At 69.2% G+C, this 50,138-nt stretch carries 42 protein-coding genes and 1 tRNA gene (1 of these 43 cut by a window edge); 30 read left to right on the top strand and 13 right to left on the bottom strand.

Going from position 1 to position 50,138, the window contains the following annotated elements:
• Positions 1 to 165: 165 nt before the first annotated feature.
• Positions 166 to 1,029, bottom strand: a complete 864-nt coding sequence (locus tag DFO65_RS11005; protein ID WP_113904461.1) for an FHA domain-containing protein — start codon at positions 1,027 to 1,029, stop codon at positions 166 to 168.
• A gap of 437 nt (positions 1,030 to 1,466) precedes the next feature.
• Between DFO65_RS11005 and DFO65_RS11000 the strand changes: the two genes are divergently transcribed.
• A tRNA-Leu gene (locus DFO65_RS11000) sits at positions 1,467 to 1,550 on the top strand.
• Between the two features lie 103 nt (positions 1,551 to 1,653).
• Here the strand turns inward: DFO65_RS11000 and DFO65_RS10995 are convergent.
• The gene (locus DFO65_RS10995) at positions 1,654 to 3,327 is read right to left on the bottom strand and encodes an FAD-binding dehydrogenase (protein WP_113904460.1); all 1,674 of its coding nucleotides are present in this window, start codon (positions 3,325 to 3,327) and stop codon (positions 1,654 to 1,656) included.
• 143 nt (positions 3,328 to 3,470) lie between these two features.
• On the opposite strand from DFO65_RS10995, the gene DFO65_RS10990 reads away from it, so the two are divergent.
• Both DFO65_RS10990 and DFO65_RS10985 read left to right on the top strand, forming a co-directional pair.
• A complete protein-coding gene (locus DFO65_RS10990; RefSeq protein WP_113904459.1) occupies positions 3,471 to 4,655 on the top strand; it encodes a hypothetical protein in 1,185 nt (394 codons plus the stop codon).
• Complete coding sequence (locus tag DFO65_RS10985) at positions 4,628 to 6,379, top strand: bifunctional 3'-5' exonuclease/DNA polymerase (protein ID WP_245940632.1); 1,752 nt, start codon at positions 4,628 to 4,630, stop codon at positions 6,377 to 6,379. Before DFO65_RS10990 ends, DFO65_RS10985 begins: the two co-directional genes overlap by 28 nt.
• Before the next feature lie 18 nt (positions 6,380 to 6,397).
• Here the strand turns inward: DFO65_RS10985 and DFO65_RS10980 are convergent, their stop codons facing one another.
• The gene (locus DFO65_RS10980) at positions 6,398 to 7,255 is read right to left on the bottom strand and encodes a PhzF family phenazine biosynthesis protein (RefSeq protein WP_113904458.1); all 858 of its coding nucleotides are present in this window, start codon (positions 7,253 to 7,255) and stop codon (positions 6,398 to 6,400) included.
• Positions 7,256 to 7,312: 57 nt separating this feature from the next.
• Positions 7,313 to 8,506 (bottom strand): ROK family transcriptional regulator, encoded by a 1,194-nt coding sequence (locus DFO65_RS10975; RefSeq protein WP_245940630.1) that lies wholly within the window; start codon positions 8,504 to 8,506, stop codon positions 7,313 to 7,315.
• 96 nt (positions 8,507 to 8,602) lie between these two features.
• On the opposite strand from DFO65_RS10975, the gene DFO65_RS10970 reads away from it, so the two are divergent.
• The 8 genes from DFO65_RS10970 to DFO65_RS10935 are packed head-to-tail and all read left to right on the top strand — an operon-like array spanning position 8,603 to position 16,954.
• A complete protein-coding gene (locus tag DFO65_RS10970) occupies positions 8,603 to 9,700 on the top strand; it encodes a Gfo/Idh/MocA family protein (RefSeq protein WP_342766927.1) in 1,098 nt (365 codons plus the stop codon).
• Positions 9,697 to 11,226 carry a sugar ABC transporter ATP-binding protein gene (locus DFO65_RS10965; RefSeq protein WP_245940626.1) on the top strand — a complete coding sequence of 510 codons (1,530 nt, stop codon included), beginning with the start codon at positions 9,697 to 9,699 and terminating at the stop codon, positions 11,224 to 11,226. Before DFO65_RS10970 ends, DFO65_RS10965 begins: the two co-directional genes overlap by 4 nt.
• Complete coding sequence (locus DFO65_RS10960; RefSeq protein WP_113904455.1) at positions 11,223 to 12,362, top strand: ABC transporter permease; 1,140 nt, start codon at positions 11,223 to 11,225, stop codon at positions 12,360 to 12,362. Before DFO65_RS10965 ends, DFO65_RS10960 begins: the two co-directional genes overlap by 4 nt.
• Entirely contained in the window at positions 12,359 to 13,426 is a 1,068-nt protein-coding gene (locus DFO65_RS10955; RefSeq protein WP_113904454.1) for an ABC transporter permease, read from the top strand. The genes DFO65_RS10960 and DFO65_RS10955 overlap by 4 nt, the downstream gene beginning before the upstream one ends.
• A 15-nt stretch (positions 13,427 to 13,441) precedes the next feature.
• Positions 13,442 to 14,647: a substrate-binding domain-containing protein gene (locus DFO65_RS10950; protein ID WP_113904453.1), complete on the top strand. Its 1,206-nt coding sequence runs from the start codon at positions 13,442 to 13,444 to the stop codon at positions 14,645 to 14,647.
• Between the two features lie 35 nt (positions 14,648 to 14,682).
• On the top strand, positions 14,683 to 15,609 hold the full coding sequence (locus DFO65_RS10945; RefSeq protein WP_113904452.1) for a sugar phosphate isomerase/epimerase family protein: 927 nt from the start codon (positions 14,683 to 14,685) through the stop codon (positions 15,607 to 15,609).
• Between the two features lie 33 nt (positions 15,610 to 15,642).
• Positions 15,643 to 16,659: a sugar phosphate isomerase/epimerase family protein gene (locus DFO65_RS10940; protein ID WP_181778701.1), complete on the top strand. Its 1,017-nt coding sequence runs from the start codon at positions 15,643 to 15,645 to the stop codon at positions 16,657 to 16,659.
• Positions 16,660 to 16,681: 22 nt separating this feature from the next.
• The gene (locus tag DFO65_RS10935; protein ID WP_113904451.1) at positions 16,682 to 16,954 is read left to right on the top strand and encodes a hypothetical protein; all 273 of its coding nucleotides are present in this window, start codon (positions 16,682 to 16,684) and stop codon (positions 16,952 to 16,954) included.
• A 242-nt stretch (positions 16,955 to 17,196) separates the two neighbouring features.
• On the opposite strand, the gene DFO65_RS10930 is transcribed toward DFO65_RS10935, so the two are convergent.
• Both DFO65_RS10930 and DFO65_RS10925 read right to left on the bottom strand, forming a co-directional pair.
• Positions 17,197 to 18,978 carry an HNH endonuclease signature motif containing protein gene (locus DFO65_RS10930; RefSeq protein WP_113904450.1) on the bottom strand — a complete coding sequence of 594 codons (1,782 nt, stop codon included), beginning with the start codon at positions 18,976 to 18,978 and terminating at the stop codon, positions 17,197 to 17,199.
• Positions 18,975 to 19,421, bottom strand: coding sequence for a hypothetical protein (locus DFO65_RS10925; protein ID WP_113904449.1), 447 nt, complete (start codon positions 19,419 to 19,421; stop codon positions 18,975 to 18,977). Before DFO65_RS10925 ends, DFO65_RS10930 begins: the two co-directional genes overlap by 4 nt.
• 282 nt (positions 19,422 to 19,703) lie before the next feature.
• Between DFO65_RS10925 and DFO65_RS10920 the strand changes: the two genes are divergently transcribed.
• Together DFO65_RS10920 and DFO65_RS10915 are read left to right on the top strand one after the other, a co-directional pair.
• Positions 19,704 to 20,447, top strand: coding sequence for a M50 family metallopeptidase (locus DFO65_RS10920; RefSeq protein WP_113904490.1), 744 nt, complete (start codon positions 19,704 to 19,706; stop codon positions 20,445 to 20,447).
• Positions 20,448 to 20,611: 164 nt separating this feature from the next.
• Complete coding sequence (locus DFO65_RS10915) at positions 20,612 to 21,334, top strand: HAD family hydrolase (RefSeq protein ID WP_113904489.1); 723 nt, start codon at positions 20,612 to 20,614, stop codon at positions 21,332 to 21,334.
• 244 nt (positions 21,335 to 21,578) lie between these two features.
• Here DFO65_RS10915 and DFO65_RS10910 read toward each other — a convergent pair whose 3' ends face one another.
• Complete coding sequence (locus DFO65_RS10910; protein ID WP_113904448.1) at positions 21,579 to 23,168, bottom strand: nucleobase:cation symporter-2 family protein; 1,590 nt, start codon at positions 23,166 to 23,168, stop codon at positions 21,579 to 21,581.
• Positions 23,169 to 23,606: 438 nt separating this feature from the next.
• Between DFO65_RS10910 and DFO65_RS10905 the strand changes: the two genes are divergently transcribed.
• Positions 23,607 to 24,980: an 8-oxoguanine deaminase gene (locus DFO65_RS10905; protein WP_113904447.1), complete on the top strand. Its 1,374-nt coding sequence runs from the start codon at positions 23,607 to 23,609 to the stop codon at positions 24,978 to 24,980.
• Between the two features lie 95 nt (positions 24,981 to 25,075).
• Here DFO65_RS10905 and DFO65_RS10900 read toward each other — a convergent pair whose 3' ends face one another.
• Positions 25,076 to 25,792: a FadR/GntR family transcriptional regulator gene (locus DFO65_RS10900; protein WP_113904446.1), complete on the bottom strand. Its 717-nt coding sequence runs from the start codon at positions 25,790 to 25,792 to the stop codon at positions 25,076 to 25,078.
• A gap of 179 nt (positions 25,793 to 25,971) precedes the next feature.
• Here DFO65_RS10900 and eat point away from each other — a divergent pair, with 179 nt between their 5' ends.
• From eat to DFO65_RS10875, 5 genes are all read left to right on the top strand, one after another.
• Positions 25,972 to 27,408, top strand: a complete 1,437-nt coding sequence (gene eat, locus DFO65_RS10895; protein WP_113904445.1) for an ethanolamine permease — start codon at positions 25,972 to 25,974, stop codon at positions 27,406 to 27,408.
• A gap of 83 nt (positions 27,409 to 27,491) precedes the next feature.
• The gene (locus DFO65_RS10890; protein WP_113904444.1) at positions 27,492 to 28,910 is read left to right on the top strand and encodes a glutamine synthetase family protein; all 1,419 of its coding nucleotides are present in this window, start codon (positions 27,492 to 27,494) and stop codon (positions 28,908 to 28,910) included.
• Positions 28,891 to 29,772, top strand: coding sequence for a gamma-glutamyl-gamma-aminobutyrate hydrolase family protein (locus DFO65_RS10885; protein ID WP_113904443.1), 882 nt, complete (start codon positions 28,891 to 28,893; stop codon positions 29,770 to 29,772). Before DFO65_RS10890 ends, DFO65_RS10885 begins: the two co-directional genes overlap by 20 nt.
• Before the next feature lie 13 nt (positions 29,773 to 29,785).
• Complete coding sequence (locus DFO65_RS10880; protein ID WP_113904442.1) at positions 29,786 to 31,150, top strand: aldehyde dehydrogenase family protein; 1,365 nt, start codon at positions 29,786 to 29,788, stop codon at positions 31,148 to 31,150.
• Between the two features lie 69 nt (positions 31,151 to 31,219).
• Positions 31,220 to 31,996 carry a 3-oxoacyl-ACP reductase gene (locus DFO65_RS10875; protein WP_113904441.1) on the top strand — a complete coding sequence of 259 codons (777 nt, stop codon included), beginning with the start codon at positions 31,220 to 31,222 and terminating at the stop codon, positions 31,994 to 31,996.
• A gap of 13 nt (positions 31,997 to 32,009) precedes the next feature.
• On the opposite strand, the gene DFO65_RS10870 is transcribed toward DFO65_RS10875, so the two are convergent.
• Positions 32,010 to 32,834 (bottom strand): MerR family transcriptional regulator, encoded by an 825-nt coding sequence (locus tag DFO65_RS10870; RefSeq protein ID WP_147233338.1) that lies wholly within the window; start codon positions 32,832 to 32,834, stop codon positions 32,010 to 32,012.
• A gap of 98 nt (positions 32,835 to 32,932) precedes the next feature.
• Between DFO65_RS10870 and DFO65_RS10865 the strand changes: the two genes are divergently transcribed.
• On the top strand, positions 32,933 to 33,715 hold the full coding sequence (locus tag DFO65_RS10865) for a type 1 glutamine amidotransferase (RefSeq protein WP_113904439.1): 783 nt from the start codon (positions 32,933 to 32,935) through the stop codon (positions 33,713 to 33,715).
• Here the strand turns inward: DFO65_RS10865 and DFO65_RS10860 are convergent.
• From DFO65_RS10860 to DFO65_RS10850, 3 genes are all read right to left on the bottom strand, one after another.
• Entirely contained in the window at positions 33,702 to 35,438 is a 1,737-nt protein-coding gene (locus DFO65_RS10860) for a SpoIID/LytB domain-containing protein (RefSeq protein WP_113904438.1), read from the bottom strand. The genes DFO65_RS10865 and DFO65_RS10860 overlap by 14 nt on opposite strands.
• Before the next feature lie 98 nt (positions 35,439 to 35,536).
• The gene (locus DFO65_RS10855) at positions 35,537 to 36,040 is read right to left on the bottom strand and encodes an SRPBCC family protein (RefSeq protein WP_113904437.1); all 504 of its coding nucleotides are present in this window, start codon (positions 36,038 to 36,040) and stop codon (positions 35,537 to 35,539) included.
• On the bottom strand, positions 36,037 to 36,348 hold the full coding sequence (locus tag DFO65_RS10850) for an ArsR/SmtB family transcription factor (RefSeq protein ID WP_113904436.1): 312 nt from the start codon (positions 36,346 to 36,348) through the stop codon (positions 36,037 to 36,039). Before DFO65_RS10850 ends, DFO65_RS10855 begins: the two co-directional genes overlap by 4 nt.
• 116 nt (positions 36,349 to 36,464) lie before the next feature.
• Here DFO65_RS10850 and DFO65_RS10845 point away from each other — a divergent pair, with 116 nt between their 5' ends.
• Both DFO65_RS10845 and DFO65_RS16965 read left to right on the top strand, forming a co-directional pair.
• Positions 36,465 to 37,106, top strand: coding sequence for a LysE family translocator (locus tag DFO65_RS10845; RefSeq protein ID WP_113904435.1), 642 nt, complete (start codon positions 36,465 to 36,467; stop codon positions 37,104 to 37,106).
• A gap of 294 nt (positions 37,107 to 37,400) precedes the next feature.
• Complete coding sequence (locus DFO65_RS16965; RefSeq protein ID WP_147233336.1) at positions 37,401 to 37,895, top strand: hypothetical protein; 495 nt, start codon at positions 37,401 to 37,403, stop codon at positions 37,893 to 37,895.
• A gap of 42 nt (positions 37,896 to 37,937) precedes the next feature.
• Here DFO65_RS16965 and DFO65_RS10840 read toward each other — a convergent pair whose 3' ends face one another.
• Complete coding sequence (locus DFO65_RS10840) at positions 37,938 to 38,594, bottom strand: GntR family transcriptional regulator (protein WP_181778700.1); 657 nt, start codon at positions 38,592 to 38,594, stop codon at positions 37,938 to 37,940.
• 193 nt (positions 38,595 to 38,787) lie between these two features.
• Here DFO65_RS10840 and DFO65_RS10835 point away from each other — a divergent pair, with 193 nt between their 5' ends.
• The 8 genes from DFO65_RS10835 to DFO65_RS10800 form a co-directional block, all read left to right on the top strand.
• A complete protein-coding gene (locus DFO65_RS10835) occupies positions 38,788 to 39,804 on the top strand; it encodes a 1-aminocyclopropane-1-carboxylate deaminase (RefSeq protein ID WP_113904434.1) in 1,017 nt (338 codons plus the stop codon).
• Between the two features lie 41 nt (positions 39,805 to 39,845).
• Entirely contained in the window at positions 39,846 to 42,272 is a 2,427-nt protein-coding gene (locus DFO65_RS10830) for a transketolase-like TK C-terminal-containing protein (RefSeq protein ID WP_113904433.1), read from the top strand.
• A 384-nt stretch (positions 42,273 to 42,656) separates the two neighbouring features.
• The gene (locus DFO65_RS10825; protein WP_113904432.1) at positions 42,657 to 44,051 is read left to right on the top strand and encodes an NAD-dependent succinate-semialdehyde dehydrogenase; all 1,395 of its coding nucleotides are present in this window, start codon (positions 42,657 to 42,659) and stop codon (positions 44,049 to 44,051) included.
• 508 nt (positions 44,052 to 44,559) lie between these two features.
• Positions 44,560 to 45,921, top strand: a complete 1,362-nt coding sequence (gene phnA, locus DFO65_RS10820; protein ID WP_113904431.1) for a phosphonoacetate hydrolase — start codon at positions 44,560 to 44,562, stop codon at positions 45,919 to 45,921.
• A 210-nt stretch (positions 45,922 to 46,131) separates the two neighbouring features.
• Complete coding sequence (locus DFO65_RS10815) at positions 46,132 to 47,526, top strand: MFS transporter (RefSeq protein ID WP_113904430.1); 1,395 nt, start codon at positions 46,132 to 46,134, stop codon at positions 47,524 to 47,526.
• A gap of 21 nt (positions 47,527 to 47,547) precedes the next feature.
• Complete coding sequence (locus DFO65_RS10810; protein ID WP_113904429.1) at positions 47,548 to 49,035, top strand: aldehyde dehydrogenase family protein; 1,488 nt, start codon at positions 47,548 to 47,550, stop codon at positions 49,033 to 49,035.
• Between the two features lie 33 nt (positions 49,036 to 49,068).
• Positions 49,069 to 49,980, top strand: coding sequence for a LysR family transcriptional regulator (locus DFO65_RS10805; RefSeq protein ID WP_113904428.1), 912 nt, complete (start codon positions 49,069 to 49,071; stop codon positions 49,978 to 49,980).
• An 82-nt stretch (positions 49,981 to 50,062) separates the two neighbouring features.
• Positions 50,063 to 50,138, top strand: the 5' end (the start) of a protein-coding gene (locus DFO65_RS10800; RefSeq protein WP_113904427.1) for a TIGR03364 family FAD-dependent oxidoreductase. It continues 1,091 nt past the right edge of the window; 76 of the gene's 1,167 nt are visible here — the first part of the coding sequence; it begins with the start codon at positions 50,063 to 50,065; its stop codon lies beyond the right edge, outside the window.

The following is a 50,138-nucleotide window of genomic DNA, read 5'->3' as shown; positions in this document are numbered from 1 at the left end:
GCGGGGCGGTGGCCGCGGGGCGGGACCTGCCCGCCTTGCGGCGGGGCTTGCGCGGTCCCTTCCGGGCGCCGAAGATGTCGCGTTTGATGACTCCTGCCACGCCGAGGACGAACAGCCACAGGATGATGAAGAAGGCGAACCGGAAGACGGTGACGGTGAATTCGCTCACAGGGTGTCCTGTTCGGTCTCGTGGTACCTCACCTCGGCGTCGCCGGCCATGAGCACATCGCCGTCGGCGAGGTTCGCCGACGTCAGCCTGCGACCGTGCAGGAGGGTCCCGTTCGTCGATCCGAGGTCGTTGGCGACGGCGTGGTCGGACTCGACGACGATCTCGAAGTGGCGGCGGGAGACCCCGGGGTCGTCGATGACGAAGTCGGAGCTGTTCGAGGAGCGGCCGAAGATGTTGCTGCCGCGGTTGAGCGGGAAGGTCTGCCCGTGGATCGTCACGCTCGCACTGATCGTGCGGACCCTGGGCTGCGGTGCCGAGCGCACCGGCACCGGTCGGGCGTGGGACTGCCGGGAGGCGGGCTCGGGGGTGCGTCTGGGGGCGACCGGTCGCGGACCGGAGCTGCTTGCCGGTTCGTGGACGATGCTGTTGGCCCGCGACGGGGGGTCGTAGCCGCCCCGGTTGGCCGGCTGCGCGGCCGGCGAGCCGTCCGGGCGCTCCGTGCTCGAGACGACGCGGTACATTCCGGTGTCGAGATCGTCGGCCTCGACGAACTCGACGGAGACGGGACCGACGAAGCTGTAGGCCTGCTCGACGGCGTGGTCGCCGACGACCTGGCGCAGATCCGAGCGCAGCTCCGTCTCGATGCCCGAGAGCCGTTCGAAGTCGGTGGGTGAGAGCTCGATGCGGTAGTGGTTCGCGGTCAGCGTCCGTCCGCGGGAGACCACAGCCGCCTTGTTGTCGGCTTCGCGGCGCAGGGCGCCGGCGAGCTCGACGGGTTCGACCTGGGAGCGGAATGCTTTCGCGAAGGCACCATTGACGACGTTTTCCAGTCCCTTCTCGAATCGATCGAGAATCCCCATGGCACCTCCTTCGCTGGGTGTTGCCGTCGTGTCGAAGTGTCGGTTGAACGTGTCGGTTGAACGTGTCGATGCCGGCGTCCACGACCCCGATGACCGGCACCGGGATTGCTGAGCCAACACTCAATCCTAACGCGGTGAGCCTGTCAACTCACGTCGCGCGGATTCTCGGGGCTCGGGGAAGCCCCGGTTCCCCGCGGTCGCCCAGCCTAGGGGTCGGTTCTGAGTGAACGGTGAGTTCGCGCCCGTATCGCGCGCTGCGCCGGGGGCATGGGCGCCGCCGAGGCGGGGGCCGGAGCACAGGGGCGCCGCGGGGAGACCCTCCCTCCTCGCGCGCCGTCCTCACGGGCCGGGTGATGTGAGGGTGGACACGTTCGGGCGTTTCGGGGCGTCCGGGTTTCCGGTTCGACCCGAGTCGGTGCTAGAGTCTTCTCTTGTTCGCGCGAGTGGCGGAATTGGTAGACGCGCTGGCTTCAGGTGCCAGTGATCGAAAGGTCGTGGGGGTTCAAGTCCCCCCTCGCGCACGAACGAGGAAAGGCCTCCGGTCAGGGATTCGACTCCCTGGATCGGAGGCCTTCGTCGTGCCCGATCAGCGCCACGGGCTTCCACGCATCAGGACCGGAGTCCTCAACCGTCGGCGACTGCCCGTCCGGCGGCCCGGCCCGAGAACAGGCACCCGCCGAGGAACGTGCCTTCGAGCGCGTTGTAGCCGTGGACGCCGCCCCCGCCGAACCCGGCGGCCTCGCCTGCGGCCAAGAGGCCCGGGATCGGGGACCCGTCGCCGCCGAGCACCCGGGAGGAGAGGTCGGTCTGGATCCCGCCGAGTGTCTTGCGGGTGAGGATGTGGAGCTTCACCGCGACGAGCGGGCCGGCGGCAGGGTCGAGGAGCCGGTGGGGCGCGGTGGTGCGGGTGAGGCGATCGCCGAGGTAGCGCCTCGAGTTGCGGATGCTCATCGCCTGCGCGTCCTTCGTGAAGGGATTGCGGATCTCGGCGTCGCGTTCGCGGATCACCCGGTCGACGGATTCGGCCGAGAGCAGGGGAGTGTCCGTCAGCGCATTCATCTTCTCCACGAGCTCCCGCACTCCCGGTGCCGTGACGAAGTCGGCGCCGTGATCGATGAACGACTGCACGGGTCCCGGCGCGCCGCGTCCCAGTCGGGTCCGCAGCAGCAGCTTCCGGTCGCGGCCGGTGATGTCGGGGTTCTGCTCGGAGCCCGAGAGCGCGAACTCCTTGGCCGCGATCCGGCTCGTCACGACGAACCACGAATGGTCGTGCTCGGCCAGGTCCGGCCGGGTCCGCAGCATCCGCAGGGTCGCGAGGGTGTCGTGTCCCGGCAGTGCGGGCGGCGGGAGGCGGCGGCCGAGGGCGTCGAGCCACAGCGGGGAGGGCCCGGGCAGGATCCGGATCGCGTGACCGGGCCAGACCGGATCCCAGTTGCGCACGCCCTCCGTGTAGTGCCACATCCGGTCGCGGTTGACCAGCCTGGCCCCGGCCGCCTCGGCGATCCCGATCATCCGACCGTCGACGTAGGCGGGAACACCCGTGACCATCGATCGCGGGGGAGTACCGAGCCGCTGCGGCCAGAACTCGCGGACGAGGTCGTGGTCACCGCCGATTCCGCCGGCGGCGACGGTGACGGCACCCGCCCGCAGTGCGAAGTCGCCGACGACCTCCCGGGACGAGGCGGCGCCGCGCGCGTTCGCGTCCACGGCGAGGACGCTGCCGCGGACGCCCACGGCCCGCCCGCCCTCGACGATGATCTCGTCGCAGCGGTGCCGGTGGAGGAGGCGGGTGCGACCGTCCGCCTCGGACTGGCGGGCCGCGGCGATGAACGGTCCCACGACGCCGGTCCCCGTCCCCCAGGGGATGTGGAACCGCGGCACCGAGTTGCCGTGCCCGTCGGCTCTGAGGTCACCGCGCTCGGCCCAGCCGACGACCGGGGTGAGCTCGATGCCGGCCTCGCGGATCCAGCCGTGCTTCTCGCCCGCGGCGAACTCGACGTAGGCGCGCCCCCAGCGCGTGGCCCATTCATCCTCGGGATGATCGCCGTCGAGGCGGTCCCAGCCGGCGCTGCCGCGCCAGTCCTGCCATGCCAGGTCGAAGGAGTCCCGCACGCCGAGGCGCCGCTGCTCCGGCGAGTCGACGAGGAAGAGACCCCCGAACGACCACCAGGCCTGCCCGCCGAGGTCCTGGGGACCCTCCTGGTCGATGATCACGGTCCGCAGTCCGGCACGCTGGGTCTCGCGGGCGGCCACGAGGCCGGAGAGCCCGGCCCCCACGATGATGACGTCGGCGTCCATGGCACCATTGTGCCCGACCGCGGCCCCGCGGACGCCTGTCACCGTCGAGGATTCACGCGACGACCAGGGCCGGCGGACGACTTCGGGCCCTGAGCCGGTGTCCGGGAACCTCCCGAGGCCGTCGAGGACGTATATTCGCTGACATGACACTGTTCCGAGCGGTCGCCGCCGCCTGCGTCGTGCTGGTCCTCACCGGATGCACGGCGGGGGACCCGCCCGACGAGATGCCCGCCGAGGCGGCGCTGCGCCTGAGCCCCCACGGGGACGAGGGGCGGTGGCTCGACCCGGCGTACGCAGCGGGGATCGGCACCCAGTACGTGACGATGAACGAGGTCTGCGCCGTGACGAAGGAACTCGCCATCGAAGTCCAGCACGGGGCGATGGGCGAATCGACGGTGATGGCGAGGGCGCTCGACGGCGGGGCCGTGAACTGGCAGCTCGAGGACTCGACGTGCGGGCCGGGGGCGCTGCTGCCCGCCGCGCCGGACAAGGCTACCGCCGCGGCGCGCCAGGACAACCTCCTCGTGCGCACGGGCGACGGGTGGCGCCTCATCGATCCGGTGACGTCGGTGACGCGCACGGACGTCGATCTCGGGGAGGGCGCCTCGGCGGCGGAGCCTCTCACCTGGGCGGAGAACCGGCTGATCGTCAGGGTCGACGTCGACGACCTCGTCGGCGTCGAGGACGGGAGGGAGGCCTGGCGGCAGAGCCTTCCCGCCCGCGCCGAGGTGACCGTGCTCGCCGACGGCCATGCCGGGGTCACCGATTTCGCCGGTCATCGGCTGAGCGTCATCGACCTCGTCACCGGGGAGTCGACCATGTCGACCACGGTCCCCGACCCTCACTGGATCCGCTGGGCCGGCGACGGCTACGTGCAGAAGGTGCAGGAGACGGACCCCGAGTACGCCTACTTCGACCTCGACGGCCGCGAGGTCGACCGCACGAAGGGGGTCTCGCAGTACCCGTTCGTCCCCGGCCAGGGCGATCACGTGACCTTCGACGTCGAGGACCATCGCCGCGGCGGCACCGTCGTCGGCGTCAGCGCCCAGGGGGTTCCCGCCCTCTTCGCCGATGAGCGGCAGCGTGACTTCACCCAGGCGGGCGAGGTCGAGGAGCTGCCGGACAGCATCATCTCGCTGCAGGGCGTGAGCGTCGACGGCTCCCTGCTGCTGTTCGGCCGCGACCCCGACGGCCTCACCCTCCTCGATGCCGAGGGTGCGGAGGTCGCGGCCTGGCCGCTGCCCGTCGGTGAGCTGCGCATCGAGTCCGGACGCATCGTCGTCACGGGCGGGTCCGGCACGTGGGTGCTGCTGCCGGCGCCGAGGTGAGCGACGTGCACTGGGCGGTCGTCGGACGGTCCGGCGGCGACATCGCGGTCGTCGACCTCGACTCCGCGGGCGAGAGGATCGGCCAGACCCGCCTCGGCGAGGACGAGCTCCCGGACTTCGTCCGAGCGCGGGAGGACGGGCCCGCGCCGAGGTGGGTGCTCAGCGACACGCCGCGCTGGTACCCGGGGCTGCTCGGTGCCGGGGTCCGCATCGATCGCTGCCACGACCTGCGCCTGGCCCACGCGATCCTCATGCGCTCCGAGCTCGTCACCGCCGCAGAGGAGATCCGGGCCGCCGCCGACTGGGACGCCGGACAGACGACGGCACCGGGCGCCGACGACGCGGTCGCGCTGTTCGAGGTCGACGGCGGGCGGGACCGGGCGCGGGAAGTCCCGCACGACATCGCCTCCGCGCTCGCCGAGTTCGCCCGTCAGCGCGCAGCCGTGGCGACGGCGTCCGATCCGGGACGGCTGCGGCTCCTGCTCGCCGCCGAATCGGCCGGCGGACTCGTCGCCGCCGAGATGCAGGCGGCGGGAGTCCCGTGGGACGTGGCCGAGCACGACCGCATCCTCACCGCCGCCCTCGGTCCGCGCCCGCTGGGCGGGGGCAAGCCCGCACGGATGCTCGCGGTCGCCGAGGAGGTCCGGGCCGCCCTCGACGACCCGAAGGCGAACCTCGACTCCCCGGCGAAGCTGCTGTCAACCCTGCATCGGGCGGGCATCAACGTCGACTCGACGGCGCGGTGGGAGCTGGTCGAGAGCGATCACCCGGCGATCGAACCGCTGCTGCGGTACAAGAAGCTCTCCCGGCTGCTCACCGCCAACGGCTGGCACTGGCTCGACGAATGGGTCGACGAGGGGCGCTACCGGCCCGTCTACGTGCCCGGAGGCGTCGTCACCGGACGGTGGGCGGCCAGCGGCGGCGGCGCCCTGCAGATCCCGCGGCAGCTGAGGCCGGCGCTGCGGGCCGACCCGGGGTGGACGCTGCTGTCGGCCGACGTCGCCCAGCTCGAACCGCGGGCGCTCGCGGCGATGTCCGGCGACGCGGCCCTGGCCGAGGCCGGGCGCGGCCGTGACCTCTACTCGGGGATCGTCGAGTCCGGGATCGTCGCGACCCGGCAGGAGGCGAAGATCGCCATGCTCGGAGCCCTCTACGGCGGCACGACCGGCGACAGCGGGCGGCTCGTGCCCCGGCTGCGCACGCGCTTCCCCCGCGCGATGGCCCTTGTCGACACCGCCGCCGAGGTGGGGGCGGCCGGGGGAGTCGTGTCGACATGGCTGGGTCGGACCTCGCCGGTGCCGAGCGAGAGGTGGAGGCAGCTGCAGTCGCGGGCCGATCGGTTCGACGCGACAGAACGCGACGAGGCGCTGGCCCGGCGCGCGGCCGGCGATCAGGGCCGTTTCACCCGCAACTTCGTCGTCCAGGGCACCGCCGCCGAATGGGCGCTGGCCTGGCTCGCCGATCTGCGCCTGCGGCTGTCACGACTGCCCGCGGTGGAACCGGCGGCCGTCGCCGAGGCGTCGGGACCCGTGTTCGCCACTCGTGCCCACCTCGTCTTCTTCCTCCACGACGAGGTCATCGTCCACTCTCCGCTCGAGCAGGCCGAGGCCGCCGCCGAGGCGATCCGGGCGGCGGCCGCCTCGGCGGGGCGCCTCCTGTTCGGGGACGCGCCCGTCGACTTCCCCCTCGACCTCACGATAGGGGAGCGCGCCGTCAAGGAGTGAGCGTTCCGCCGATCGGGCTCACGCGCCCCCGGCACAGGCGTAAGCGGTGCCGCTGAAGCAGATCGTCGTCGCCCCGCCGACCCACACGTCCTCGCCCTCCCGGGTGATCGTGATGACCCCGGCGCGCCCGAGCGCGGTGCCCTGGGTCGCCGAGTACATGTCCGGCATGAGCCCCTCGCCGATGAGCCACTGCGCGATCGAGGCGTTGAGGCTGCCGGTGACCGGGTCCTCGGCGATGCCGGCGCCCGGGGCGAAGGCGCGGACCTCGTACTCGTGCTCGGAGCCGTCGGGGTGCGCCCCGATGACGCCGACCTTCGCCTCGGGGAGTCCGGTGAAATCGGGGACGAGGTCGAGGACCTGCCGAGCGGTGGCCAGCCGGACGGCGGCCCAGCCGGGACCGTTGTCGACCCACTGATGGCCGATGATGTCCGAGCGGTCGACGCCGAGCGCGGTCGCGATCGCCGCGACGTGCTCCTCGTCGAGGTCGCCGGTGCGCACCCGTTCGGGGACGGCGAAGGACAGGGCGTCGCCCTCGCCTCGGCGGACCGGCACGAGCCCGGCGTCGCATTCCTGGACGAGCATTCCCTCGTCGCGGGGCTCGCCGCCGGCCTCGAGCCAGGCGGCCGCCGAGCCGAGGGTCGGGTGCCCGGCGAAGGGCAGCTCGCCGCCGGGGGTGAAGATCCGCAGGCGGTAGTCGGCGCGTGCGTCGGTGGGCGGGAGGACGAACGTCGTCTCCGAGAGGTTCGTCCAGTTCGCGATCCGGGCCATGTCCTCACCGGACAGACCGTCGGCGTCGAGGATGACGGCCACCGGGTTCCCGCGGTAGGGCTCGGCGGAGAAGACGTCGACTTGGGCGAAAGGGCGGTTCCTGGGCATGAGAGCTCCTTCGACGAGGTGGGTGTCTCCCACTGTATCGGCGCGCGGGCCCGCCGATCACTGTCCCAGTGCCGCGGTGATGCGATCCGGCGAGAGCGCGGCGTCGATGGCGAGGCGGGCGGCGCCGAGGATCGCGGCGTCGCCGGCCGCACGGGAGGGCGCGATCGTCAGGTGCTCGGTCGAGAGCGGGATCGAGCGGGCGTAGACGACCTCCCGGACCCCGGCGACGAGGTGCTCGGCCGCCTGGGCCATGGTGCCGCCGATGACGATCGCCGAGGGGTTCATCAGGCTCACGCAGGTCGAGAGCACCTCGCCGAGGTCGCGGCCGGCCTGGCGCACCGCCTGGATGGCGCCGAGGTCCCCGGCCTTGACCAGGCTCACGACGTCCCCGGGCGAGTCCGCGGGGGTGCCGGCCCGGGTGAGCGCGAGGGCGATCGCCCGTCCCGAGGCCACCGCCTCGAGGCAGCCCCGGTTGCCGCAGGCGCAGGGGATGTCCGCCGCCCGGGGCAGGGCGGCGTGGCCGATGTCCCCGGCGGCGCCGTTCGCCCCGCGGCGCAGGGTGCCCCCGGAGACGATGCCGGCGCCGATGCCCGTGGCCACCTTGACGAAGATGAGGTCGGAGGTGTCCGCCCATGCGGCGCTGCGCTCGCCGAGCGCCATGATGTTGACGTCATTGTCGACGAGGATGGGCGCCGGGAACGTCTCCCGGAGGGCGGAGGGCACGTCGAAGCGGTCCCAGCCGGGCATGATCGGAGGATTGATGGGCCTGCCGGTGGAGAACTCGACGGGACCGGGCAGGCCGATGCCGACGCCGACGACGTCGTCGGGGCTGTGCCCGGAGTCCGACAGCAGTCGGGCGGCCTCGGTGCGCAGCCAGTCGAGGGCGGAGTTCGGGCCCTCGGCGATCTGCCGCTGCCGGCCGGTCTCGGCGATGAGCTCACCGCTGAGATCGGTCACCGCGAGCCGGGCGTGGGAGGCACCGAAATCCGCCGCGACGACGACCCGCGCGCGAGGGTTGAAGGCGAACTGCGAGCTCGGTCGGCCTCCTGTCGAGACGGCGGCGACGACCGGGGTGATGAGCCCGAGCGAGAGCAGCTGGTCGATCCGCTGGGCGATCGTCGGCCGCGACAGTCCGGTGAGCTTCGCGAGCTCGGCTCGGGTGCGCGGAGTACCGTCCCGCAGCAGCTGGAACAGTCCGCCCGCGTGGGAGAGCTGCGCGGTGTCGGGCACGGAAAGCGTCGTCTCACTCACCACTTCAGTAAAACACAGGGGGAAAAGGCGGAAACCGTCGAGATCACTTTTGAAAGTCCATTGACAAAAGTGGTGAAGGTCACACCATAATGGGTCATGGTCACCGTTGCGCAGTTGCCGGTACCAGCACCTCGGGTCGGGATGCTGGGCGGCGGTTTCATGGCTCGCACCCACACGCACGCGGCCCGGCTGGCCGGGGCGAGACTGGGAGCGATCGCGACCTCTTCCGAGGCGGGAAGCCTCCGCGCCGCGGGCGACCTCGGCTATGCGCGGTCGCTGACCGGGGACGCCTTCTTCACCGACGGGCTCGACATCATCCACATCTGCACCCCCAACGACAGCCACGCGTCGCTGGCCCGCCGGGCGATCGCGTCGGGGGCGCACGTCGTCTGCGAGAAGCCGCTGGCCACGAGCGCCGAGGCGGCCCGTGCGGTCCGCGACGAGGCGGAGGCGGCGGGCCTGCTCGGCACCGTCCCCTTCGTCTACCGCTACCATCCCCTGGTCCGGGAGGCCCGGGCGCGCATCGCGGCGGGTGAGGCAGGGGCGATCCTCACGGTCGACGGCAGCTACCTCCAGGACTGGCTGCTCGATGCCGAGGACGACAACTGGCGCGTCGACTCCGCGGCCGGCGGACCTTCGCGAGCCTTCGCCGACATCGGGTCCCACCTCGTCGACCTCCTCGAATTCGTCACCGGGGAGCGGATCACGGCGCTGTCGGCGACGGTTCGCACCGTTCACCCGCGCCGAGGCGACACCGCTGTGAGCACCGAGGACACCGTCGCGCTCACCGTGGAGCTCGGCGGCGGCGGGATCGGCTCGCTGCTGGTCTCCCAGGTTGCGCCCGGACGGAAGAACGGCCTCGTCCTCGAGGTCTCCGGCAGCCGGGAGAGCCTGAGCTTCGCCCAGGAGCAGCCCGAGCACCTGTGGCTGGGACGGCGGACAGGCAGCCAGCTGCTCATGCGCGATCCCGAGATCCTCGCGCCCGACGCCGCACGGCTGTGCACGGTTCCCGCCGGCCACCCGCAGGGCTACCAGGACGCCTTCAACGCGTTCGTCGCCGACTCCTATGCCCTCTTCGCCGGAGATCGGCGCGACGGCGTGCCGACCCTCGACGACGGGGTGCGCGCGGCTCAGGTCACCGAGGCGGTCTTGCGCTCGGCGGTCGAACGGACCTGGATCGAGGTGGCGCCATGAGCCGCGAGGAGACCGAGATGGGCCGCGAGAGCGCCCCGGTCCTCACGGCGACGGGGATCCGCAAGCAGTTCTTCGGCGTCGAGGTCCTCCACGGCGTCGACCTCGCCGTGCGACCGGGCACCGTGCACGGTCTCGTCGGGGAGAACGGCGCCGGCAAATCGACGCTGATGAAGATCATCGCCGGGGTCCACCGCCGCGACGGCGGCGACCTCCTCATCGACGGCCGACCGGTCGACTTCGCCCACCCCCTCGAGGCGGCGCGGGCGGGAGTCGCGACGGTGTTCCAGGAGTTCAACCTCCTGCCCGATCGGACCGTCGCCCAGAACGTGTTCCTCGGCCGCGAACCCCGCCGCCGCGGACTCGTCGACGTCTCGGAGATGAACCGCGCGACCCAGGAGCTCCTCGACGACCTCGGTATCGAGGGCATCGGGCCGGAGACGAAGGTCGGGTGGCTGACCGTCGCCGAGCAGCAGATCGTCGAGATCATCAAGGCGCTCTCCGTCGATGCCCGCGTCATCTCGATGGACGAGCCGACGGCGGCGCTCGCCGAGGCCGAGGTCGCCGTGCTCTACCGCGTCATCGGCACCCTGAGATCGAGAGGAGTCGCGATCGTCTACGTCTCGCACCGCCTGCAGGAGGTCTTCGACCTCTGCGACGACATCACGGTGCTCAAGGACGGCGCACTCGTCGCGAGCCGGCCCGCCGCCGACTTCGACCAGGCCGGACTCGTGCGGGCGATGGTCGGCCGTCCCATCAGCACGTTCTTCCCCGGCCCCGAGGAGGGCACCGAGATCGGCGATCCGGTCCTCGAGGTCAGCGGCGGCGGCAACGAGCAGCTCGACGGCATCTGCCTGTCCCTGCGCTCCGGCGAGATCGTCGGCCTCGCGGGACTCCAGGGATCGGGCCGGTCCGAACTCGTCTCCGCGCTCTTCGGCGCGGCGCCGTTCACGCGCGGGACCATGGGACTGGACGGCTCACCCGTGACGATCCGCTCTCCGCGGCAGGGCGTGCGGGCCGGCATCGCGCTCGTCACCGAGGACCGCAAGGGCAGCGGCCTGGCCCTGTCCCAGTCGATCCTCGACAACGCCCTGCTCGCGATCAGAGCGGTCTTCCCCGGACGTACGGCCGCGCTGCGCTCCCAGGTGCCCGGGATCCTCGATTCGCTCGAGGTGATCAGCCGCGGCACGGGACAGGAGGTCCGGGCGCTGTCCGGCGGCAACCAGCAGAAGGTCGTGCTCGCTAAGTGGCTGGCGACCTCCCCGCGCGTCGTGCTCCTCGACGAACCGACCCGTGGGATCGACGTCGGGGCGAAGATCGCCGTCTACCGGCTGATCCGCGACCTCGCCCGCCGAGGCGTCGCGATCGTCCTCGTCTCCAGCGAGCTGCCCGAGGTCCTGGGGATGTCCGACCGGGTGCTCGTCATGGCCGACGGCCGCATCTCCGGTCAGCTGCCGCCGAGCGCGAGCGAGGAAGAGGTGCTGGCCCTCGCCACGGGCACCGAGGCCCAGGTGGTGAGCGAGCAATGAGAACCCGGCTCGACACCACGGCGTTCGTCTACATCGCGCTCGTGCTCGTCCTCGTCGTCTCGGCGATCCTCGTCGCCACGACCGGGCGCAATGTGCTCAGCCCCGGCAGCATCCGCGACATCCTCACCGGCATGAGCGTGCTCGGCTTCGTCGCGATCGGGCAGACGCTCGTCATCCTCGGCGCCTCCCTCGACCTCTCCGTGCCCTATGTCATGAGCCTGGCCAGCCTCATCGCCGCCGAGACGATGAACGGCAGCTCCGCGATGATCCTGCCGGCGGTGCTGCTCACGCTCGGTGTGGCGGCGGCGATCGGTCTGGCCAACGGACTGATCGTCACGGTCCTCGGTGTGCACGGATTCGTCGCGACCCTCGGAGTCGGACTCATCCTCAAGGGCTACCTCGACACGAACTACCAGGGGACCGCGGGCAGCGTGCCGTGGGCGTTCCAGCTGTTCGGGGCCACCGGAATCGGGCCGGTGCCGATCTCGACGATCGTCATGCTCGCCCTCGCCCTCCTCGTCGCGTTCATCCTCGCCCGGACCCGCTTCGGCCACCACCTCTTCGCCGTCGGCGGCAACGCGGAGGTGGCCCGGCTGTCCGGGGTCAGGGAGCGGCTGCCGCTCATCGGCGCCCACATCGGCAGCGCGGTGTGCGCGGCGATCGCCGGTCTCCTCCTGGCCAGCCGGCTGGGCGTCGGCTCTCCCACCGTCGGCTCCCAGGGCAGCTACGATCTGCTCTCGATCGCCGCGGTCGTCCTCGGCGGCACCCTGCTCATGGGCGGTCGCGGGTCGATCTGGGGCACGATCGGGGGCGTCGCGATCTTCGCCGTCCTCGACAACCTCATGAGCGTCATGCAGTTCAACCCGTTCCTCAAGGACGTCATCCGCGGACTCGTCATCATCGTCGCGGTCGCCGTCTACGCCCGCAGGCGCGTCGTCGCCCGTCGGGTCCGCTTCGCCTCGGCGCCGCGGGGCCCGGAGGTCGCGGTCGCCGCCGCGCCGAGCGGATCCCCGGCCGACTCGGGAACCGACCCCGGAACCGGTGCCGGTCCGGTCACCGGCAGCGACCCCGCCCCCGGCGCCGGCGCCGGTCCGGTCATCGGGCCCGCGCCCCAGGACGAGGGGAGACGGCGATGAACGCGCTGCTCCGCCGTGCCATCGACCCCAGGGGCGCGGTCGTCGTCCTCCTCGCGGTCATCCTCGTGGCCATCGTCGTCCTCAACCCGAGCTTCGCCGAACCCGGCCAGCTCGTGCGGTTCATCCAACGGGTGGCTCCGATCGCGATCGTCGCGATCGGCCAGTACTTCGTCATCGTCTCCGGCGAGTTCGACCTGTCGATGGGCGCCCTCGTCACCGCCCAGGTCGTCACTGCCGGCAACCTCATCGGCACGGACGAGGCGAAGGCCGTGCCCGTGCTCGTCCTCATGCTCGTCCTCGGCGTCGTCGTCGGCGTGGTCAACGGCCTGGCGACGACGCTGCTCAAGGTCCCCTCGTTCATCGTCTCGCTCGGGACGATGCTCGTCATCCATGGCGGGGTGATGTGGTGGACGGGCGGCGCGGCGACCGGCAACCCCGCTGATTCGTTCCGGCAGATCGGGCGCGGCGGGATCGAGGGCGTTCCGGTCCTCGGGCTGCTGCCCTATGCGGTCCTCGTCCTGCTCGCCGTCATCCTCCTCGCCGTCTGGCTGTCCCGGCGACCTTTCGGCCGGACGCTCGTCGCGATCGGCGACAACGCCGAGGCGGCGGCCTACGCCGGGGCGAGCGTGTGGCGGACGAAGACTCTGGCATTCGTCCTGTCCTCTCTGTCGGCCACCGTCGCCGGCGTCCTGCTCGTCGGCTACGCCGGGGTCCACCCGTCGGTGGGGCAGGGCTACGAGTTCATCGCGATCACCGCCGTGGTCCTCGGCGGGGTCGTCCTCGGCGGCGGCCGCGGGACCGTGCTCGGAGCTCTGACCGGTGCCTTCACCCTCGAATCGCTGTTCACCCTGCTCAACTTCACCGCCGTTCCCGCGACGATGCGCGACGCCATCCAGGGCGCGATCATCATCGCCGCCGTCGCGTACTCGGGAGCGGTGTTCGCGAAGAGGCGCAGGACCACAAGGCCCCCCGCCCCCGCCTCGGCGGAAGCGGAGCGCACGACCACCTCGGCGAGTGAGCCCTCGCCGATCCACCTCACCGGCGACTCGGTCGCGCGGGAATGACAAGGAGAGAACGCAATGAAGCGATCGCTGAGAACCACGGTCGGCATCGTCGGCGCGGGCGCCCTCATCGCGCTGGCCGCCTGCACCACCGATCCGACGGTGGAGCAGGCGCCGGAGGCGAGCGGGGAGGAGTCCGCGTCGACCGACTGGTTCGATCAGGAGCTCTACGACAAGCAGTTCCAGGAGCGGGAGGCGACCCCCGAGGGGCCGGCCGACCAACCCTATCTGCAGATGATCAATCCGCAGATGCAGGACACCTCGGAGTTCGCCTCCGAGGGCGGGAAGAAGGTGTGCTTCGCCAACGCCTCGATCTCCAACCCCTGGCGGCAGACCGGATGGATCACGATGAACGAGCAGCTGAAGGAGCTGCAGAAGGGTGGGGTCATCACCGAGATGGAGACCCGGGACGCCCAGGACAACGATGACACGCAGATCGCCGACATCGACTACTTCATCTCCGAGGGCGACTGCGACGGCTTCATCATCTCGCCGAACTCGACCGCGGCGATCACCCCGGCCGTCGAGCGCGCATGTGAGACCGGCAAGCCCGTCATCGTCTTCGACCGCGGGGTCCAGACCGACTGCGCGGTGACCTTCATCCACCCGATCGGCGGGTTCGCATGGGGCATCGACTCCGCGAACTTCCTCATCGACAACCTCCAGGAGGGCGACAAGGTCGTGGCGCTGCGCATCCTGCCCGGCGTCGACGTGCTCGAACAGCGGTGGGCGGCCGCGGAGAAGCTCTTCGACGAGGCGGGGATCGAAGCCGTCGACTACTTCACGGACGCGGATCCCGCGGAGATCAAGAAGATCGTCTCCGATGAGCTGGCCAAGGGCGACGTCCAGGGGGTGTGGATGGACGCCGGCGACGGAGCCGTCTCCGCGATCGAGGCCTTCGAGGACGCCGGCAAGGACCTGCCCGTGATGACCGGTGAGGACGAGCTGAGCTTCCTGCGCAAGTGGGACGAGACCGGGATGACCGCGATCGCCCCCGTCTACTCCAACTTCCAGTGGCGCACCCCCCTGCTGGCCGCCGAGATGATCTTCAAGGGCGAGGAGGTGCCGAAGGAATGGGTGCTTCCGCAGAGCCCGATCACCGAGGCGGACCTCGACGACTACCTCAGCCGCAACGAGGGCATGCCCGACGGCCACTACGCGAAGTTCGGCGGGGAGGACCTTCCCGGCTACCCGCAGGTGTGGCAGGACCGGGTCATCCCCTGAGCGCTGATGGCCGAGCAGAGACGAGGGAACCACTGATGGCCGAGCCGCGTGCGCTGGGGGTGAACACCTGGGTGTGGGTGTCACCCCTGCGCGACGCGCACCTCGGCGATCTCGCCGCGCGGGCGAAGCGGTTCGGGTTCGCGCTGCTCGAGCTGCCCGTCGAGTCTCGCGGCGACTGGGATCCGGGCACGACCGTCGAGGTGCTCTCCGCCCACGGCCTGGGTGCCCGGATCGTCGGCGCCATGGGGCCGGGCCGGGACCTGCTCGACGACTCCGCGCGTGATGCGACCCAGGACTACCTCCGCCACTGCGTGGACGTCGCGCAGGCGATGGGATCGCCCACGGTGGCCGGGCCGTTCTATTCGCGCACTGGTCGGCTGTGGCGGATGGACCCCGAGGAGCGCCGGCGGGCGATCGGAGTGCTCCGGGAGGCGCTGCGCCCGATCGCCGACTACGCATCCGAGCGCGGGATCGCGCTCGCGGTCGAACCGCTCAACCGGTACGAGACGAGTGTGATCAACACCGTCGAGCAGGCGCTCGACGCGCTCGACCCCCTGCTCGGGCGAGGAGTCGGCCTGGCGCTCGACAGCTACCATCTCAACATCGAGGAACGGTCGCCGGCCGAGGCGATCCGCACCGCGGGGCAGCATGTCCGCGCGGTGCAGGTGTGCGGCAGCGACCGTGGACCGGTCGGCGGCGACCACACCGATTGGCCGGCCCTCCTCACCGCCCTCGACGACATCTCCTACTCCGGGGCGCTGACGGTGGAGAGCTTCACCGCCGACAATGCGACGATCGCCGTGGCCGCCTCGATCTGGCGGCCGCTGGCGCCGAGCCAGGACGAACTGGCCCGGGCGAGTGCGGAGTTCCTCCATGGACTCCAGCGCCGGAGGGGGAACGGGCCCCGGCGGGCGTCCGCGCCGGGAGCATACGACCACCACGACACCATCCGACCGCACTGACACCATCCGACCGCACCAGGCAAAGGAGCCGCCATGATGAGTGAGTCCTCGCATCCAGTCACCCTGTTCACCGGCCAGTGGGCCGACCTGCCCTTCGAGGAGGTTGCGCGCCTCGCGGCGTCATGGGGTTACGACGGACTCGAGATCGCCTGCTCGGGCGACCATCTCGATCTGCTGCGCGCCGATGAGGACCCCGACTATCTGCGCTCCCGTCTCGAGATCCTCGAACGGCACGGACTGGGGGTGTGGGCGATCTCCAACCACCTCGCGGGACAGGCCGTATGCGACGATCCGATCGACTTCCGCCACCAGGCGATCGTGCGCCCCTACGTCTGGGGCGACGGCGAGGCCGAAGGGGTCCGGCAGCGCGCCGCCGAGGACATGAAGCGCGCCGCGCGTGTCGCCAGGAAGCTCGGCGTCGACACCGTGGTCGGCTTCACCGGATCGAAGATCTGGCCCTATGTGGCGATGTTCCCACCGGTCCCCGGCGACGTGATCGAGGCCGGATACGAGGACTTCGCGCAGCGGTGGAATCCGATCCTCGACGTCTTCGACGATGAGGGCGTGCGTTTCGCGCACGAGGTGCACCCCTCCGAGATCGCCTACGACTACTGGACGACGGTGCGGACCCTCGAGGCCATCGACCATCGTCAGGCCTTCGGCATCAACTGGGATCCCAGCCATCTCCTCTGGCAGGGGGTTGACCCGATCGGCTTCATCACCGACTTCGCCGATCGCATCGCGCACGTCGACTGCAAGGACACCCGCCTGCGACCGCCTACCGGCCGCTCCGGAATCCTCGGTTCCCACCTGCCCTGGGGCGATCCGCGCCGCGGATGGGACTTCGTCTCCACCGGGCACGGGGACATGCACTGGGAGGACGCGTTCCGTGCCCTCGGCTCGGTCGGATATTCGGGTCCCATCTCCATCGAGTGGGAGGACGCGGGAATGGACCGGCTGCACGGCGCCGCCGAGGCGGTCGAGCGGATCCGTGAACTGCTGTGGAAGCGTCCCGACTCCTCATTCGACGAGGCCTTCAAGAACCAGTGATCGCGAACCGGGGAACGCAGACATGAATGAGGAAGTTCGACAGTGGCTCGCCGATACCGCGGACCCGCGGACGGAGATCGTCGCGGAGCTGTGCGAGATCACCGAACTCGTCGACGCCCGCGCCAGGGGTGAGATCAAATGGTCCGCGCCCAGCTATCGCATCACGGATCATTTTGCGACGACGGGTTTCGACCCTCGGGGCAGTTCGGTGCGACTGGTGCTCCATCGCGGTGTGCAGCCTCATCCGGACATGCCTCGACCGGACATCGACGACCCGGACGGGCTCCTTGATTAGAAGTCCCCTGACCGTGCCATCGTGGTTGTCGACAGTCGGGCCGATGTCGAGGCGAAGCGTGCCGGTCTGATCCTCATCCTTCGTCAGTGGGTGGACCAGACTCAGGAACCGAGGGTCTGACGACAAGCCTGTGTCCGTGCCGGTGGGCCGTCGGGGAGAAGCGATGCCGGGCGTTCGTACGCGGGTATGGCGGTGCTCGCTGCCCGATGTGGGCCCGGTGATCCGAACTCAGGCCCACGAGCTCAGAATGGGGGTGGTTCTCCGGAGTCCCAGTACCATTCCTTGGGCTCCGGGTTGAGGTCTCTGATGTCGGGGTACTCCGACCACGGGTTCGGTGGGCCTGCTGCCCACCCCGGGCGGCCCTCGGCCGGCGCAGGTCCTGGTCGCTCAGCTGAGATCCGGCGCTCGCCGCGATAGTGGAATCGGCCGACGATCTGTTGCCGGGGGATCTTGATGAACTCGTACTGCGGTCTGATCGGCGGGAATGCGGGGGCCGACTGCTGTTGGGAGTTCTCGACCTCTGAGTCTTCGTGGACTGAGATCCCAGCTTCTGAGTCGTCGCGTTCCGACTCAGACGCCGCCGGGAGGCCGAGGGCGGCGAAGAGGTGGGCTTGAGCGGCGTTGATGGGGTTGTCGGGGGCATGGACGATCACATTGGTGCCGTGTCGGAACACGTACTCAAGACACAGTGGTCCCGCGGAGCGGACGCTGAACTTCCGGTCGGTCTTCGCCTGATGATGAGCCTTGCAGAGGCAATGCAGATTGCCGAATCGTGTGAGGCCGCCGTTGCCGGGATCCTCATAATCGAAGGGTTCGATGTGGTCGATCTCGGTGTTCTCTGCCTTCCGGCTGCACCCTGGGATGGTGCAGGTGACCCACTGGGCGATCAGCGTTCGGCGCACGTCCCGGGGGATGGCGTAGGTGGAGGCCTTCGCATCGATCGGGGTGCCGGTGCCCGGATCGGTGAGGATCCTCGTCCAGGTGGAGGAATGAGAGGCGAGATCGCGAGCCATGTCGGCAGGGATCGGGGATCCATCGGGCAGGGTGCCTGGCAGGTCGGCGCGTCCGAGGAGTGTCAGCACGGGCACGGTGGCTGTGACGCGTGCCTGGGCGTCAAGCCACTGAGCGTGGGTCGGCATGGTCAGACGCACGTCATAGGAGATGTCCTCGCCGGGTTCGGCGTCGTGGTCGAGACCACGGACCTGGTCAGTCCGGCGCGGAAAGACGGAGCCGTTGGCAGTGGCGGATCCCGCCGCGGTGCCGAAGACGGCCGGGATGGCGTCGCCGCTCGAGCTGCCGGCACAGGAGCTGACCGTGTCGGACGTGCCGATGGTAGCTGTGCCTGCGCTGGCTGTGCCTGCGCTGGAGGCGGTGCCGTGGGCGGATCCCGAGCTGCCGCTGAGTCCGACGAGGTTGCCGACTGAGATGTCGGAGGTGCGAATGGCACCCGTGCTCGCATTGGTGCGGGTGACGGTCACGGTCACTTCGGGGCAGGTGCGGCTGAGGATGTCGTACATCAGAGCCGCGACCCCACGCGGGTCGTCGACCCTCTCATCGGGCTGGAGCTGGGTGCCGAACGCGCTGGTGTTTCCGGCGTGGATGGTCCGCGCGAAGGCCTCGACGCGGCGATAGCAGGCATAGAGCTCGGGCGCAGGTCCGGTCAGAGTGAGAAACCCGGTGCCATGGCCGTCGGAGTCGAAATCGACGCGACGACGCACGGACGTCCGTTCGATCGTCTCCGAGATGGGCTGGAGGGTGACGACTTTGAGGTGGAGACCCTTCTTGAAGGTCTCGAAGGTGGTGTCGGCGCGTCGAACGGCGAGGTAGTCGTCGACGGCGGCGAGGAGGGGGAGTGGGAGATCCTGGCAGGCGCGGGCGGCGATGGTCGCGTGCCCGATGGTGAACTCGCCCTGGAGGCACCGCTCAAGGAATCGGGGAAGACCATGAACGAGCGTGATCGCGGTGCGCACGAGACCATATGCCCGGGTGATGCTGGTGCCGGTGAGGGCGGCGAGTTCGCTCATGTCCTCAGACCGGGCGTGGTCGTGGACCAGGTGAAGACCGAGTGGGTCGGGCGATAGCCGGGGAACTTCGGCAGCTGCGGCTGAGGTGCCGGTGAATCGGAGGAGGCTGCCGTGTCAGGAGCGGGTGAGAGGATCGATTCCGAGGAGGCGGAAGACGAGTCCTCGACTGGTGCGGATTCGCGGATGCTGCGGTGGCAGTAGGGCTCGCCGGGGATGAAATCAATGGGGTTGAGGGCGGCGACGACTTCGGAGAGGAAGATGTTCGCGATGGCTGTCAGGGAGGCGAGCTGGGCCTGGTCGCTGGCGAGGAAGCAGCTGAGGGCGGACGCGAACGGAGAGTCGGGGTCGACCCGGAGAAGACGCCGGGATGCGGTGCGGGAATCCGGAGGTTCGTCGTCTGAGGGAGATGCTGCGCCGGTGTTCTCGGACCGCTTCACTGTCATCACCTCCTCGTGCTTCCTACTCTCATTATACCCGAACTAGAATAGAACGAATATAACGATAAAGTCACAAATGTCGCGGAAAGGAGCGTAATATACGGTTAAGGGTGAGGCTCATTCCCCTGTTGTGGAATGGTTCTTCCACATGCTGCTTGCGCCTTCGTTCGATGTGGCCCGGACGTCCTGCCCCGCAGCTGAAAGTCTCACTCAGGCTCGATTCCTAGACTGGACGCAGGTGAGCGTGATGCAGACCGGGACACAGTGGACGGATGACGGAAGGCGATGATGGACGCACAGCAGGGGCTTGCCACATGGTGGGATGCCATCACCGCCGGATTCACGCGGCAGAACGATCTCGAGCTCGGACTCGTCGATGCCCTCCTCGTCATCGGCCTCCCACTCGTCGTGACCGTGACTCCGGCGCTGTGGCGTTTCTTCGGGCTCTTCGTCACCTTCGTCCACGAGCTCGGGCATGCCTTCGCCGCGCTGATGACCGGCCGAGTGGTCAAGGGGATCTCGCTGAACTTCGACCACTCGGGGCAGATGAACTCCTTCGGCCGGGTCGGGTTCTCGGCGCACTGGTCCGGGTTCTGGGGATACCCGGCTCCCGGCGTCGTCGGCCTGGCGCTCATCGCCTCGGCGGTCACCGGCTGGGCACCCCTGGCGATGTCCGTCGGCGCCCTGATCCTGCTCGTCGCCCTCATCTTCATCCGGAACGTCGCCGGGATCGCGATCGCGCTGACGACCGCCGTCGCCGCCCAGCTGGTCGTCGTGTTCCTGCCCGCCGAATGGGTCACGGTCTTCGTCGCGGGATTGGGAACTGCCCTGGCCATCGGGTCGCTCAAGGATCTCGTCAAGGTCATCCGCGTCCACACCCGGCGCCGGAACGTCCAGCAGTCGGATGCCTACATCCTCAGCCAGGGCTCGAGCCTGCCCGCGGGAGCCTGGCTGACCCTCTTCGCGCTCGTCATCGGCGCCTGTGCGGTCGCCTCCGGGTATCTGCTCTACTCCTCTCTGTCCGCCGGCTGATCCGGCGGCAAGTCCTCGGGTCGAGCTCGAATGGCGACCTCAGCGTCCAGCGAGCGGTCCGCTGCGAGTTCAGCGCACCGGTGCCGACGGTCACGAACCGCGATGACGCGGCGTTCGGCCACCCGCGTACTCGGCCCCGATCGTTCGAATGGGAGAATGCCTACATGACGCTGAGCCCCAAGTTCGCTGCCGTGCTGTTCGACTGTGACGGCGTCCTCGTCGACTCCGAGAAGATCACCAACGAGGTCCTGCGCGTCATGCTCGGGGAGATGGGATGGCACCTGTCGCGGGAGGAATGCGTCGCGCGGTTCGTCGGGCGGATGCTCAGGGACGAGGCCGATGTCATCGAAGCCCACACCGGGCAGCGGATCGACGAGGAGTGGCTGATGGAGTTCCGCCGGCGGCGGAACGTCGAGATCGCCGATTCCCTCGAGGCGATCCCCGGTGTCGTCGAGGCGGTGCGCACGCTCGACGAGGTCTACCCCGGGCGCCTGGCCTGCGCGTCGAGCGCGGACCGCCCCAAGATCACGATGCAGCTGCAGAAGATCGGCCTCTTCGACGTGTTCGAGGGCAGGATCTTCTCCGGAGTCGAACTCGACCGGGGCAAACCGGCCCCGGACGTCTACCTCGCGGCGGCCGCGGCCCTCGGCGTCGACCCGGCCGAATCCGCGGTCGTCGAGGACTCGCCTCCCGGCGTCGAGGCCGGACGGGCCGCCGGCGCCCACGTGCTGGGATTCTGCCCGGCCTCCCCGGTCCACCAGAGCCCCGAGCTGCTGCTCGGGCTCGGCGCCGACGAGACCTTCACCGACATGACGGAACTGCCCGGACTGCTCACGACGCGCGACCGACTCGACGCCCACGAGAACAGCGTCGCGACCTCCCGCTGACCCGACGAGAGCCGGACGGCGCGAGCGGTCGGCCGCCGAGCGGTCGAGCAACGCGGCAGACATGACAGTGCGGCGGACATGACAGCGCGGTCCCCACCCTCTCAGGGGCAGGGGCCGCGCTGCTGTCTCGAGACCGGGACACCCGCCTCGGCGAGGACCCGGAAACCGGGACGCCCGCCTCGGGGAGGACCCGGAGTCCGGGCACCGCCTCGGCGAGGGACTCAGGGATCCACGAGGCCGGCGATCAGGGCTTGTCGCATTCCTTGATCACTCGCTCGAGATCCTCGCGGGTCTTGACCTCGCCGTTCTTGAGCTTCTCGGCGACGATCTGGTGCTGGGCGGCGGTGACGACCGGCACCTCCTCGCCGTTGCAGTCGTAGATCTTCCCGTCGCGGATGGTGTCGCCCTCGGCGAGGATGGCCTCGTCGTTGATCAGGCGCTTGAGGTCCTCGTCCTTGATCACGCGGTTGGTGCCGGCGACGAAGACCGAGCGGTCCGAGCGGTCCTTGCCCTTGGCCCCGATGTGGTTGAACAGGAGGTTGAGGAGGACGGCCATGATCGCGGCCGACGAGATTCCCGAGTGGAGGATGATGCCGACCCAGGTCGGGAACGAGTTGTAGAAGTCGGGCTCGACGACGGGGATGATGCCGAAGGCCAGGGACACGGCCACGATGACCATGTTCATGTTGCCCTCGTACTGGACCTTGGCCAGCGTGCGGACGCCCGAGGCCGCGACCGATCCGAAGAGCACGATGCCCGCACCGCCGAGGACCGGCGTCGGAACCGCAGCGACGAGACCGCCGACGACCGGCAGCAGGCCGAGGACGACGAGGATGAAGCCGCCGGCGGTGACGACGTACCGCGACTTCACTCCGGTGATGGCGACGAGGCCGACGTTCTGGGCGAAGGCCGACTGGGTGAAGGAGTTGAAGACCGGTGCGATCGCCGATGACAGCATGTCCGCGCGCAGGCCGTCGGCGATGCGCTTCTTGTCGACCTTGGTGTCGACGATCTCGCCGACCGCGATGATGTCGGCGGTGGTCTCCGTCATCGTCACAATGATGACGATGAACATCGAGATCACGGCGGCGACGGAGACGGTGGGCCAGCCGAATGCGAAGGGCTCGGGAACGGCGAAGTAGCCGCGGTCGGCGATGTTCGAGAAGTCCGCCCAGCCGAACATCGCGCAGACGGCGGTGCCGATGACGATCGAGAGGAGGATCGACAGGCGCGAGATGACGGCATAGCCGACCCGGCTGAGCAGGAGGACGACGACGAGGGTGGCGACGGCGATGAGGACGTTGCGGAGGCTGCCGAAGTCCTCGGCCTCACGGTTGCCGCCCATGGCCCAGCCGGCGGCGACCGGCATGAGCGAGAGCCCGATGGTCGTGATCACGGTGCCCGTGACGACCGGTGGGAAGAAGCGGACGATCATCGCGAAGAACGGAGCGATGATCAGGCCCATCACCGAGGCGACGATGACCGAGCCGAAGATCCCCTGGAGGCCCTCGCCGCCGGCGAGGATGGCCGTCATCGTTGCGACGCCGGCGAAGGAGACGCCCTGGACGAGGGGGAGCTGGGAGCCGAAGAACGGCACGCCCCACGACTGGAGGATGGTCGCCAGGCCGCCCATGAACAGGCAGGAGGCGATGAGGAGGCTGATGTCCCCCGGGTTGAGACCGGCAGCGGTGCCGATGATGAGCGGGACGGCGATGATGCCGCCGTACATGGTGAGCACGTGCTGGAAGCCATAGGCGATGAGGGTGCCGAGGGGAAGCTTCTCATCTTCCGGGCGGACCGTCTTCGTGACTTCCGACTGCTTTGATACCGACATTGTTCTCTCCGTTGAGTTGATCTCCGCGCTGCGGGCCTGTGGTCTCTCGGCCGGTGGGCCGATCGACCGGTACGTCGCGAGTCGCGCGAATCGGTGCTGGTATTTCGGTGCGGGGGGCGGACTGGGGCCGCCAGAACTTCCATGATGCGAAAAATGTTTTCCTTATCGCAAGATGCTAGGCGAATATCGACAACGCCGCAAGTCGAATTCGTGATCCCTGCCACGTGGTGGGCGTCACTGGCGTGCCGGGCGTCACATGATAGGATCACGACTCGTCGGCCCTGCGGACCATTCTAGTTCCGAGCGCAGTCCTCCGGACCGACCGGCGGAGCAGCAGACGCCGGGAAACCTGAGCTGGTGGCGATCCGCCCCGGCCGGTGTCGCCATTTCGGCGGTCGATGCGGCATCGACCGCGGCACCTGAGGAAAGAGGCGACACATGTCCACTGTCTGGCTGCGCGATCCCCTGGCCGTCCACCTCGGACGCGACCGAGACCCCCGAGACGCGGGCGGTGGGATCGTCATCGACACCGCGGCGGGAACCATCGTCGAGCTCGTGCCCACCGGCGCCGCGCCGGCGCAGGGGCGGGAGTCCGTCGACGAGATCGTCGATGCGAGCGAGCACGTCATCACTCCCGGGCTCGTCAACACGCACCACCACTTCTACCAGACGCTGACCCGGGCCTGGGCGCCCGTGGCCGACAAACCGCTCTTCGACTGGCTCATCACCCTCTATCCCGTCTGGGCCCGGCTGACCCCGAAGGCGCTCGAGCTCGCGACCACCGTGGCGATGGCCGAACTGCTCGAGACCGGCTGCACGACCGCCGCGGACCACCACTACCTGTTCCCCACGGGAATGGACGAGGCGATCGACGTCCAGGTCGACGTCGTCCGCCGGCTCGGCATGCGCGCGCTGCTCACCCGCGGCTCGATGTCGCTGGGCGTCGACGACGGGGGACTCCCGCCGCAGAGCACGGTCCAGGATCCCGAGGTGATCCTCGAGGACTCGCGCCGCCTCGTCGGGGCGTACCACGAACGCGGAGAGGGTGCGCAGGTGCAGATCGGGCTGGCTCCGTGCTCGCCGTTCTCCGTGACCACCGATCTCATGAGCGAGTCCGCGGTGCTCGCGGAGGAGCTCGACGTCCGGCTCCACACCCACCTCGCCGAGACCCTCGACGAGGAGCGGTTCTGCCTGGAGCGGTTCGGGCTGCGCACCGTCGACTACCTCGAATCCGTCGGCTGGCTCGGCGAGCGGACGTGGATCGCCCACGGGATCCACTTCGACACCGAGGAGATCGCCCGCCTCGGCGCGGCCGGAGTCTCCGTGGCTCATTGCCCGACCTCGAACATGCGTCTGGCCTCCGGGATCGCCCGCGCCGTCGAGCTCGAGGACGCCGGCGTCCACGTCGGCCTCGGTGTCGACGGCTCCGCCTCGAACGACGCCTCCAATCTCATCCGGGAGGTGCGTCAGGCCCTCTATCTCCAGCGTCTGCGCTACGGATCAGCCGAGGTCACCTGTGCCCGGGTCCTCGACTGGGCGACCGGCGGGTCCGCGGCGGCGCTCGGCCGCGCCGACATCGGGCGCATCGAGGTCGGCAGGCAGGCGGACCTGGCGATGTTCCGCCTCGAGGGCCTCGCGTTCTCCGGCTCCCACGATCCGATCCCGGCCCTCGTCCTGTGCGGGGCGGAGAAGGCCGATCGGGTGATGGTCGGCGGGGCCTGGCGGGTGCTCGACGGCCACGTCGTCGGCCTCGACAAGGAGGCGCTCATCGCCGCCCACCGGGAGGAGGCGCGCGCCCTCGTCGCGGGCTGAGGCCCCCGGCGCCGAGGTGGTCCGGCCTGGCCGTGATCCGACCGGTCGTGGGTCCGGCCGTGGTCCGGAGCGGGCGAGGACCGACCCGCTTCGGCTCAGGTGTCCGTCTGGTCCCGGTCCTCGAGGAATCCGCGCAGGAGCTCCTCCGTGCCGTCGGCGTGCTGAGCGGCGAGCACCTCGGCGGTGTCCGGGTCACCGGCGAGGATCGCCTCCATGAGGCGATGGTGCTGGGCGCATGCATGGGTGATGTTCGTGTGGATGAAGGGGATCCGATCAAGGTAGGCGTTGACCCGGTCGCGGGTCGCGGCGGCGGCCCGGACCAGGGAGGGGATCCCGGTGAGCTCGGCGATGCAGAGGTGGAACCGGGAGTCGAGCGCCCGGAAGTGCTCGGCGCCGGTGCTGTCGCGCTCGGCGGCGCACGCGGCCTCGGCCGTGCGCAGCCGGGAGCGCTCCTCGGGACCGAGCTCGCGCTCGGCGGTGATCCGCGCGGCCGCGCATTCGAGGATCCGGCGGAACGCGAGCGCATCGCGCAGGTCGGCGGGGTCGACTCCGGCATCCGCCTCGGCCGAGGGCAGTGCGGTGACGAAGGTGCCCCCGTAGCGTCCGCGGCGGACCTCGACGATCCCCGCGGTGTGGAGCTCGGCGAGCGCCTGGCGCAGGGTCGCGCGGGAGACGCCGAGGTCGGCGGCGAGCTCGCGCTCGGCGGGAAGCTTGTCGCCGACGAGGTACTGGCCGAGGCGGATCGCGCGCAGGAGCTGGGCGATCGTCTGCTCGAAGACGTTGTTCCCACGCCTGGGCCTCGGCTGGGTCACCTGCCGCCCCCTCTCTCATGCTTGACACCCAATGCTATCCGGATTACATTCGACTCAGTTCAATGGTCTGAAAACATTCCAATGATGGAATGGGCACGCGGCGGAGCACGCCGCGGGGACCGGGACACTGGCAGGACGCAGTCGAACCATTCGAATCAGCAACGACGTTGAGGGCGGATATGAGCCGGAACATCGAATACGGTCACGTGGCCGAGAACTACCTGGAGAAGCGACAGCTGAAGAAGGGGGCCGCCGGCTGGATCCTGCTCGCCGGCCTCGGCGTCGCCTACGTCATCTCGGGCGACTTCTCGGGGTGGAACCTGGGCCTGGCGGAAGGCGGGTGGGGCGGACTCCTCATCGCCTTCCTCCTCATGGGACTGATGTACGTATGCATGGTCTTCGGACTCGCGGAGCTGTCCTCGACGCTGCCCACCGCGGGGGCCGGCTACGGCTTCGCCCGCCGGGCGCTGGGCCCGCTGGGCGGCTTCGCCACCGGGATGGCGATCCTCATCGAGTACACGATGGCCCCGGCGGCGATCTCGACCTTCATCGCCGGCTACGTCCAGGCCCTGGGCATCCTGCCCGAGTCGGTGCCCGCGTGGACGATCTACCTCGTCGCCTACGCGATCTTCATCGGCATCCACCTGTGGGGCGTCGGCGAGGCGCTGCGCCTCATGTTCGCGATCACCGCGGTCGCCGTCATCGCCCTCATCGTCTTCGTCGTCGCCGCCGTCCCCCACTTCGACGCCGCGAACCTGTTCGACATCGCCCCGACCGAGGCGGCCGGTTCGAGCACCTTCCTGCCCAAGGGCATCAGCGGGCTGCTGGCCTCCCTCGTCTTCGGGATCTGGTTCTTCCTCGCCGTCGAGGGCGTTCCGCTGGCCGCCGAGGAGTCGGCGGATCCCCAGCGGGACATGCCGCGCGGGATCATCACGGCGATGGCGATCCTCGTCGTCTTCGGCGCCCTCATGCTCATCCTCGTCCCCGGAGTGGCCGGAGCGGGCGCGATGGGCGAATCCGACAACCCCCTGCCCGAGGCGCTGCGCCAGGCATACGGGGAGAGCTCGGCGCTCGCGACCTTCGTCAACTGGGCCGGGCTCGCCGGCCTCGTCGCGAGCTTCTTCTCGATCATCTTCGCCTACTCCCGGCAGCTCTTCGCCCTGTCCCGGGCCGGCTACCTGCCCAAGTGGATGTCGCTGACCGGCAGCCGCCGCACCCCCGTGCTCGCTCTCATCGTTCCCGGCACGATCGGCTTCGTCCTCGCGATCCTCGTCGACGGCAACGGCGGGATCCTGCTCAACGTCGCGGTCTTCGGGGCCACGGTCTCCTATGTCCTCCTCAACCTCTCCCACATCCGCCTGCGGATCAAGGAACCGGACCTGCCGCGCGGCTACCGCACCCCGGGCGGCATCGTCACCACCTCGATCGCCCTCGTGCTCGCCTCGGTGGCCGTGGTCGCGACCTTCTTCGTCGACATCGCCGCCGCCGCGATCGCCGCCGGGGTGTTCCTCGTCGCGCTCGCCTACTTCTGGTTCTACTCCCGCCACCACCTCGTCGCGAGCGCGCCGGAGGAGGAGTTCGCCCAGATCCAGGCCGCCGAGGAGGAGCTCAAGTGACCACCGGAAGTCCCGTCCCGCACGCCGGTGCACTGCACGCCACCGCCCACCGACCAGCACACCCCCGAACAGAGGACCACCGCATGAGAGAAGCATCAGTGCCGACGACGCCGACCTCGGCGCAGCGGACGAGCACGGGATCGATCCAGGCACCGCCGTTGAGCATCGACGACCTGCGCGACCTCGTCGCCGCCGGAACCGTCGATACCGTCGTCGTCGCCGTCACCGACGCCCAGGGCCGGCTGCAGGGGAAGCGGCTGGGCGCCCAGTTCTTCCTCGACGAGTCGATGGGCCACGGCTCCGAGTGCTGCAACTACCTGCTCGCCGTCGACGTCGAGATGAACACCGTCGCCGGCTACGAGATGTCCTCGTGGGAGACCGGCTACGGCGACATGGTGATGAAGCCGGATCTGGCCACCCTGCGCCTCATCCCCTGGCAGCCGGGCACCGCGATGGTCAACTGCGACATCCTCTGGACCACCGGCGAGGAGGTCGCCGTCTCCCCCCGGCAGATCCTCAAGCGACAGCTGCACCGCCTCGGCGAGCACGGGCTGGCCGCGTACGCCGGGACCGAGCTCGAGTTCATCGTCTTCGACACCACCTACGAGGAGGCCTTCTCCTCCGGGTACACTCGGCTGACCCCGTCGAACCAGTACAACGTCGACTACTCGCTGCTCGGCACCGCCCGGGTCGAACCGCTGCTGCGCGACGTCCGCAACTCCATGGCCGGCGCGGGACTCTACGTCGAAGGGGCGAAGGGGGAGTGCAACTTCGGCCAGCACGAGATCACCTTCAAGTACCAGTCCGCGCTCAAGGCCTGCGACGACCACGCGGTGTACAAGAACGGGGCGAAGGAGATCGCGGCCCAGCACGGCAAGTCGATCACCTTCATGGCCAAGTACGACCAGAAGGAGGGCTCCTCCTGCCACATCCACCTCAGCTTCCGGTCCGCGGACGGGCAGATGGTCATGGCCGGCGACGGGGAGCACGGGTTCTCCCCGCTCATGGAGCACTTCATCGCCGGTCAGCTCGCGTGCATCGAGGACTTCACGTACTTCTTCGCCCCGAACATCAACTCCTACAAGCGCTTCGTCGAAGGCTCCTTCGCGCCCACCGCCGTGGCCTGGGGCTCCGACAACCGCTCGTGCGCCTTCCGGGTGGTGGGCTCCGGGCCATCCCTGCGCGTCGAGTGCCGGGTGGGAGGCGCCGACCTCAACCCCTACCTCGCCACCGCCGCCCTGATCGCGGCGGGACTGCACGGGATCGAGAACAAACTCGAGATGCCGGCGATCACCGCGGGCAACGCCTACGCCTCGGACGCCGCGCGGCTGCCGACGACGCTCGCCGCGGCCCGTGACCGCCTGGCCGCCTCCGAGGTCGCGAAGGCAGCGTTCGGCGAGGACGTGATCAGGCACTACGTCCACGCCGCGGACGTCGAGCTGCAGGCCTTCAACGCCGCCGTCACCGATTGGGAGAGGGTCCGTGGCTTCGAACGACTCTGAGACCGCCGGCACCCCCGTCGCTACGAGGGGGCGCACGAGGCCTGCCGGAGGCTCAAGGCAGCCTGCCGCCACCGGTGCCCCCGTCATCGCCATCAGCTGCTACCAGCAGCAGGCGGCGTGGGGCGTGTGGGACGCCGAGGCGGCGCTCATCCCCGCCGACTACGTGCGGATGGTCAGCGCCTGTGGAGGGATCCCGGTGCTGCTGCCCCCGCACGGGCAGGCGCCTGCGGTCCTCGACCGCGTCGACGGCCTCATCCTCGCCGGCGGCGCCGACGTCGACCCCGGCGCCTACGACAGCCCGGCGCATCCGAGCACGGTCTCCCAGCCGTACCGCGACGCCTCGGAGCTCATGCTCCTCGAGGCCGCGCGGGACCGGCGCCTGCCCGTGCTCGGGATCTGCCGCGGCATGCAGGTCATCAACGTCTTCGCCGGCGGAACCCTCCACCAGCACCTGCCCGAGGCGATCGGGCACTCGGACTACCAGCCCGCCCCCGGCGTCTACGGCGAGGTCGAGGTGTCCACGGTGCCCGGCACCCTCGCCGAGGCGGTCCTCGGCCCCCGGCTCACGGCTCCCTGCTACCACCACCAGGGAATCGAGCGCCTCGGCGCCGAGCTCCGGGCCTCCGGACACAATCGAGAGGGGCTCATCGAGATCCTCGAACCGGAGACCGTCGAGGACTGGTGGATGCTCGGCGTGCAGTGGCACCCCGAGCACCACGCCGAGGACGAACGCGTGGTCCAGGCCCTCGTCACCGCCGCCCGCGGCTTCCGCCCCGACACACCGGCGCGAAGGGGCCGCCCCGACACCGCGGGCAGCAGCCACCCCGACACCCCCGCGCGAAACACCCCACCCCATGAATGAGGAGAGAACTGCGTTGACTGCCTATAGGGTCATCAATCCGGCGACCGAGGAATTCCTCCGCGAGGTCGAGCTCGCCGATGTCGAGACCACCGACCGCGCCATCGCCGCGGCGACGACCGCGTTCGCGACCTGGCGGCACGTGTCCCCCGGGGACCGGGCGCGGCTGATGCGCCGCTTCGCCGACGTCGTCGACGCCCACATCGACGAGCTCGCGGCCCTCGAGGTCGCCAACGCGGGACACACGATCTCGAACGCCACATGGGAGGCGGGCAACGTCCGCGACGTCATCGAGTACTTCGCGGGCGTCCCCGAACGGCTCTTCGGCCGGCAGATCCCGGTCGAGGGCGGAATGAACGTCACCTTCGCCGAGCCGCTCGGCGTCGTCGGGGTCATCGTGCCGTGGAACTTCCCGATGCCGATCGCCGGCTGGGGATTCGCGCCCGCGCTCGCCGCCGGGAACACCGTCGTGCTCAAACCCGCCGAGATCACCCCGCTCACCGCGATCCGCCTCGGCGAGCTCGCCCTCGAGGCCGGGCTGCCCGAGGGAGTCCTCACCGTCATCCCCGGCAAGGGCTCGGTCGTGGGCGAGCGCTTCGTCACCCACCCCGATGTGCGCAAGATCGTCTTCACCGGCTCGACCGAGGTGGGGAAGCGGATCATGGCCGGCTGCGCGGCGCAGGTGAAGAACGTCACCCTGGAGCTCGGCGGGAAGAACGCGAACATCGTCTTCGACGACGCGGACCTCGCCGAGGCGGTCGCCGCGGCACCGGGAGGAGTGTTCGACAACTCCGGTCAGGACTGCTGCTCGCGTTCCCGGCTGCTCGTCCAGCGCGGCATCCACGCGGAGTTCCTCGCCGCGCTCGAAGAGTCCGTGCGCGCCTTCACCTGCGGGGACCCCACCCGGGCCGACACGGACATGGGACCCCTGGTCACCGCCGCCCACCGGGACAAGGTGGCCGGCTACGTCGAGAACGCCGAGGTGGCCTTCACCGGCAGCTGCCCCACCGGTCCCGGGTTCTGGTTCCCGCCCACGGTGATCACCCCCGGGGACCTGCGCCAGGCCGACTTCAACGAGGAGATCTTCGGCCCCGTCGTCTCCGTCGTCCCCTTCGACACGGAGGAGGAGGCCCTGGCGATCGCCAACAACACCGAGTACGGGCTGTCGGGATCGATCTGGACGAACAGCCTCGACCGCGCGGTGCGGGTCTCCCGCGGGATCGAGGCCGGGAACCTGTCCGTCAACTCGCACTCCTCGGTGCGCTACTGGACTCCCTTCGGCGGGTTCAAGCAGTCGGGTCTGGGCCGGGAGCTCGGCCCCGACGCCGTGGCCGCCTTCACCGAGACGAAGAACGTCTTCTTCGCCACCCGCGGGGCCTGATACGCCCGCCCGCCAGGTCCCCGTAGGGCCTGACCACCGACACCACCAGCAACGAGAACTAGGAGAACAATGAGCACTGCAGCGACTCGCCTCAAGGACAAGGTGTGCGTGATCACCGGGGGAGCCTCGGGGATCGGACTGGCCAGCGCGCGCCGCCTCGCCGAGGAAGGAGCCGTCGTCGTCATCGCCGACCTCGACGAGGTCAGGGGGCCCGAGATCGCCGAGGAGCTCGGCGGACTCTTCGTCAGGGTCGACGTCGCCGACGAGGAGGACGTGAAGAACCTCTTCGCCCGGACGGTCGAGCACTACGGCCGGGTCGACGTCGCGTTCAACAACGCCGGCATCAACCCGACCGACGACAGCTCGATCCTCGAGACCGACATCGAGGCCTGGATGCGGGTGCAGACGGTCAACCTCACCTCGGTGTACCTGTGCAGCAAGTACGCGATCGCGCAGATGGTCAAGCAGGGCTCGGGCTCGGTGATCAACACCGCCTCGTTCGTCGCGCTGATGGGGGCGGCGACCTCCCAGATCTCCTACTCCGCGTCCAAGGGCGGAGTCCTGTCGATGAGCCGCGAGCTCGGCGTCGAGTTCGCCAAGCAGGGAATCCGGGTCAACGCCCTGTGCCCGGGACCGGTGAACACCCCTCTGCTGCGGGAGCTCTTCGCCGCCGACCCCGTGCAGGCGCAGCGCAGGCTCGTCCACGTCCCCGGCGGCCGGTTCGGCGAGCCGGAGGAGATCGCCGCGGCGGTGGCGTTCCTCGCCAGTGACGACTCGACCTTCGTCAACGCCACGGCATTCACCGTCGACGGCGGCATCACCTCCGCCTACGTCACCGCGGAGTAGCTCGCGCGGTCACTCAGGCGGGCAGCACCGGCTGCTGGAGTTCGACGACCCAGTCGGATTGCTCGTCGGCACCGTCTGCGTCCTGGAGGTAGATCTCCCGGCACGGTCCGACGAGCGTGTGGCCCTGAGAGATGCACCATGCGGACAGGTGCTGCCAGGCGGTGCCGACGCGGTTCATGGGTCCCTCGTGGACCAGGGTCGCGGCGGTGACTGCCGGCAGTTCGGTGATCGCCGGCCGGTCGGAGGTGCGGCGGCCGGCGACGGAGTTCGCGGACTCCGATGTGCGATAGCCACAGGTGACCTCCGTACCTGCCCCGGTGTCGGTGTAAAGGGCGACGCCGATTCCCGGCGTGCCACCGGCTTCGGCGATCTGCTTCGCCACTCGGCTGAAGAGAGGTCCGATCTCGGAGGTGTCGAAGGGCGGTTCCCCGAGAGTCACCGTGAGTCCGAGGATTCTTTCGGCAGGGAGTTCCTTGATGATGCAATCGAGTTGTGACATGGTCGTCCTTTCGAGCAGTGCCAGCCTGAAGTCGAGTTCGGCCAGCTTGAGTGCGATGTCCGACTGTTCGGCTCGCAGTTGATGTCGACGGAGATGGAGCATCTCGCTCAGTTGAGCGGAATCGAGGTCGGAGTCGAGCATCGTCTCCATCTTTCGCAGGGGGATCCCCAGCGCATTCAAGGCCATGATCCTGTTCAAGCGGGCCAGCTGCTCCACTGAATAGCTGCGGCGGCCGGTGAAGTGGTCGACCTCCTCGGGCAGCAGCAGTCCCAGAGATTCGTAATGCCTGAGCATGCGCACTGAGACCTGTCCCAGCCTGGCAAAATCACCGATCTTCACGATCCGCCCCTCTCGTCGTCACCACCATTCACTCACCTGCCATAGTGTCAGCTGCAAGACCGTTCTCCTCAGGTCGAAGTGTGGGTCATCATGGTTCCATGACCGAACTGCGGATCCTTGTGATCGAACACGAACGAGGCACCGGGCCCGAACGCTTCGGGGACTGGCTGGAAGAGGCCGGTGCGAAGCTGGAGATCTGCCGGCCCCACCTCGCCGAGACGATTCCCGACGAGCTCATCGGCTATGCGGGCCTGATCGTCCTCGGCGGTGCCGCCGGACCCCTCGACGATGCGGACAACCCATGGTTCCCGCAGGTCAGGGACCTGCTCCGGCGTTCAGCGGCGGGGGAGTTCCCGAGTTTCAACATCTGTCTCGGCGGGGAGATGCTCGCCGCGGCCACCTCGGGGGCAATCGTCCGGCGCTCGCGCCCGCAGATCGGGGTCTATCGGCTGCACACCACCTCGGCGGGGCAGACGGATCCGGTGTTCTCGGCCCTCGGCGCAGCGGGATCGACATTCCCGGCGGTCCTCTTCCATCAGGAGGAGATGGAGCTGCCCGCGGACGCAGAGCTGCTCGTCACCGGCTCCGACGCCCCGGTGCAGGCATTCCGTGTGGGCGAGTGCGCGTGGGGCAACCAGTTCCACCCCGAGACCGATGCCGCGCAGATCGCCCGGTGGCTCGGAAGCGATCCGCTGCCGCTGCCGGAGGGGAAGACGCCCGAGTCGATCGCCTCGGAGCTCGCCGAGGCGGACGCCGCTCTCGTCGTCGCCCATCGGAGACTCGCGCACGCCTTCGTCGCCTATCTGCGCTCCCGGTCCGGGACGTCAGCCCGGGAGGCCGCGGGCGACGGGACCGTTCACGAGGAAGTCACTTCACCGTGAACGTCGCGGACCTCAGTCCCAGCGAGCTGCGCAGCTGAACGCCCGTCCGGGTGGCTGTCGCCCCCTTCGTCGAGGTGGCCTTCGCGGTCTTCACGAGCCCCGAGGACGCCCGGGTGAGCTCGATCCGTGCCACATCGCTGAGGCCGAAGGCCTTCGCCATGCTCGACTGGCTCACCGAGACGGTCCAGCTGGCGTAGGGGTTGGCGGCCGCCGCGGTCTTCGAGGCGGCGTCGTCACGGGAGTTGAGGTACGGCACGGACGATCCCCACACATCGGCAGCCGTGTTGGTCTTCCCGCCTGACGAGGAGGAGTACACCGCGTCGATGAGCGCACCGCTGTGGGTGACGACCCGGGCGTTCGTGACCGAGGACCCCGAGAAGCTCGCGGTGGCCCGGACCGCGGAGCGCCAGGGCGCGCTGCCGGAGGCGTTCTCATGGGTCCAGCCGAGGAACCGCTGCGAGCTGACCTCGTCGTAGACATGGCAGCCGCACGCGGACTTGACCGTGCCGAGGTTCCGATACGCATAGGTGCGGGACGCGACGGCCTGGGTGCGCAGCGCCTCCTGCTGCCAGGATGCCGGCATCTCCGCGATGCCCGGAAGGTACTCGGTGTTGACGCGCATGACGCCGAGCACGTTGAGCGCGCTCGCCAGCTGTCGGATCTCGAGCTTCCCGTGCCGGTAGGTGCCCGTCGCTCCGTTCTGGGTCCCGGTCACCGCCACCGTCGTCGCCGAGGTGCCCGACCAGTAGCGCGTGCCCTGCCATTCGACGGTGATCCAGCTCGATTCGCGGGAGGTCCCGCCCACGGTCGCCTTCACCGTGCCCGCCGAGGTGCGCTCGACGGTGATCGCGGAACTCGATTCGAGAACGGACGAGCCGACCCTCACCCGCAGGCGACCCGCGGCGGGAGTGATGGTCACCGACTTCCGTCCGGTCACCAGCTGAACCTTGATCTCCTCATTGGCATGAGCGCTCGTCGAGGTCGCCTTCGCCGGATAGTAGTAGTGCTCGAGGATCTGGGTCGACGACTTCCCCGCCGCGGCCATCCCGCGGGCCCCGTACTGGCTCATCCCCACACCGTGGCCGAAGCCTGACCCGTTGAGGGAGAACGAGGCCGGGGCCGTCGTGATGTGCACGGTCGCGCCGCTCCCGCTGGACCAAGTGATCCAGCCCTTCTGGAAGTTCTGACGGGTCACGGACCCTGACCGATACTCATCGGTCGTCGGGTAGCCGAGCGGTCCGTTCTCCCAGCCGGAGTTCTTCCAGGCGGTGCGGATCGCCCCCCAGGTGCCATGGGCGCCTGTGGCCTTCGTCCAGTGGACCGAGCCGCGCTCGAACGACTGGTAGCACCCGCTCTGGGCGAGTGTGCAGCGTTCCGGACCGGTCGGATACCCGAGCGGCCCGTTCTCCCAGCCCGACCTCGCCCAGGCGGTGCGGATCGCACCCCAGGTCGCCTGCGCACCGGTGGCCCTCGTCCAGTGGATCGTCCCGCCCTCGAACGACTGGTAGCACCCGTTCTGGATGAGCGTGCAGCGTTCCGGGCTCGTCGCCTCCCCGAGCCGTCCCGAGCTGCCGCCGAGCGATCGGTACAGGCTGCCGATCGCGCCGCTCGTCGGGTAGGCGGCGTGGACGGGTGCGGGACCGGCGAGGGCGAGGAGAAGAAGGCAGACGAGCAGGGCCGCCGCCCTGAGGCCGGCCTGCCCCAGAGCGGAGGAGTTGCGCATACTCAAAGGATAGGTCCGGTCAACCCTGTCCAACCTGGGAAGACACCTTGAAACTCAGCGAGCGTCAGCCGTGCGATTCGGCGTGCGATTCGGGCGGTTCACATCGATTCGGTCAGGTCGTCGGATCCCCGCGACCGTGCAGCCGCCTCCATGAGATGCTGCAGGTAGAGGGGCCAGCCTCCCGGTCCGTCGACTCCTTCGCGGATGCCCTCCCAGCCGGGACCGTGACGGTCGAGCCCCCTGTGCTCGAGCGTGACCCTGGTGCGGCTCTCGTCCAATGCCGTGAAGACGACTTCGACTTCGCTGGTCCGGTCGGGGTTGGATTCGAGCTGCCAGCGTGTGTCGAGGTCCCAGGTGATGACGAATCGCACCGGTGGGTCGAACACGAGCACACGCGACCAGTGGAGTTCGGTGCCGTCCTCGAACCGGTCGAAGACCGTGCCGCCGGCGCGTGGTTCGAAGACCGATTCCACGATCGGAGACGACCCGGGATTGTGGCTGTGAGGTTTGATGCTGTCCCACTGCTCATGGAAGAGCGCGAATGCTCTGGCGATGGGGAGGTCGACGTCGATGTCATGGGTGATTGCGGGGGTGATGTTCATCGTGACTGCTCCTCTGCGAGCCGCTTGAAATTGGCGAGGGTGGAGGCCCAGAAACTGTCGAGGTCGTTGCGGATGGGCTTCAACCCCTCCTGATCCACCCGGTAGATGCGCCGGGTGCCCTCACTGTGGACGCTGACCAGCTTGGCCTCGAGCAGCACCTTGAGGTGCTGGGAGACCGCCGGACGGCTGATGGGAAGGTCATCCGCGAGTTCGCGGACAGATCGGGGCCTCTCCGCCAGAGATGCGAAGATCGCTCTTCTGCTCGGATCGCCCAGTGCGGCCCAGCCGTCGGATTGGTAAGTGCCCACGAACGGTAAGTTATCACTTACGGATTGTGCGGTCAAGGGGTGCGTGGCGACCGTGGGCCCCGTTGTAAGTGCGAGACCCGGTTGCCGGTGCCGTGCGCCGGCGGCAGAATCGACGGGTGACGATCACCTCCGCCCTGCTCGGCTTCGCCGCCTTCGCCGTCGTGCTCACCGTCATTCCGGGTCTCGACACGACTCTGGTCCTGCGCAGCTCGATCACGCGCTCGAAGACCTACTCGTTCTCGACGGCCGCCGGCATCCAGCTCGGAACCATCGTGTGGGGAGTCGCGACGGCCACCGGCGCGACCCTCCTCCTTGCCGCCTCCGAGCTCGCCTACCGGATCCTCACGGTCGCCGGTGCCGCCTACCTCGTCGTCATGGGCATCCTCATGCTCGTCAAGGGGTTCACGAAGGCCCAGGAGGACGCCGAGGCGGCTCTTCCGCCCATCCGCGGCAACGCCTGGCGAGGCCTCGGGCTGGGGTTCATGACCAACCTGCTCAACCCGAAGGTCGGCGTCTTCTACCTGGCGACGATCCCGCAGTTCGTCCCCGAGGGCGTCTCACCGCTGCTCATGGGCGTGCTGCTCGCCCTCGTCCACAGCGTCATCGGGATGTCCTGGTTCGTCCTCGTCGTCGTGGGTGGACGGACGCTGTCGAAGAAGCTGAAGTCGGAGAAGTTCGGGCAGTGGATCGACCGGGTCGCCGGGGGAGTCGTCGTCGCCTTCGGCGCCCAGCTGGCCGTCGGCGCCGCGAAGATCTGAGGCGGCCGCCCCTTAGAGATGGCACGATCTATCTTCGTTCGTTAGTTCTATTTAGTCTGATCCAGTTAATTTTCGCGTGGCTACCTAGCACCCCTAGGTAGCCACGCGACCTCCGATCTTTAGACCTTGGACCTGGAACCACGGTGTGGTTTTAAGTGTGAAGAATGAGCTGCCGATTCTGTAGTCCTTGCCCCTGCAGGAACGGCGCCTTGGGCGCGTCCTGTTTGAGACGTACACTCAAGCAACCAGGCTGGCTGAAAAGTATCACTGAACTGTATTTCGAACGGAGTCCCGATGGCAGCGAGTTCTCCTATTAAGGTCTACCAGACTAGTGCTATAATAATTTATGCCGGTCTGACTGTAGTAGCTGGATCAGTGGTGTTGTTCTTTGAGGGTAATGCGAAGAACACTGCGGCCATAATCGGCCTAGTTTCAGCTATTTGTTCTCTTGGCATGATGATGTGGCGAGCTAGATATACTTACAGAGCCGGGCTGTGGGGAAAGAGCCGTAAATACAGCGAAGCGGACCGAGACCAATTCTTTGGTTGGACGGCGGAGGCTTTCGTTCCCGAGCGGACGGCCATCGTCACCGTCACTTTGCTTTTCGTGGCTCAGCTAGTCCTCGACGGAGCTGGAATTGATGCTTCGGCCGGCGAGTCACTTCGCACCTTTCAGGCACTTCTTCTGAACGGGGGGTTGATCGCCGGGTTAATTGCGTCCCCTCACCAACTTCCTAAAACAATCAAGGAGTTCGAATCTTGTGCTGCGCGGGATAAAGGTTGGTGGTAATCCTCCCATATCTACGAGATAACGTGTCACGATGATGCGCTCCTACTTCCGTTCCTCCCAGCCGGTGAGTGCCGACCAGTTCTCCCGGACGAGGGCGACCGCGCGCTCGAGCTCGCCCGCCCGCACCGCCTCGAGGATGTCGACATGCTGCTGGGGCGAGGTCGAGCCGCGGACGGAATCGAAGTGGAGGTACTCGGCACGGCGCAGGGTGGCGGTAACGCCTTCGAGATGATCGCGGATGAGCGGATTGCCGGAGCGCATGAGGGCGACCTCGTGGAAGTCGTCGTCGGCGGAGATCGCGGCGTCGATGTCCGAATCCTGCAGCGCTGCGCTCAGGCGTTCGTTCGCGGCCTCCATCGTCGCGAGGTCCGCAGGCGTGAGCGACTCCACCGCCAGTCGCATGGCCAAGGCGTGCAGCTCCGCCGCGATCTGCCGGGCATGGACGATCGCCTCCGGGTCCTCCTCAGCGACCCGTGTCATCCTCCCGGGCTCGGCGACGACGAGTCCGGCCTGGGCCAGGCGCTGCAGCGCCTCACGGATCGGGGTCCGGGACACCTGCAGCCAGGCTCCCAGCTCGGTGTCGCGCAGCTGCTCGCCCGGAGCCAGCTGGCCGCGGACGATCGCGTCCCGGATCGCCCGATAGACATCGTCGCGCAACAGGGTCCGACTGCGGACGGCCGACGTCGCAGGTATCGGCACTGGCACCACTCTCCCTCGTCGTTCGCAGGCGACGCGGTCGTCGCGTCGCTCGGGCCCCGGGCTCTCAGTCGAAGAACTGTCCTCGGATCCATTGTAGTCCGAGGCGAAATGCAATATATTGCATATTGCGACGGCGATCACGCCCGTGACCTTCGACCGCCCGGCGGTCGACACCATCGACGAAGAGGACGACATGGCAATCACTGATTTCGAGCGCTACCCCCTGACCTTCGGACCGAGCCCCGTGCACGAGCTGAAGCGGCTCAGCGATCACCTCGGCGGGGCCCGGGTGTGGGCCAAGCGGGAGGACGTCAACTCCGGACTCGCCTTCGGCGGCAACAAGACCCGCAAGCTCGAGTACATCGTCCCCGACATCCTCGCCTCCGGGGCGGACACGCTCGTCTCGATCGGCGGCTACCAGTCCAACCACACCCGGCAGGTCGCGGCCGTCGCCGCCCACCTCGGGCTCAAGGCCCGCCTCGTCCAGGAGCGCTGGGTCGACTGGGACGACCCGGTCAACGACAAGGTCGGCAACATCGAGCTCTCCCGGATCATGGGTGCCGATGTCCGACTCGACGACGCCGGCTTCGACATCGGCATCCGCTCGAGCTGGGAGAACGCCATCGCCGAGGTGGAGGCCGCGGGCGGGACTCCCTACCCGATCCCGGCCGGCGCGTCCGAGCACAGGTTCGGCGGACTCGGGTTCGCCAACTGGGCCCATGAGGTCGCCGAGCAGGAGAAGGAGCTCGGCGTCTTCTTCGACACCATCGTCGTCTGCACCGTCACCGGCTCGACCCATGCCGGGATGATCGCGGGATTCGCCGCACTCGAGGAAGCGGGCGGACCGAAGCGCCAGGTCATCGGCATCGATGCCTCCGCCACGCTCGAGAAGACCCGGGACCAGGTGCTGCGGATCGCGCGGAACACGGGCGAGCTCATCGGCCTCGGCCGGGAGATCACCGCCTCCGACGTCGACGTGCGACCCGGCTGGGAGGGACCGGCCTACGGCATCCCCGACGAGACCACGGTCAAGGCGATCCGGACGACCGCCGAGCTCGAGGGCGTCATCCTCGACCCGGTCTACGAGGGCAAGTCGATGGCCGGGCTCCTCGACCTCGTCGGGGACGGCACGATCGCCAAGGACTCCACGGTCCTCTACGCCCACCTCGGCGGCCAGCTGGCACTCAACGCCTACAGCTCGATCTTCTGACACCGACCCACCGACCCCCGGACCGCAGGAACGAGGCACACGTGCAGCACCATTCGACCGACGAGCAGGACGCCCGCGACGAACTCCATCAGTTCGAGACGTCTCTCCAGATCAGCCCGCCGACTCACAATGACCGGCCGCTGCGGGCGTCCTCCTCGCCCGACGAGGCGGTGCTCGACGAGATCGCCCAGCGCGTGCTCTGGCTCGCGACCTCGATCATCGACCGGGCGAACCGGGGCCGGCCGAACAGCGACGGGGTCAAGGTCGGCGGACACCAGTCGTCCTCGGCCTCGATGGTCTCGATCATGACGGCGCTGTGGTTCACCCAGCTGCGAGCGATCGACCGCGTCTCGGTGAAGCCGCACGCCTCCCCGGTGCTCCACGCGATCAACCACCTCCTCGGCGACCTCGACGCGGAGCACCTCGACACCCTGCGCAGCCTCGGCGGGCTCCAGCCGTACCCCTCGCGGACGAAGGACCCCGACACCGTCGACTTCTCGACCGGATCCGTGGGCATCGGGGCCACGGCCCCGGTGTGGGCGGCGCTGGCCCACCGCTACGCGTCCGACCGGTTCCCGGACACGCCGGAGGCCGGCCGGTTCTACTCGCTGCTCGGCGACGCGGAGATGGACGAGGGCGCCGTGTGGGAGGCGATCATCGACCCGGAGGTGCGCCAGCTCGGTGAGATCGTCTGGATCGTCGACCTCAACCGGCAGTCCCTCGACCGGGTCATCCCCGACACGCAGATTGCGCGCCTGCAGGGGATGTTCGCCGCCGCCGGCTGGCAGGTCCTCACCTGTCCGTGGGGGCGCCGGCTCGAGGCCGTCTTCGCCTCACCCGGCGGCCGGGCGCTCGAGGACCGCCTCGTCGGGATGTCGAACCCCGAGTACCAGCGGCTGCTGCGCGCCCATCCCACCGAGGTCCGCGACCGCCTGCTCTCGGGCCTCGCCGAGGCGGACACGGCGGCGCTCGCCTCCGTGCTCGCGGAGTTCGACGACGACTCCCTCGCTTCTCTCGTCCGGGACCTCGGCGGGCATGATCTCGGTCAGCTCGTCGAGACGTTCTCGCACATCGACGACACCCGCCCCACCGTCGTCTTCGCCTACACGATCAAGGGCAAGGGACTCGCGACCGAGGGCCACCCCGGCAATCACGCGGCCCAGCTCACCGAGGCGCAGATGCGCGACCTCGCGGCCGCCTCGGGGATGGACCTCGACGATCCCTGGCAGTCGTTCCCGCCGGACTCCGCCGCGGGCCGGGCGTGCCGGGACACCGCCGAGCGCCTCGCGCGCGAGCGGATCGAGACCCGGCCCGTCGCCGAGGTGCCCGTGGAACTGGGCTTCATTCCCAGGGCGGTGGTCTCCACCCAGGCGGCACTGGGCCGTTTCCTCTCCGACCTCAAGCACGTCGCCCCCGAGGTGGCCGACCGGGTGGTGACCGTGAGCCCGGACGTCGCGACGTCGACGAACCTCGGCGGGTGGATCAACAAGACCGGCGTATGGTCGCCCGCGGGGCGCGAGGACTGGTTCTCCGACGACCGGGAGAGGCTCCTCAAGTGGCACGAGGACTCGCGCGGCCAGCATATCGAGATGGGCATCGCCGAGGTCAACCTCGTGTCCCTGGCCTGCGAGCTGGGGTCCACGGGCGCGCGCTGGGGGCAGCCCCTGCTGCCGATCGCGACCATCTACGACCCCTTCATCAACCGCGCCCTCGAACCCTGGACCTTCGCCCTCTACGCCGGCGGGCGCTCGATCGTCGTCGGCACACCCTCGGGCGTGACACTGGCGCCGGAGGGCGGGGCGCACCAGTCGTTCAACACCCCCTCGGTGACCCTGGAGATCCCGCGGCTGACGAGCTGGGAGCCCGCCTTCGCCCAGGACCTCGAATGGACACTGCTCGAGGCGCTGCGTGAACTTGCCGACCCTGACGGCGACTCCGCGTACTTCCGGCTGACGACACGACCCGTCGCGCAGGAGCTCGCCGCGGTGCCGACCGACCCCCTGCTGCGGGAGCGCAGGCGCGAGCAGGTGATCGCCGGCGGCTACCGTCTCGGCCCGCATCCGGCGAGCGAGGACGAGGTGACGCTGGTGGGAGTGGGCGCGATGATGACCGAGGTCATCGAGGCCGCTGCCGGGCTCGCCGGTCTCGGGGTCCGCGCGGGCGTCGTGTGCCTGAGCTCCCCGTCGAAGATCTTCCGCTCGGTCCAGGAGCGGGGGAGGATCGCTGCGAGCCCGCGCTCGGCCATCGCCGACGAGCTCTTCCCGGCGGCCCATCCGGCGCCCTTGGTCACGGTCCTCGACGGTCATCCGCACACTCTGGCGTTCCTCGCCGGAGTGCGCGGGGACGCGACGCGCAACCTCGGCGTCAGCGACTTCGGACAGGCCTCCTCGGTGGCCGAGGCCCATCGGCTCCACGGCATCGACGCGGCGTCGATCACGGGTGCGGCGCTCGACCTGCTGGGGCGGTGAGCGCCTACCCGGCACCGGGCGGTCGGCGCTGGACCGGAGTGCCCGGCACCGGGGGAGCGGCGTTCTCACCGCGTGGGCCCGGGTCTCGGAACGTGGACTGTACATGTGTATCAAGTTCTCGTCCCTCTCATGCAGATTCAGCAAGCGGTTCCGCAGCATCAGGGCTTGAACTGCACTGAAAGCGCAGGAGACGATGCGAAATCCGTGAGGACTGGTAGAATCTCCGCCAGGGCGACGATGCCCCCTGCGGGGGCGGGACATGCGCCGCTGTTGCCTGGGTCACGGAATTGATAGCGTGTGTCGTAATCGTGCCGGCCCGTCGCCCAGACGGTGCCCTGGCCCGACCCGGATGGACCAGAAGTGTGAGACACCAAGGAGTCTGAAATGAGCAATGTAGGCAGTGCTGCAGGCGGCTACCGCGTCGAGAACCCTGCGACCGGCGAGATCATCGAGCGCTTCGACAACGCCACCGACGAGGAGGTCGGCCAGGTCCTCGACGCCGCGGACAAGGCATTCGCCTCGTGGCGGGAGAAGACCATCGAGGAGCGCGCCGCCATCGTCAACAAGGTCGCCGATCTGTTCGGGGAGCGCAAGCAGGAGCTCGCCGAGATCATCGCCGAGGAGATGGGCAAGCCAATCGCCGAGGGCATCGAGGAGGCCGAATTCTGCGAGGCGATCTTCAACTACTACGCCGACAACGGCCCCGACTTCGCCAAGGACGAGGAGATCAAGACGTTCTCCGGCGGCAAGGCCTTCATCCAGCGCCGGCCGATCGGCCCGCTGCTCGGGATCATGCCGTGGAACTTCCCCTACTACCAGGTCGCACGGTTCGCCGCGCCGAACCTCGTGCTCGGCAACACGATCATCCTCAAGCACGCGGAGATCTGCCCTCGTTCGGCCAGGGCGATCGCCGACATCATGAAGGAAGCGGGCATCCCCGAGGGTGTGTACAACAACATCTTCGCCACGCATGAGCAGATCGAGACGATCATCGCCGATCCTCGCGTGCAGGGCGTCTCGCTCACCGGCTCCGAGCGCGCCGGCTCCGCCGTCGCGGCTCAGGCCGGCAAGCACCTGAAGAAGTGCGTGCTCGAGCTCGGCGGTTCCGACCCCTACATCGTCCTCGACACCGAGAACCTCGAGGAGGCGGTGGAGACCGCGTGGGGCACCCGCATGTACAACACGGGCCAGGCCTGCAACTCCAATAAGCGCATGATCGTCATGGAGGACATCTACGACGACTTCGTCGCGGGACTGACGAAGCGCGCGCAGGAGGCGAAGCCGGGCAAGCCCGAGGAAGCGGGTGAGGGCGTGTACGCTCCGCTCTCGTCGCGCGGTGCCGCCGAGGGTCTGCGCAAGCAGCTCGAGCGCGCCGTCGAGCAGGGCGCCCACCTCGTCGGCGGCGAACTCGCCGATGACGGCACCGCCTACCTCTCCCCGGCCGTCCTCACCGGAGTCACCTCCGAGATGGACGCCTACCGCGAGGAGCTGTTCGGCCCCGTCGCCACCGTGTACAAGGTGAGCAGCGAGGACGAGGCGCTCAAGCTGGCCAATGACACCACCTTCGGCCTCGGCGGCGCCGTGTTCTCCACGGACAAGGCGCGGGCCGAGAAGCTCGCTCAGCAGCTCGAGGTCGGCATGTCCAACGTCAACACCCCTGCGGGTGAGGGCGCGGAGATCCCCTTCGGCGGCACCAAGCGCTCGGGCTTCGGCCGCGAGCTCGGCCCCTACGGCATGGACGAGTTCGTCAACAAGCGCATGTACTACATCGCCGACTGACCTCCGGTCGACCGCCGCTCCGGTCGCGCCGGCGCGGTGACTGCGGGTGCCGTGTGCGGGAAGCAGTTCTCTGCTTCCCGGGCACGGCACCCGCTTGTGCGTCCAGCGGCAACCAGCGGGTCGGCGCTCGGTCCCGCGCCCGCGAATCGTGTGACGTCCGTGCCGCTTCCCGGCAACGTGTGTGACGGTTGTGCCGATTCAGCGTGCGAGGACGGAAAGAAGTGCACACGACTTCCCGAGCGCGGACAGTTCGCGCGCGCGGACAGTTCCCGCGCGCGGACAGTTCCCGCGCGCGGACAGTTCGCGCGCCCGAACAGTTCTCGAGCGCGGACAGTTCGCGCGGGGAGAGTGCCGAAACCATCCTGACCTCGCATTATTCGGATCCGTGATAGCGCTATCAGCGTTTCGGGGCTTCTCCGTCCACGCCGAGGGAGATTGACTGGGTCCGGTAACAGAGAGAGTCCGACGGCGCAGTCCCTGCGCACCTCGGAGTGATGGAGGAGAGTACATGAGCCCGACCCAGTTTTCCGTCAACGACCGCGAGTACGTCGTCGGTTCCGAGCCGGTCGTCGTCATCTGCATCGACGGCAGCGAGCCCGCGTATCACGAGTTGGCGATCGAACACGGCCGGATGCCCTGGCTGAAGCGCACCCTCGAGGGCGACGGCCGGTCGTGGCCGGCCCACTGTGCGATCCCCACCCTGACCAACCCGAACAACATGTCGATCGCGACGGGCTGGCCGCCCGCGGTCCACGGGATCTGCGGCAACTACATCCTCGACCCCGCCTCGGGCGAGGAGGTGCTGATGAACGACCCCAAGTACCTGCGCGCCCCCACCCTCTTCGCCGCCGCGGTCGACGCGGGCCTCGACGTCGCCATCGTCACCGCGAAGGACAAGCTGCGCGCCCTTCTCGCCAGCGGCGTCACCGAGGCGGGCCTCGACCCGGCCGGGTCGGGCGAGATCAGGGAACCGCGGCGCAGGGGGATCTGCTTCTCCGCGCAGAAGGCCGACTCCGCCACCGTCGAGGCGAACGGGATCGGCGACGTCCTCGAGTACGTCGGGATGGATCTGCCGGATGTCTACTCGGCCGAACTCAGCGAGTTCGTCCTCGCCGCCGGCGTGAAGCTGCTCGCCGACCGTCGACCCGACATCATGTACCTCACCCTCACCGACTTCATCCAGCACAAGAACGCCCCGGGCACGCCCGTCGCCGACGACTTCTACGCGATGCTCGACTCCTACGCCGCTCAGCTCGACGAGCTCGGAGCGGTGGTGGCGATCACCGCTGATCACGGAATGAGCCCGAAGCACCAGGAGGACGGCAGCCCGCGCGTCATCTACCTCGAGAGCGAGGTCGACGCGATCCTCGGCATCGGCGAGGGGGAGACCGGCAGCCGTGTCATCCTCCCGATCACCGACCCCTACACCGTCCACCACGGTGCCCTGGGCTCCTTCGCGAACGTCTACCTGCCCGAGGGAGCCGACAGGCAGGCCGTCATCGACGGGCTCACGGGCAAGGAGGGGCTGACGTCGATCCTGCGGTCGGAGGACGCCGCCGAACTCTACTCGATGCCGCTCGACCGGATGGGCGACATCACGGTCCTGTCCGACAAGTACTCGGCGATCGGCCGCTATCCCGAGTGGCACGACCTCGAGAACCTCGACGTGCCGCTGCGGTCGCACGGCGGCCTCGGCGAGCTCGACATCCCCTTCCTCATCAACCGCCCGGTGCCCGCACCGGAGGGCACCGCCTCGCGTGGGCCCGGCGGCGAGGAGGCCCTGCTCCACAACTACGACGCGTTCTGGGTCGCGACGACCCATGTGACCGCCGAGGCGACGGCCGCCTCGGCGCCGGCTCCGGGAGCCTGAGCACCCCCGGACGACCCGCCGGCCCGGGCCCGCCGACCCGATCCGGCCCGTGCCCGGCCCCACTGCGGGGCCGGGCGGCCGGAGCCGGAGCACCCACGCCGGGCACGGCAAGTTCTGCCCCGCACCCTCCCCGGCACCCGATCCATCCCCCTACGTGCTCGACAACGTGAATATCGGCTTCAACGGCATCAGGAGATCGCAATGGCGCGAATGACCAATGATCCAGACCGACAGGTGACCCTCACCGACGTTCCTCCTCCGAACGAGCGCTCGTCAGCGCAGCCCGGAGTCATCACCAACCGGCACGTCCTCATCAAATGGCAGATGCGGATCTTCGCCCTCAGCTGGCTGGCCTACGCGGCGTTCTACTTCCCCCGCAACGCGATCTCGGCGGCGAAGGTCGGCATCCTCGACGAAGGCGTCATCAGCCGCGCCAACCTCGGCTACCTCGACTCGGCCTACCTCGCCGCCTATGCCATCGGGCAGTTCGTCTGGGGTGCCCTGGCCGAGCGCTTCGGGCAGCGGGTGGTCGTCGCCGGGGGCATGCTCTTCGCCGCGATCGCCGCCCTGTTCATGGGCATCATCCCGGCCCTGTGGATGTTCCTGCCCCTGATGATCGTCCAGGGCCTCGCCCAATCGACGGGATGGTCCTCACTGAGCAAGAACATCGCCTCGTTCTTCACCGTCGCCAAGCGCGGTCGGGCGATGGGATTCTTCTCGACCAGCTACGCGTTCGGCGGCCTCGTGGCCGTGCCGGTCATGGGCTGGGTCGCCTACAGCGTCTTCGACTCCTGGCGGTGGGCGTTCTTCACGGGCGCCGCGGTGATGATCGTCGCCCTCGTCCTGTTCCTCATCTTCCAGCGGAACAATCCGCAGGAGGTCGGCCTGCCCGGCATCGACGACGACCCCGCGAAGCTCGACGACACGTACGAGCAGCGGGCGCACCGACCCGCCGGCACCCGCGCACCCGTCCCCGTGGTCAAGGTCCCCAACGAGCGCTTCCGGTTCAGCGACCTGCTCGCCGCCGCCCGGCACGACTCGATGGTGCTCCGGCTGGGAATCGTCTACTTCATGCTCAAACCGGCCCGCTACGCCATCCTCCTCTGGGGACCGGTCATGGTCGTCGACGCCATGCCCGGGGTCGACAAGATCACGGCGATCATGGTTCCGGTCACCTTCGGCGTCGCCGGGGTCGCCGCTCCCGTCCTCATCGGGTGGCTCTCGGACACCCTGTTCAAGGCCCGCCGCGTTCCGCCGAGCGTCATCAGCCTGCTCTGCCTCGTCGTCGCCCTGGCACTGTGGCAGCCGGCCACCTCGCTGGGCTCCATCCCCGTCATCGCGATCCTGCTCGGCCTCGTCGGACTCACCGCCTATGCCGCCGACGCGATGATCTCGGGAATCGCCGCCGTCGACTTCGGCACGAGCAAGTACGCCGCGGGCGCCACCGGCTTCATCAACGGCTGCGGGTCGATCGGAGCGATCCTCGGCGGGCTCCTGCCCGGCCTCATCCCCGGTACCGCGGTGTTCTACATCTTCGCGGCGACGGCACTCGTCGCCGCCCTCATCCTCATCCCGTCCTGGAACCAGCGCCCCACCTCGGCGTGACCTGAGAAAGGCAGAACCATCATGACTGTCCCCACCGACACGCGGCCCACCGTCGACACCTGGTTGGCCGCCCACCTCAGCCGCAACTTCATCGGCGGCGAATGGGTCGCCGCCCACAGCGGGGCGACCTTCCCGAACCGGAACCCGGCCCGACCCGCCGAGGTCATCGCCGAGGTGGCCGACTCCGACATCGACGACGCGCTCGCGGCCGTGGAGGCGGCCCGGCGGGCCCAGGCCGGCTGGGCGGGGCTCGGCAGCATCGAGCGCGGGAAGATCCTCTTCCGCGCCGCCGAGATCATGGACCGCAGGAAGGAGGAGCTGGCGCATGTGATCACCTCCGAGCAGGGGAAGAAGCTCACCGAGGCCCGCTCCGAGGTCGACCGGGCCACCGAGATCCTCCGCTTCATCGCCGGTGAGGGGCGCCGATTGTCCGGGTCGACCCTCCCGGCCGACGAGCCCCGTTCGATGGCGCTGACCTGGCACCGGCCCCTGGGGGTCGTCGCCCTCATCACCCCGTGGAACTTCCCGCTGGCGATCCCCGTGTGGAAGGCCGCCCCGGCCCTCCTGTCCGGGTGCACCGCGGTGATCAAGCCCTCCCCGCTCGCGCCGCTGAGCACGGCCGTGATGGTCGAGATCCTCGCCGAGGCGGGGGTCGCCCCGGGAGCGATCAACCTCCTCCAGGGCGACCGGGAGCCGGGCGAGGCGCTCACTTCGCATCCCGACGTCCGGGGGATCTCCTTCACGGGATCCCTGCCCGTGGGACTGCGGATCCAGAGCGCCGCGGCCCACCGGCTGGCCCGGACCCAGCTCGAGCTCGGCGGCAAGAACGCCGTCATCGTGCTCGCCGACGCCGACCTAGACGCCGCGGCCTCCGCGATCGTCCACGGCGCCTTCGGGCAGGCCGGGCAGCGGTGCAGCGCGACGAGCCGCGTCGTCGTCGAGTCGAGCGTGCGCGAGGACCTGGTGAGCAGGATCGTCGATCGCGTCTCCGACATGGTCGTCGGCGATCCGCTCTCCGCCGACACCGACCTGGGCCCCGTCGTCGACGAGAGCCGGCTGACCGCCTGCGTCGAGGCTGTCGAGGGCGCGATCGCCATCGGCGCCAGGGTGCGCGCGGGCGGACGCCCGATCTCCGACCCCAGCGGCGGGCACTACATGGCCCCGACCGTCCTCACCGAGGTGCCGGCCGATTCCGAGATCGCGACGGAGGAGGTCTTCGGCCCCGTGCTGTCGGTCATCGACGCCGCGGACTTCGACGAGGCGATGGAGATCTCCAACTCCGTGCGCTACGGGATGTCCGGGACGATCTTCACGCAGGACCGCGCGAACATCTTCGACGCCCTCGAGCGGTTCGAGGCCGGGATGCTCCACGTCAACCGACCCGGCGTCGGCGCCTGGCCGCACCTGCCCCACATGGGGGCGAAGCTGTCCCAGTACGGGGCACCCGAGTGCTCGGCGGAGACCTGGGAGTTCTACACGGAGCTGCGCTCGGCGTGCATCGCGTTCTGAGGGCGGGCCGGGGAGACGCGGAGGTCGTGCACAATGGTCATTGTGGGAATGGACCTCAATGTGCTCAGTCTGCGGATCTTCCTGTCCGTGGTCGAGACCGGATCGCTGTCGAAGACGGCGAAGAACCTCTTCGTCTCCCAGCCGTCGGTCTCCGGGCATATCCGCAGCCTCGAGAAGTCCCTCGGCGCCCAGCTGTTCGAGCGCGGCCCCTGGGGTGCCACGCCCACCGAGGCGGGGAAGCTGTTCTCGCAGCGGGCGAAGGAGCTGCTGCACACGCTGTCGGGGATCAACGATGAGATCGCGGCCGCGACGGGGAGCATCGACCGCCGGCTGTCCGTTGCGGGCACGACCACCCTGGGCTCGCATCTGCTCCCCCGCGTCATCGGGGACTTCCTCGGCGGGCGCGACGACGCCCAGGTCGAGATCGTCGTCGGCAACTCCGAGGCCGTCCTCCAGTCGATCCTCGAGGGCAGGACCGGGCTCGGGCTGACGTTCGGCACAGTCGTCGACGACGAGATCGAGGTCACCTCCCTGCTCTCGGAACGGCTGCGCCTCGTCGCCGGCGCCCACCACCCCATGGCCGGGAGGACGGTCGAACCCTGGGAGCTGTCCGGGGAGTGCTTCCTCCTGCGGGAACCGGGCTCCTCGACACGGGAGGGGCAGGAACGGGCGCTGAGCATCTGGGCCCTGCCCGAGGCGAGGAGATGCACCATCTGGACCGCGGAGGCGGCGAAGGAGGCCGCGCGGGCAGGACTCGGCATCACCCTGATCTCCGAGCACGTCGTCGACCGGGACCTCGGGGAGGGACGCCTGGCCGAGATCCGGGTGGTCCCGGAACCCGCCCCCCGCGAGGTCTACCTCCTGAGCACGAGAAGCTACGTCCACAGCCCCCTGGAACGGGAGTTCCGCCGGCACCTCCAGGACCTCGAGTCCTGGCCGACCTGAGCGACGACGATCGACGCCCGCGACGTGCGGGCACCTACTGACAGTCCGTGTCGACGATGACGCGGACGAGGAAAGGACAGACATGACCACTCTGCGAATTGCCGAGGGCAGGCACGAGAAGACCGACGTCCTCGTCATCGGGGCCGGAATCGTCGGAC

The organism is Brevibacterium sanguinis (assembly GCF_003315415.1).
GTDB lineage: Bacteria > Actinomycetota > Actinomycetes > Actinomycetales > Brevibacteriaceae > Brevibacterium > Brevibacterium celere_A.
Note: the sequence above shows the minus strand (reverse complement) of the source record. Positions and strands in the feature narration are given on the sequence as shown.

Coding starts and splice junctions, on each gene's coding strand:
- DFO65_RS11005 (WP_113904461.1), bottom strand. CDS start 1,029: ATGGGGATTCTCGATCGATTCGAGAAGGGACTGGAAAACGTCGTCAAT.
- DFO65_RS10995 (WP_113904460.1), bottom strand. CDS start 3,327: ATGGACGCCGACGTCATCATCGTGGGGGCCGGGCTCTCCGGCCTCGTG.
- DFO65_RS10990 (WP_113904459.1), top strand. CDS start 3,471: ATGACACTGTTCCGAGCGGTCGCCGCCGCCTGCGTCGTGCTGGTCCTC.
- DFO65_RS10980 (WP_113904458.1), bottom strand. CDS start 7,255: ATGCCCAGGAACCGCCCTTTCGCCCAAGTCGACGTCTTCTCCGCCGAG.
- DFO65_RS10970 (WP_342766927.1), top strand. CDS start 8,603: ATGGTCACCGTTGCGCAGTTGCCGGTACCAGCACCTCGGGTCGGGATG.
- DFO65_RS10965 (WP_245940626.1), top strand. CDS start 9,697: ATGAGCCGCGAGGAGACCGAGATGGGCCGCGAGAGCGCCCCGGTCCTC.
- DFO65_RS10960 (WP_113904455.1), top strand. CDS start 11,223: ATGAGAACCCGGCTCGACACCACGGCGTTCGTCTACATCGCGCTCGTG.
- DFO65_RS10955 (WP_113904454.1), top strand. CDS start 12,359: ATGAACGCGCTGCTCCGCCGTGCCATCGACCCCAGGGGCGCGGTCGTC.
- DFO65_RS10950 (WP_113904453.1), top strand. CDS start 13,442: ATGAAGCGATCGCTGAGAACCACGGTCGGCATCGTCGGCGCGGGCGCC.
- DFO65_RS10945 (WP_113904452.1), top strand. CDS start 14,683: ATGGCCGAGCCGCGTGCGCTGGGGGTGAACACCTGGGTGTGGGTGTCA.
- DFO65_RS10940 (WP_181778701.1), top strand. CDS start 15,643: ATGATGAGTGAGTCCTCGCATCCAGTCACCCTGTTCACCGGCCAGTGG.
- DFO65_RS10935 (WP_113904451.1), top strand. CDS start 16,682: ATGAATGAGGAAGTTCGACAGTGGCTCGCCGATACCGCGGACCCGCGG.
- DFO65_RS10930 (WP_113904450.1), bottom strand. CDS start 18,978: ATGAGCGAACTCGCCGCCCTCACCGGCACCAGCATCACCCGGGCATAT.
- DFO65_RS10925 (WP_113904449.1), bottom strand. CDS start 19,421: ATGACAGTGAAGCGGTCCGAGAACACCGGCGCAGCATCTCCCTCAGAC.
- DFO65_RS10920 (WP_113904490.1), top strand. CDS start 19,704: ATGGACGCACAGCAGGGGCTTGCCACATGGTGGGATGCCATCACCGCC.
- DFO65_RS10915 (WP_113904489.1), top strand. CDS start 20,612: ATGACGCTGAGCCCCAAGTTCGCTGCCGTGCTGTTCGACTGTGACGGC.
- DFO65_RS10910 (WP_113904448.1), bottom strand. CDS start 23,168: ATGTCGGTATCAAAGCAGTCGGAAGTCACGAAGACGGTCCGCCCGGAA.
- DFO65_RS10905 (WP_113904447.1), top strand. CDS start 23,607: ATGTCCACTGTCTGGCTGCGCGATCCCCTGGCCGTCCACCTCGGACGC.
- eat (WP_113904445.1), top strand. CDS start 25,972: ATGAGCCGGAACATCGAATACGGTCACGTGGCCGAGAACTACCTGGAG.
- DFO65_RS10890 (WP_113904444.1), top strand. CDS start 27,492: ATGAGAGAAGCATCAGTGCCGACGACGCCGACCTCGGCGCAGCGGACG.
- DFO65_RS10875 (WP_113904441.1), top strand. CDS start 31,220: ATGAGCACTGCAGCGACTCGCCTCAAGGACAAGGTGTGCGTGATCACC.
- DFO65_RS10865 (WP_113904439.1), top strand. CDS start 32,933: ATGACCGAACTGCGGATCCTTGTGATCGAACACGAACGAGGCACCGGG.
- DFO65_RS10860 (WP_113904438.1), bottom strand. CDS start 35,438: ATGCGCAACTCCTCCGCTCTGGGGCAGGCCGGCCTCAGGGCGGCGGCC.
- DFO65_RS10855 (WP_113904437.1), bottom strand. CDS start 36,040: ATGAACATCACCCCCGCAATCACCCATGACATCGACGTCGACCTCCCC.
- DFO65_RS16965 (WP_147233336.1), top strand. CDS start 37,401: ATGGCAGCGAGTTCTCCTATTAAGGTCTACCAGACTAGTGCTATAATA.
- DFO65_RS10835 (WP_113904434.1), top strand. CDS start 38,788: ATGGCAATCACTGATTTCGAGCGCTACCCCCTGACCTTCGGACCGAGC.
- DFO65_RS10825 (WP_113904432.1), top strand. CDS start 42,657: ATGAGCAATGTAGGCAGTGCTGCAGGCGGCTACCGCGTCGAGAACCCT.
- phnA (WP_113904431.1), top strand. CDS start 44,560: ATGAGCCCGACCCAGTTTTCCGTCAACGACCGCGAGTACGTCGTCGGT.
- DFO65_RS10815 (WP_113904430.1), top strand. CDS start 46,132: ATGACCAATGATCCAGACCGACAGGTGACCCTCACCGACGTTCCTCCT.
- DFO65_RS10810 (WP_113904429.1), top strand. CDS start 47,548: ATGACTGTCCCCACCGACACGCGGCCCACCGTCGACACCTGGTTGGCC.
- DFO65_RS10805 (WP_113904428.1), top strand. CDS start 49,069: ATGGTCATTGTGGGAATGGACCTCAATGTGCTCAGTCTGCGGATCTTC.